This window comes from Streptomyces sp. NPDC046557, assembly GCF_040645975.1.
GTDB lineage: Bacteria > Actinomycetota > Actinomycetes > Streptomycetales > Streptomycetaceae > Streptomyces.
This window is the reverse complement of record NZ_JBEYZH010000029.1, coordinates 1-57,671: the sequence shown is the minus strand read 5'-3', so window position 1 is coordinate 57,671 and position 57,671 is coordinate 1. Positions and strand designations below refer to the sequence as shown.

Sequence of the window (57,671 nt, the reverse complement as noted above, 5' to 3'; positions counted from 1 at the left end):
CGGGCTTCCCGTAGAGGTCACAGATCCGCTCGGTGCCACCACTTACTTCGTACGGGATGCCTTCGGCCGTCCCACCGCCATCACCGACGCTGCGGGTGCCACCACGCACCTGCAGTGGACCGTCGAAGGCCGACTCGCCCGTCGCACTCACGCGGATGGCGCCGTCGAAAGGTGGGCGTGGGACGGAGAGGGGAGCTGCACCAGCCACACCGACCGACTCGGCGGGGTCACCCGTTTCGAGTACACCGAGTTTGATGTGCTTACAGCCCGCACGGGACCTGACGGCGTCCGCCATGCCTTCCGCCACGATGCCGAACTGCGCCTGACGGAGGTTACCAATCCGCAGGGCATGACCTCGAGCTACGCCTACGACCCAGCCGGACGCCTCACCTCCGAGACGGACTTCGACGACCGTACGATCACCTACACCTACGAGCCCACTGGAACTCTCGCTTCCCGCACCAACGGTTGGGCCAGACAATCACGTTCGAACGCAACGCACTCGATCAGATCATCCGCAAGGACGCGGACGGCAGCGCTACCACCTACGCCTACGACCTCACGGACCAGCTCGCCCACGCACAAGGCCCCGACGGGACGACGGTCACCCTGCTGCGCGACCGCGAGGGCAGAGTCCTGGAGGAGACCGTCAGCGGTCGCAGGCTGACCTACACCTATGACGATTTGGGGCGGCGTACTGGCCGCACGACGCCGACCGGCGCGACATCGACGTGGAGTTACGACGGCGCCGGTCGCCGCATGGCGATGACCACTGCCGGCCGCCGCATGGAGTTCACCTACGACACGGCGGGCCGCGAGGTGACGCGCCGAATCGGTGACTCCCTCGTCTTGGACCACGCCTTCGACTCCGCCGGGCGCCTCACGGCCCAGACCGTAACCGGCCGGGCTGACGTCCGCGTACGGCACCGCAACTACAGCTATCGGGCCGACGGCCACCTCACTGCGGTCGACGACATAGCAGGCGGACGGCAGGAGTACGAGCTTGACCCGGCCGGTCGGGTCACTGCGGTCCACGCAGTCGGCTGGAGCGAGACCTACGCCTACGACCAGGCCGGAAACCAGACGTTCGCCTCCTGGCCGACGGACCATCCCGGCAGCGAGACGATCGGTGAGCGCACCTACGAGAGCAACCGGATCACGCGAGCGGGTGCCGTGCGCTACGAGCATGACCGGCTTGGCCGCGTCACCGTGCGGCGCAAGACCCGTCTCTCCCGGCAACCGGACATATGGCGCTACGTATGGGACGCCGAGGACCGTCTCATCACGGCGAGCACTCCCGACGGCACCCTGTGGCGCTACCTCTACGACCCCTTCGGGCGCCGCATGGCAAAGCTGCGTCTGGCAGCGGATGGCCAGAGCGTTGAGGAACGGATCGACTTCACCTGGGACGGGAACACACTATGCGAGCAGACCAGTAGCTCCAGCGCGCAACCGCACCTCGTCGTCATCACCTGGGACCACCAGGACATCCGCCCCATAGCCCAGACGGAACGCATCCTCGACGCGTCGCGGGAAGAGGTGGATTCCCGCTTCTTCGCAATCGTCACCGACCTGATAGGACCCCCCACCGAGCTGATCGACGAGTCCGGCGACGTGGCATGGCACACCCGTTCCACGCTGTGGGGCCTCACCACCTGGGCAGCGAACAGTACCGCCTACACCGCTCTCCGCTTCCCGGGCCAGTACGCCGACCTGGAGACCGGCCTCCACTACAACTACTTCCGCCACTACGACCCCGAGAACGCCCGCTATCTCACCTCGGACCCTCTCGGCCTCACCCCGGCGCCGAACCCCTTCACCTATGTGGCGAACCCGCACGCTTGGACGGACTACCTGGGACTGGCCCCGGACTACGTCCCGATCTACCGCACACCCAAGGGGGCCCATGCCCAGTACGAGCTGGACCACGGGCCGAATCCTGCCAACCATCAGCCAGGGGTGGACATCGGTGGTGGAGTCATCTCGGACGGCAAGATCTACTTTGGTGAACATGCTGTGGCTGCCGAGTACGCTGGTCCGACAGGAGTGAACTTCGCCAGAGGAATGGTCAAATACGAAATGCACCCGTCATTCCTTGAAGAATTTGGCGGCCACGCAAAAATCCATGACACCAAGGGGCCTGGTGGCCAGCCACGGATCGAATTTGAGATACCGGTAGAGAAACTCGACCGCTTTAATGAACTGACACTTAATCGCAGTTGGGTTAGGATATTTGGAGGGCCGAAGTGACATTTCACCAGCATCAGGAACTTGACGTGACGATCACCGGAGTCGCCTCCGTCGGTTCGAGGGTGGAAGTGGATGGATCTGAGGGAGTATTCGGGTTCATTGACCAGGTGAAGCACCCGTCATGGTGGGATGAAAACGTGGCGCCGCCGCAGGCAGGGGACAAGCTCCACGTCTGTGTTCTGGACCCAACCCGAGAGCCGTATCCTCGTTTCAGCGCGCTGCAGGACGACATTGACATCGCCCGGCACCTGCGAGGTGATGCATAGAGTTCGCGGTGTGGCCCGGCGACACCCCGTAAGAGGTACGCGGCGGGGTACTGGGCTGGGCGATCCTCCCAACTCGTGCCTCGGGCTCAAGGCGAAGGAGTACCGGGCCCGCCCTCGGGGTGGCTGAGAAGCGGGCCTGGGCCGGCCGCGTGGCGGCCTGGGATAGCGGGGGAGAGATAGCCGCGCTCGCGGGCTGCCTTGATCCATGGTGCGGGCCATTCGGCGAGCCGCCGCCTGCCTCCAGGGAACCGCCGGAACCAATGCGAGCGGGCCCCTAGGCTCAGATCCCGCGCCCGCGGCATCCACGTCGCGGGACACCGGCTGGCATGAGGGGCTCGATGGCACCCACGAAAGATCGCCAGGGCAAACGAGGATCTGGCCCGGCTCATCAAACAAGCCGGGGCGAGCCACAATCCCTGGCCGCGCAGATCAACAAGATCGGGGCCGCAGCGGGTGTGCCACTCCGGTACGAGCACACCAGTGTCGCCAGATGGGTCAATCTCGGAATGATCTCCCGCGGCCGCACACCCGAATTCCTGGCCGCTGCGCTGGGCGAACGCCTCGGCAGGGCGGTAAGCGTGGACGAAATCGGTATGTACTGCAGGTCGGGCGGAAATCCTGACATGGGGTTGGATTTCGCCCGCGACCCGTCGATGCCATCCGCGTCGCCGCCACCTACTGGAGAACCGTGGACCGCTCCACGCCAGCTCATCAGCAACGGCTTCGCCATCGCAGCCTTCGGCACCCCCGTCACCCGCTGGCTCGCCAAGCCGACCGACGCCCCGACCGCGCACGAAGGCGGCCGACAGGTCGGCCGTAGCGACCTCGACGAACTGTGGAAGGCCGCCGACGAAGCCCGTCTGTGGGACTCCCGCTTCGGCGGAGGGAACTGGAAAGCCAGCTCCGTCACCGAATGTCTGCGCCTGAACGCCGCACCATTGCTGACCGGCACCTACACCGAGACCATCGGGCGCGAGCTATTCGCGGCGACCGCCGAGCTGTCCCGGGTCGTGGGCTGGTCAGCGGTCGACACCGGCCACCACGACGTCGCCCAGCGCCACTTCGTCCAAGACGGCGTCTCATTTGGGCTGTTCGATAGTCTGGTGTCGTGGGGATTGTCGAGCGGCTGGTGCCTGATGAGTTGTGGGAGTTGTTCGAGCGGGTGGTGCCGCCCGCTCCGTCGCGGCCGCAGGGCGGTGGCCGGCGGCGGTACGGCGACCGCGAAGTTCTGGCGGCGATCATCTTCGTGGCGACGTCGGGCTGCACTTGGCGGCAGTTGCCGCCGTCGTTCGGGCCCTCGGGGCCGACGGCCCACCGGCGGTTCACCGAGTGGAGCAAGGCCCGGGTGTGGGCCGAGCTCCACCGTCTGGTCCTGGACGAATTGGGCAGGCGCGGTGACCTTGACTGGTCCCGGTGCGCGATCGACTCGGTGAACATGCGCGCGATGAAAGGGGGGACCTGACGGGTCCGAATCCTGTGGATCGGGGCAAGAAAGGCTCAAAGATCCACTTGATCACCGAGCGGACCGGTCTGCCCCTGTCCATCGGTATCTCCGGCGCCAACCTCCACGACAGCCAGGCCCTCGAACCCCTCGTCCGCGGCATCCGACCGATCCGCTCCCGCCGCGGGCCCCGCCGACGTCGGCCCGCCAAACTGCACGCGGACAAGGGCTACGACTATGACCACCTGCGACGATGGTTACGCCGACGCGGCATCACCCACCGCATCGCCCGCAAAGGCATCGAGTCTTCCCAGCGGCTGGGCCGGCACCGCTGGACGATCGAACGCACCATGGCCTGGCTCGCCGGCTGCCGTCGACTGCACCGACGCTACGAACGCAAAGCCGAGCACTTCCTGGCCTTCACCAGCATCGCCTGCACTCTCATCTGCTACCGCCGACTCACCAAATGAGACCATCTCTTAGCCCCTGCGGTGTGCGAGCTACGGCAGTGGCCAATTCGTGCAGGCGGAAGGGGGCTGGACATTTACACCTCAAGCTTTCGGTGCCCTTGTCGGCGAGATTGCCCCTTTACTTCCAGCCGAGAGTGCAGCGATCTTCCTCCTCTTGAGGGGGCTCTGCGCGGTCCGGGCCTTTGTGGCACGCGGATCTTACCGACCCGAGTGTGAGAGACGCGTCATCGGCTGGAGCTGTAGAGGCGATCACGACGTTCACCCGCGCACTGACCCCGCCTCCAGCCACGCACCTCGTCAGGAATTGACGGCTCGCTTTGTCTTCGCTGGCACAGTCCGCGGCACACGACGACGACTGGCGGGTCGGTCAAGGAACCGAAGCCAAGGAGTCAGGAGTCTCGCTCCGTGTGGCGCTGCCGCATGTCCTTCACGAGTGTATACACGGCACTTACGAGAACCACAGATCCAAGCACAAGCCAAAGGACGGATCCTCCGGAACGATACACTTGCATGCTAGCTATGAGGAAGATCGAGCTGGCAAGGATACCGAAGGCTGAGATTGCAACACTGATGCGGTTAGTCACGCATACATCATCAACGACATTGTCGGGCGATGGAAGCGATCCGACCCAGCCGCCTCCTGTTGGTCGCCTGCCTGCGTCAAGGCTTGCGTCTCGCCCGCGACCACCGCCTCACCGACCTGGGCTGGCTCACCACCACCCCCGCCTACGCCTACACCGACGACTCCGTCTGGGAGCCCCTCGGGCCGCCGCCTGCCGGCGCATACTGCGTCGTGGCTCCTGCCCGGTCCCGACGGCCCCCGCCTGCAGCGCGCCGCGCAGCGCACGGTGACGCTGCGACAGACGGACGGGCTCCTCGCTGATCTGCGGCGCCCGCCCATCGACGTGAGCGTCGTCCAGTACACCGCTGAGGGTTTGACCGGCCGCGGGCCCGTCGGTATGGCTCGCCACGATCATGGCGCCCGGCGAGAGCGCCCGGCTGATGGGGTGGCCTCCCCCCTGGGAACACGGCAGCCCGCTGCAGAACCTGGTGCTCCAGCTGCTGTCCTCGCTCGTGGGCAAGAGCACCGACACCCAGTGACCTCACGGCCCGGCGGCTGAACAGCCGGCCAGGGTGAAATCGGGGCCCGGGCCACTTGTGGTCCGGGCCCCGATCCGTGTGCGGTCCGTGCCCACGAGCCTCGCCTCGGCGCCGCGATGTGGTTGCGGCTATCCGACTCCGGACCGCCCCAATGGGGCGATCATCGCCACCGCCGCCCCCGATCGGTGGATCGGCGAGCCCGTCCGCGTCCTCGACCTGACGCCCGGACGCTGCGACCGGATTACCCGTCGGCGCGAAGGCGGGCCTGGCGGTCCCGGACGAGGTGATGCCAGCGGCTGCGCACGGCTTCGGCCCCATCGAGCCAGTGCGCGCAGGACGGGTCGGGAAAGGGGAAGGCCGCCCATGTAGTGGGCGATGTCGGCGTAATAGCCGTAGTCGCCGGCCCGGGCGAGCTCGCGTAGCCGGTCGATGACGGCGCGGACCTTGTCGTGCTCGCCGAGGACGGCGTGGTGAAAGGCGAGAGCGAGCTCGAGAACGGCTTCGGCCGCGGTGATGCCCGCCTCCCGGATCTCGGCGAGCAGATCCCGGGCCGCTTCGAGGCCGCGCAGGGTGCCGGCGTCGCGGACGAGCCCGGCGATCCTCACGGTGAAGCCGGTGGCGCGAAGGTCGAGGCCGGTGAGGAGCTGCTCTGCGAGGTGGAGCTCGTCATCCGCGGTGCCCGAGCTTCAAACCCCGCAGGCCGGCGACGACAACGCTCCCGACACCGACGTGGTCGCACTCCTACTGCGCCAGCACAGAGACATCCGCAACCTCTTCGACGAGGTCGAGGCGACGACGGGGGAGGGACGCCGCGACGCCTTCCACCGCCTGGTGCGCCTGCTGGCCGTCCACGAGACGGCGGAGGAGGAAGTCGTCCACCCCTTGCCCGGCGCGCTCTGGCCGGCGGCCCGGAAATCGTCCAGGACCGCCTCGCGGAAGAGAAGTCCGCCAAGGAGACCTTGGCGGCGCTCGAAGACCTCGACACCCAGGACCCGGCGTTCATTCGAAGCCCTTCTGGGAGGGCAGTGCCCTCAAATACACCCCCGTCTGCTCCTGTCGGGACTCGATCGGGGAAATCGGGCGGCCCAAGGAGCGGCAGGAGCCGCCGGCCGCTGATGCGCTCTGCCGGTCCCGGGGATCAGCGCCCCGCGGAGAGAACCGGTGCCGCGGCCGTGTGGCGGGCGTAGTTTCGGCCGGTGCTGATGTACCACTGGACGGCCACCGCGGCGGCGAGGGCGAGTTCGGTCAGGTCGCCGCCGTAGTACATCAACTGGGCACCGGTATGCAGGTCCGCGGAGCCGAAGGCGGTGCCGGGGGGCGTCGAGACGTACAGGCTCTTGGCGAGGGCGGCGTGAGCGGTGCCGCCGGCCAACAGGGTGGCGCCCCGCAGGGTCAGGCCGTGTCGGTGACGGACCGGGTCGAACTGGCAGACGGCAAAAGTGAACAGCAGTCCGGCGGCCAGCACGTGCGCGTGCACGGCGATGTGCAGCAAAGGCCGCTCCGTGGCGGCCGCGAACAGGCCGGTGCGGTAGAGCAGCCACAATCCACCGAAATCGAGCAGCGCCGCCGCCGGCGGGAACACCATCCACCGCACGGGCCCGCAAAATGCCATGGCCGGCAGGCCCCGCCGTAAGGGGCTGGGCGGCAGGGTCCGCAGAACCAGGGTGAGCGGGCGAGCGAGGACGAGCAGCAGAGGGGCTGCCATGCCGACAATCAAGTGCTGCACCCCAGACGGGCAGCGGCCACCACATAGGCGGCGGCCGCGAGCAGCGCGGCCACCGCGATGACCTGTTCGGCCACACCTATGCCGGCCGGGAGGGCCGGAGCCGGGTGGATGTGTGTCGGCGTCACGACGCCAACCCCCGCCTGGGGTGGCGGCCTGCGACCACGGCGAGGACGGCGCCGATGACGAGCAGTGCGAGGCCGGCGAGGTTCCAGGCCCAGTCGTAGGGGGTGATATCCACCCCGTAGCGCACCTGATGCAGGCGCAGCAGCTTGTGGTCCACGACGCTGTCGAAGAGCTGGAAGGCGCCCAGACCGAGGAAGAAACCGGCCCACGCGTGGGCCGGGGCCAGGGCGCGGCGTCGGCGCAGATCGGCAAAGAGAACAAAGCCCGCCACCAGTGCCAGCAGTTCTCCGCTGTGCAGCAGACCGTCGGAGAACAAACCGACGCCTGTGGTGGAGCGGTCGTAGAAGTGGTGCCATCCCAGGAGCTGGTGGAAGACGATCTCATCAAAAGACGCCATCACGGCGACGCCGATCAGCGCGCACACCGCCATCGACCTGCTTGGATGTGGGCGCCATTCGGTAGACCGTCGGGCCGACTGGCTCATGTAGAGGGCTGCCTTCCGTGGGGTGCCGTTGTCCGCGGCGTACATCTACCCCACCCGGGCACGCTGAGCCGCCCAACAGCGGCATCCGGGTGAGCGGGACTGGCAACGGGATGCACCTGTCCGGCTGAGGGGCATTGCGGTGACACCCGGGGGTACCCGTCAGACATGATCAAGCGCATGTTGTGGCAGGGTCTCGTAGCCGGCACCGCCGGAGGCTTGGTGATGACGCTCGGGGAGAAGATCGAGCAGACGCTCACGGGTCGGCCCGACTCCCACGTCCCCGCGCGCGTTCTCGAGAGACTGACCGGCATGCGGGAACACGCCGGCAAGCAGCCTCTTGCCGTCAACTGGGCCATGCACTTCGGCCAAGCCGCCCTCCTCGGCGTCCTGCGCTCAGTCATGGCCAACGTCGGCCTCCGCGGGCCGGTGGCCTCGGCGCAGTTCACCATCGTCCGCCTCACCAACGACCAAATCCTGGAGAACGCCACCGGAGTCGGCGCCCCGCCCCAGACCTGGCCCCGCAGAGAGCTGGTGGTGGACCTCCTGCACAAGGCCGTATACGCCTTCGCCACCGGCGCCGTCGCCGATGCACTCGCCGCCCGCAACGGCCCCGGTCCCGGTCGACGCCATGCAGCCCTGCGCCCAGGTCGGCATGCCGGCGTCGGCCCCTTGCCCCGCAAGAACTCCTACAGCCGGTAGCCGGCGCTCAAGCCCTCTGGCAATCCGGCACCCGGTGCAGGTCGTCCCGCACCGGCCGTTGTATTGGCACCCAATAGCGAGGTGGCGGGCAGAGCGCCACAACGGACTGTCAGGAAGCGTCGACGGCCTGACATCGTAAAACGAAATACAACGCTTGCGGTTACTTTGTGTCCGCAGAGAAATGCCTGGGGCAACGTTGTGCAGTCCGCCCCGCTCCTGAAGCCGCCCGTCATTCGGAGAAGCTTTGCGCAGCACTTTCGACCGGTTTCAGCGCACCTTCGAGGAACGCGCCCAACGCCTCGGCAATGCGAAATGCGAAAGCCGTGTCCGCCCGAGGCTGCCGACGTCAGTGGGTCCGTGTTTCCCGCGGTGACCGCAAGGACGAGAAGCCGGCCGGGGAACCACCGGCTCGCCGCCGCCCGTGCGAAGAGGGCGGGGAGCGGGGCAAGAAAGAGGGCGGCGGAAGGAAAAGATCGCCGAGGACCTCGCCTGGGCCGGAGTGGGCTGGACGGGCGTGCCCCCGGGCCGACGTCCGGAGCCGCTCACGACGACCCCGCAAGTGGCTCATCCAGGCCCTCAAGGGATGGCTGCAGTCTGAAACGGCTACCCCGGATGCCCTCTGTACGGCCGCTCAGGGCATCCGTTCGGCTCTGGCTAAAAATAAGGGCCTGCCGGTGGTGAGCGTGGACGCGAAGAGGGAGCTCCTGGCCCTCCAGAATGGCGGTATCGGGGCGGCTTCCGTCGTGGGCTCGTGCGGTGAGGCTGGGGCTACAGGCCGCCGCGCTTGCTCGGGAACGACTGCAGTGTGGCCACGGTCGTGTCCGGGTGGCCTTCCTCGACCAGTTGCACGGGCTGCTCCAGCGAGTACGCGTCCCCCTTCGCCGGGTACGAGGACGTAGTGCCGCGCAGGATCATCGGGTTCTTGGAGTGGAGTACGAGGGTTGCCTGCCCGGGGCGCTCGATGGCTGCGGTGAACGTGATGACGTCGCGCTCCTCATACGTGGGCGGGTTTGCCTGGGTGAGTGTGAAGGTGCTCTGCGGGTCGGTGTCGATGTTGCTCTGCTCGAACGTGACGATGCTGGGTCCGTCGCCGTGGCCGCCAATGCCCGGCAGGTCTGCGGCGACCCGGAAGCCGACGGTACGCAGCCGCACGCTGTGGTCCGGGTCGGTCGCACTGGCCTCGACGCGTTGCTTGATGCCGCCTTGGAAGTCCAAGGAGACCAGGGCGGTGCCGATCTGGAACTGGGCGTTGGTGGCCGTCATGGAGGAAGGCACCTCCGCGCCGATGGGCGGCAGGCCGTTGGCGCGCAGGGCTGGCGCTGCCTCAGCCCCGCTGCCGGCCAGCAGGGGGCAGGCCACGAGGGTGATGGCGGACAGGCAGACGGCGAGCTTCGGGCGCAGACGGGGGAACATGCGGGGCCTCCTGGCCTTCGACGAGACGTGACAGCGGCAGCGGAGCGAGGCCGGGCACGGGCGAGCCCGAGGGGCCGGGGGTGAACCGCTCACACGCTGGGAAACGGACAGGCTGGGCCGGGGCTACGGCCACCGGAGCAAGATCACTCAGATGAGACCCCATCCGGTGTCTGGAGAAGCCACGGTCCACCTGGCCATAGCCGACCTGAGCCGCCTCACCGGCGAAGCCACCGTCTCGTAGGGCGACACGACACAGCGGGATGGAGTCTTCGTTCCGGGATGAAACACGGAGAAAAATGACTTGGAGGGTGCGGTGCGCGGGGGCGGCTCGGCGCAGGGGCGTCCGGTTGGCCGTATTGGTCTTGGGGTGCCGTTTCTGGCAGGGACCGTCCACCGAGTTCTCGTTCGTGTGAACTCACCCCGGAAAAGAGTGAATTCGGAAGGTTCGTCATGATGTCTGAGCGATCATGGGGCCCTCACTCGGGGAACTCGCGAACAGGACGTCATGACGAAGTTGCAGCGCAAGATCATGGGGGCGGCCGCAACGGCCGTCCTGTTGACCGCAGGGCTCGGCGCCGCTCCTGCGCAGGCTGCACCCGAGCCTGGCAGGAAAGTCTTCGATCAGCCCGGGTACACCGAATTCACCCTCCCGCAGGGCGTGGACACGTTCACCGTGTTCCTGGTCGGCGGCGGTGGGGGTGGCGGGGGCGGTGGCATCTACGCGCTGACGTACGGCACCGGCGGCGGCGGTGGGGGTGGCGGGGCCGCAGGAATCGCGAAGTGCACCATCAGTGGCCTCGGGAGCGGGCCGAAGATCGGCGTGCGTGTCGGGGGCGCCGGCGGCGGCGGCCCCAAGGGGGTCGAAGGCCATCAGTACAAGGGAACGGGCGGTTCGGGCGGCTACGGCGGCGGGAACAACGGCAGCCCGGGCAACACGAACGACGGCGGCGGCGGGGGCGGCGGAGGCGGCGGGGGGAACTCGGCTGTGTTCACCTCACAGGCGAGCCTGCTCGGCCTGGCTGGCGGCGGCGGAGGAGGCGGCGGGGGCGGGGGCTTCGCGAAGGGCGTCGGTCCCCGGCCCGGCGGGAGCGGCGGCAGCGGAGCCGGCGGCGGCGGCAGCTCCCACACCCACGCCGGCCTCGGTGGTGCCGAAGGGCTCGGCGACCGGCCCGAGACGATCGGCGGGCACGCGGGCGGCGGCGGCGGATACTTGTGTGACGCCCCCTGGGGAATCAGCTCCGACGGGATCGGCGCAGTCGGTGGCAAGGGCGGTGACGCGAGCAACCTCGACAGCGGCGGCGGCGGTGGACGTGGCACCCTCACCGACCTCCCGGAGGAGATCCCGGCGACCGCGGGCCAGGGCGCCCCGGGCGGCGTGGGTGGCACCGACCACAAGAACGGCGAACTCGGCGGCAACGGATACGTAGTCCTGACCTGGTAAAACGCACGCACCGGCCCCCTCCGGCGCTGGCATGTCTCCGCTTTCAGCACCCCCACCCCGGCCGGCGGCCGCGGGGAACAGCGGTACAGCAATCGGCTCTGAGGTTGATCATGGTCTAGGTGGTTGGGGCTGGCTCACCGCCGGTGCCGCCGACTGGGGGCCTGTACATCCCCGTGCACCGCAACCCCGTGACCGGCGTCGTCCTGGCTGAGGTGCGGGTCACCGCACCTCAGCCAGCGGTAGACGCCAACGACCCAGCGCGGGTGCAACATCGCAGTGCAACAACGGCGCACGTTGCGTGCGTGACCTGCTGGGGAACTCCGGACCAGGCTTTCGGGACCTGTGTTGCATCACCATGTTGCAGCGTGACCGACAGCACGAGGCCCCGGGATTCTGGCCGGACTCCCGGGGCTCTTCGCGTCGGTGTTTCCAGTCCCGCACGAAAGCTGAGCGCGCACGTTGTGCTCCCGGCCTTCAGGGTGAGCGAGCCGGGATGGTATGACTACGTTGCGTGATCTTGCGTGACGGTTTAGTGCCGGGGGTGCAGTGTGACGGGGCGCTTGAGCCAGGTAGAGACGGAGCAAGGCCCGTCTTCGAGGGCTTTCCGGAGCTGAAATCGCCAGCGGTCGCCGCGCCGCCTCCCCGCTCTTCAGCCCGGCCCACTCACCGCGGGTCAGGTCCCGGCGGATCGCCCGGTGCAAGGTGGAGAGCGACGGTACCGCGGGCGCGTCCGGACTCTTGGCCGCCTGCTGCAGCAGGCGGCGTGGACCCAGGAGGCGTTCCCGCCCCACAGCGCCAGTAGCCGCCGGACCTCCGTGGTGACCGTGAAGTGCGACGATTCCACCCGCGCGAGGCGATGATCCTCCCAGGCGGAGGCGAGCCACCGCCACACCGTCCGTTCCGACTTCACCAACGCTTGTGCCACCAAGCACACGTGCGCGGCCGTCAGCTCTCCCCGCCCGTCGAGGTCCAGTAGCCGGCACATTGCCGCCCCCGCCCCGACCGGGGCTCGAATACGGCCGCCGGCCCGCCTTTGGGATCACCGCCACGCCTGCCCGGCATCATGGCTCCTTTCCATGAGCACCGGACGGCACGCTCTGCCGCCCTGCCCCCAGGTATGCCAGGCGTTCGGCATCCAACTGTCCGGTATCGGCGTACGACTGACAGCGGCCATCGCCATCCGGTACGGCCTGGGAGCGCCCCGGCGCGTGTGAGGATCAACGCCCCGGCTCGGACGAGTTCGCCCGCACCTTGCGCGGGGTCAGCCTCGCCTCGCGAGCCCTCGCGTCACGCCCGGGCACCGAGGACCCCGCACGGCTGCGGTACGACGACGTCACCGCGGTGGTCGAGGCGTTCCGCACCGCCCTCAACGCCTGCGCCGCATGCATCGACAGGACCTTCAAGCAGCCCCCACCAGCCCGCGCCGCATGATCTGCAAAGAGAACACCGCATGCTGAGGCCTGACCGCGCACTGGCAATGGGCACGAGGGACGCCGACCGTACGCCGCGCCTGGGGTGGACCGAGAGCCGGCGGGCTCGGCCACGTACGGCGTCCGCCGGCAGGGTCATGCGGCTACCGCCGTGCCCCCGCCCCCGCTACCGCGCCCAGTCCACGCCGAGTTCGGCGAGGGCTGCGAGCTGCGCCTGGTCGAGGCGGTCGCGGCGGCCCTTGACGCTCCCGATCCAGATCCCGGTGCGGTGCTCGGTCCCGTCGGACAGGACCTGCACGACGCCGCGCCCCGGCAGTCGGCCCTCCCGTGCGATGTACTGCGCGAGCGCCTCCAGACTCTTGTGGAACGCCCCGCCGCCCGTGCCCGGCCCGGAGGCCACGGCGGCCTTCGCGGGAATCTTACCTGCCCGTACGGCCTTCTGCGGCTTCACGCCCAGCTTGCCGAGCCTGCGCTGCTGCTCCTCGTTCAGTTTGCTGAAGTCGCGTCGTTGGGTGGTGAGCCAGCGTCCGACGTCCTCGCCGTGCAGGGTGACCCCGGGCACGATGTCCGCGAGCCGGCGCCGTCTGCGAGGAGCTGGGTGAGGTGAGGACGATGTGGGCGTGGTGCAGAAGCCGGTCGACGGCGGCGGTGGCCAGCGTCTCGGGCATGATCGAGTCGAAGCCTGAGGGGTACAGGTTCGAGGTGACGATCACGGACCGGCGTTCGTAGGCGGCGTCGACCGTTCGACGACCCATCGGTGGCGGCCGAGCCGCCAGGCTCATCCTTGGCCCGCTATGACGTGGTCTCCGGCACGCCGCAGCTGCTTCTCCTCGGCCGCCACGACGTCCAGGGTCGGCTGCACGCGATGGGCCGGACGGTCCCGCTGCGCCCCGGACGCGGCCCGGCAGGTCGGGGAGCACCTGCCACCTGGGCCGGCCCGGCGCATCCGCGGGCGGGGGTCCGCCGCCGGTGGGGGAAGCGCAGTGCAGGGTTGGGGGCCTTGGATAGGTCGATGTATCACCACTGATGGCTGTCTGTATATAGAACCTAACTCCATGGCCACTGCAAAGGGTGACTGTTGTGCTGTAGTGGGCCTGTCCGCCGCGACGTCGCACAACACTCCTGCCTATGCCGGGCGCTCATGCGGCTCAACTGCTTTATGGGTGCCGAGAACGGCCTGGTCCGGCATGTGGTTTTCCAGCGAGGGGACGTGGGGCAGTTGCGCACATCAGCAGGAAAACGGCGGGGTGCCCGCTGGGTTTTGGCGGGTGCCGTGGGGCTTGCCGTGTTGGCGGGGCCGGCGGCCAGTGGGGCGGCGGTGGCTGTTTCAGGGCCGGAGGTTTTGAGCTGGGGCGCGGGGGACGGCGGTCAGTTGGGTGATGGGGGCCGCGCCGACCGCTGGTCGCCGGGGCCGGTATCCGGCCTGGACGGGGGAAAGGTGAAGGAGATTTCCGCGGGCGGTACGGGAAGCGACACCTCGTTCGCCGTGGCCCGGCTGGATGACAACACGGTACGGGCCTGGGGCCATAACTCGGCCGGGCAGTTGGGCAACGGTTCTCGGCACGATCGGGCTGTGCCCGGTGTGGTGAGCGGGCTACAGGGTGTCGATGACGTGTCGGCGGGCGGCGCGCACGTTCTAGCGGTCAGCGGGGGCCGGGTGTGGGCGTGGGGCGAGAACCGGGACGGCCAGCTGGGCAACAACCGCTTTGGTGACGACAGCGCATCCCCCGTGCGGGTGCCGGGCATTGCCATGGCCCGGCAGGTGGCCGCGGGCTGCGACTTCAGTCTCGCGCTGATGGAGGACGGCACCGTGTGGTCGTGGGGCAGCGGCGTTCACGGCCAGCTCGGCACGGGTGAGCGTGCCGCGCAGAGCGTGCCGCAGGAGGTCAAGAACGTGAGCGGCGTCGCGGAGATCGCGGCGGGCTGCCACCACGGCGTTGCCCGCACCGAGGATGGCGTCGTGTGGACCTGGGGCGACAACTCCCAAGGGCAGCTCGGCGATGGCAGCGCCAAGACCAGCAGCAGCGAACCGGTCAAGGCCAGGTGGCTGAGGGACATCGACCACATCACCGCCGGTGCCGACCACACCTTCGCCATCCGCGACAACAAGACCGTCTACGGCTGGGGAAGCAACCGCTACGGGCAGTTCCTGGAACCCGAAACCGGCGACGACGCGGGACGGGCCAATCGCAACGTCCCCGTCGAGATCGAGGCGCTGGCGGGTGCCGGCGAGATTGCCGCGGGCCGCAGCCACAACCTCGCCGTCTTCGCCAAAAAGATCGTCGCCTGGGGCGCCAACGGCCAGGGCCAGCTCGGAAACGGCACGAACGCCGACCGCTTCACCTTGGTGACAGCGGTGACCGGCGACCTCCAGCACGTCGCCGCCTCGCTGGCGGGCAACTCCAGCTACGCCTACTGAGCACCCCGTCAGCACCCCGGAAAGGGACACCACCCATGAATACGAACCAGACCCACCTTCCTGCCCGCCGCCACCGCCGGCTGCGGACCGCCGGCACAGCGTCAGCGACCGCGGCCATGCTCCTCGCGGCGCTCGCGGGCGGCGCCTCCCCGTCGGCGGCCGACACCTCGCCTGATCCGTGGGTATACAGCTGGGGGCCGAATGCCTCCGGTGAACTGGGCAACGGCTCGACCGTGGCCCTGCAGACCCCGGGCCCCGTCCAGGGACTGGCCCGTCAGGACGTCAAGCAGCTCGCCGCCGGCGGCAACACAACCACCGGGCCGTTCGCGGTGGCGCTGCTGAAGAACGGCACGCTCAAGTCCTGGGGCGACAACACCCAGGGGCAGCTCGCAGACGGCACCGTCAAGGGCCGTTCCTTTCCCGCCACCGTCGTGGGCCTCAGCGGTGTCCAGGCCCTGGCTGTGGGCTGTAATCACGCGCTGGTACTGAAGAACGGGCGGGTGTGGGCCTGGGGCCGCAACGACAGCGGCCAGCTGGGCGACGGAACCACCAGCGCCAAGGACACCGGCACTCCCAAGCCCGTCGCCGTCCAAGGCCTGGACAAGGTCAAGGCCGTCGCCGCCGGCTGCCACTTCAGCATGGCGCTGCGCCAGGACGGCACCGTGTGGACCTGGGGCAGCAACGACAAGGGTCAGCTGGGTATCGGCGGCACGACGAACCGCAGTACACCCCAGCAGGTGCCGGGGCTGCCTGAGGTGATCGCGCTCGCACCGGGCAGCTCTGACGGCGCGGTGCTTACTGCCGGCCGCACCGTCAAGGCGTGGGGCCTGAACAGCAGCGGCCAGCTCGGCAACGACACCATCGTCGACAGCGGCACACCGGTCGATGTGAAGTACCTGGAAGGAGTCGAGAAGCTCGTCGCGGGAAGCAGCCACCACGTGGCGGTCCTGTCCGACGGCAGCGTCAAGGGCTGGGGCCGCAACACCGAATACGAACTCGCCGACGGTACGGCGGTCAACCGCACGACCCCTGTCCCGATCGAGGGACTGAACAACGTCCGGGACATCGCCGCGGGAAACCTGCACACGGTCGCAGTGCGCGAGGACCAATCCGTCATCGGCTGGGGCTACAACGGCTACGGGCAGCTGGGTGACGGCACGACGACCAGTGCCGTCAAGCCGGTCACCGTGCTGCCCGCCGGCAGCGGTGTCAACCGTGTGGCCGCCGGCTGCGCCGGCAACGGCACCTTCGCGTACTGACCCTGCCGCCTTTTCGAAAGGAACCCATCGTGAGTGTTCGTAGCGTCTGGGCTCGCCGGGCCCTGGCCATCACGGCCGTGATGTGTGCCGGCGCCCTCTACGCGGCGCCCCCGGCCGGGGCAGCTGCCGCGCCGGCCGCGCCGCTGCCGGTTGAGTGTGCCCCCGACGACAAGCAGTGCCAGCAGGAGCAGAAGGAAAAGGAGCAGGAGGCCAAGCGCGAGAAGGGCGAGAAGGACGCCGATTCCGGGCGGGAGCAGGTCACCAAGGACTCCGAGGCCGCGAAGAAGGACATCTCCAAGGCACAGGATCAGGTGGATTCCTGCCCGCCGCAGTCCAAGGACTGCATGAGCAAGCTCGTCGGCGACCAAGGCGAGCAGCAGCAGGGCATCGACGACACCAAGCACAAGCTGCGGGACTTCCATCCCGAGCCGCAGAACAAGGCCGACACCGCCGTGGACCACGCCTGCGCCGACTTCGCCGACACCCTGCCGCCTTCCACTGCCGGCGACCCCTCTCTCACCGACATCTGCGAGCTGATGGCCCAGTGAACAACACCCCCCGCCCCTCCCGCAGCCGCCACCCCCGACGCCCCGGCCTTGCTGCCCGCCGCCGCGCTGGCGCTGACCGCGCTCCTGCCGCCGTCCGCGGCCCTGGCCGCCAGCCCCGCCCTCACCCAGGAGACGGCGGCTCGCCCGGCCATCCCCCAGGCGCAGGCATACGACAAGAACAACAAGCCGATAGCGTCCATCGAACCGGTCGTGCGCTACTGCGCCGGCACGCCCAGCGGCTGCAACTTCAAGATCGACGCCGTGGATCAGCCGCAGCAGTTCTTCAGCACCGTGAAATCATTGGGCAACGCGGTCATCAACTGCACCAAGAACGACATCACGGTGGACCGCACGATCCAGCTGCAGACCGGTAGCCAGGACAACCTGGGCGGGGAGATCACCGGCTCCATTGCCGTGCAGGGCAGTATCAACGCCTCCGGCGAAGTCTCGGCCGGCGTCAACGGCGAAGGCCACGCCACCGCCAAGACACCCAACCTCAAGGACGGGCCGAACGCCGAGGTCGGCGCCAAGGCTGGCGCCAACGCCGCCGGCAAACTCGGCGCCCAGATCGGCCTGCAAGCCACCTTCTCCGCCGCCTTCAAAGCCCACTACTCCAAAACCTGGACCACCACACACACCGAGTCCACCAAGTACCAGATGACCGTCAAGCGCGGAGACGTACTGGTCTTCGGCGCCAGCGCCGCCATGGAACGGATCTCCGGCACCCTGACCACCAACCGCGGCCAGCGCGTCACCAACGTCATCGTCGATGGCCCCTCCACCGTCAACAGCAGCTCCTTCATCGCCCGCACCAACACCGCACCCGGCGACACCTGCGACCGCCTGCGCCCCCTGGGCCGCACCGCGGCAGACGACGACCGCTCCCTGTCTTCCCACGGCCGCTCCCTGCAGGCACCCAAGGCCCAGACCTCGGCCCCGGAGCCGGCTGGCGCCCCGTCCATGCCGGAGCCCGCGGACGGCCTGACCCAGCTCCCGGCCCGTCTCGAAGGAGAGGCAGGCAAGGCCCAGTGACCCGCTCTTCATCACCCCAGCACCGCCCAAAGAGGGCACCCGCGCTCTGCGCCGCCTTGGCCGGCACCGTACTCGCGGCGGCGGCCGCCACCGCCCCGACGGCCACCGCCGCCGAGCCCGCCCGCGACGTTCCCGTGATCAACGCGGATTTCACCGAGCCGTCCTTCACCGCCAGCGGCAGCGCAGACAAACTCAAGGGCTGGAGTGTGCAGTACCCCTACCGGCTGCTGCCCGCGGACGCCGCCCACCCCGACAACGTCCCCGCCCTGCTGCTGCGCAACAAGCGCGCCACCGACCAGAGCGTGAGTCAGCGCCTGCGCGGTGTCCGGGCCGGCGCCCAGGTCACCGTCACCTTCGACGACAACACTTTGCGCCGCAACGGCGCCTGTACCGACGCCCAGATCGCCGCCGGCCAGCCCTACACCCTCCAGGGATCCGGCGGACCACAGCAACAGTTCACCACCGATCCGAACAGCACCCTCTGGCACCGCGGCCGCACCTACACCTTCACAGCAAACGAGAACGAACCGCTCATCACCTTCGCCTCCGCCCAAACCACCGGACGCTGGGAATGCGGCCCCCTCATCGCCAAACTCCGCGCCACCCACCTACCGCCCCCAGTGGACAAAACGGTATCCAAAAACCGGCTGCCCACCCCGGAAGCGTTCGAGGGCAACGACCGCATCGACACCCGCACAGCAGCCGACCACTGCGCCAACGCCCGCAGCAACTGCACCTACACCGTCGACAACACCTACTCCTACACCTACTACGACACAGCACGCGTCATCGGCGAGACCTACCTCAACTGCACCCGCAACACCATCGGGCACGACCGCCCCGTGCACTTCACCGGACGCTCCCAGGACAACCTGAGCCAGCAAGCAGGCATCGACCGCCTGTCCAACCTCAAAGACAACCTCAACCAGCAGTTCCAAGCCGGCATCACCAACAATGGCGCCCCGCCATGGCGCTGGACCACCACCACCGACCGCAAGATCCACGAAACCATCGAAGCCGGCGAAGCCAGCTGGATCGAAGCCCAGCCAGGCCGCCAGCGCACCGACGGCTGGTCGATCAGCAACACCGACGACCCCGACAAGCAAATCCGCCTGCACGTCGTCACCGACGGACCATCCCCCCTGGTCCCCGACCGCATCTACCAGCGCACCGGCCCGATGACCACAGCTGAGCAGCAACGCTGCCGCTCCGACCGTCCCACCGCCCCCACCCCCGTGGATGCGGCCGCCCCGGCGTCAGCCACTGACCGCAACGACTGACACCTCCTCCCATCAGCCAGTGAATTGCGCATACATGCCTGAAAGCCTCTGCGGACCCGTTGCGTATGCGCAGTATCACTGGCATCGGGGGTACGGTGCCGCCGGGGCCTTGGATGGAGTCAGGCGACGTCCGGTACCGCGAGCTGGCAGACCGTTCGGTGAGGCGCCGTACCGCATCTGGGCAGTGAGGTACGGCACCTCGCCGGTCGAGGGCGCGGGGTGCCGCAGTCACGGGCCGCGCCACTCGAACCGGCCCAGACAACGTTCTCTGGGCCCTGATCCGTGATCGCGCCCCGTTCCAAGCCGTCCCAGTCCCCGCCGCAGCCGTGTGACAGGCGGTGCTTGCGGAGGTTGCCAGTTCTACCGGGTTCACCGCGCACCCCCGGCGACCTGCGGCATACGGCCCCCGTTCGGGTGAACCATTTGCAGTGCTGGCTGGGCTACGGCGGCAGGTGGTGATCAGCGGCGGCCGGCGCTGGCTAGGGTCCGTCACATGAGCCAAACGTGGCAGTACGATGTCCGAGCGGATCGCGGCTGGCAAGCGACGGACATCCGGAAGGTGGCCGATAGCAGCAAGGGCGTCAGCGTTCGCGCCGACGGTGAATGGAAGCACAGTCCCGACTGGGACGCCGTAGGCCCCGACGGGAACATCCCGGGCAAGGAAGGAGCCTTTTACCCGCATCTGGTGGCCAAGGGCCGCACTGAGTACCCCCACTCCGGCGACGATGCCTACGTCGGCAGCCTGATCGGGAAGTGGGGACCAGACGGCGGGGTGTTCCGCATCAACAAGGGCCTGGTGTTCGACTGCGGCCCCAACGTGGACACCAGCAAGACGCTCTACCTCGCCATCAACGATCGGCCCGACGAGCTTTCAGAGAACACCGGCGTCATGCACGTCTTCGCACGCATCTACAACAGCGGCGACCGCGACCAGAACTGGTACTACGACAGGATCGCCAACTGCTGGCGGAGCTCTACGAACTGACTGATGGGCGTCACGGATTCTGCATCGGCTGACGACAGCGGCGTTCACCGCGCTGTGGTGTTCTGAGCTGGGCTGGCAGGGGACGACGTGTCGCCCGCTTGCGCTGGAAGGCACCCCTGAACGCCTTCCAGATCGCCTTCGAAGGCCGACTCACCCCGGCCGCCAACTGACCCCTACAAAAAACTGGATCAGCCGTCTACTGGACACACCCACCGCCGGCCGCCGGCCTGGTTGGCGAGGCGTGTCAGCCGGGCATGCCCAAAGCGGTGTCCGGGCCGCAGTACGGACAGGGTTCCACGCCGTCGGCGAGCATGCGGCGGGCTTGGTCGCGGTCGATTGGCTTTCCCTTCCCCATCCCGCAGGCGCCGAGGTGAACTCGTAGCGCCTGAGGGCCTCCGGCGGTACGGATGGCTTCTGCTTTCCAGTCCGGGGGAGGCGGCAGCGGTAGCCGGCTCTGCTCCTCGGCGAGGTCGGCTTCGAGTGCGGCGATGGTGCGTGCGACCTGGTGTTGCTGCCAGGTCAGCCAGGCTTGGACGGCCCGCCACCGCTCCAGACGTTCCCGGGTCCCGCTCATCACAGCCGCGCCCCCGGATGGGAGACGGTGAAGGCGCCGTCGGCGTAGCGCACTGCCAGTTCCGGCTCCCCTCCCACAGCGGTCTCGGCGGCCCGCCGCAGTTCCCCCCGCCGGACCGCGCTGTATCCGCCGGCCCGCCAGAACGGATGCGAGCTGATCCGACAGGACAGCCCGATCAGCTCCCGCCGCAGCTCGGCCCCACCCCGCTCCGGCCGGACCGCGAGCAGGTTGTACGTGCGGGTCCACTGCTGCTGGAGGTGGATCAGGTCGTCGGGAAAGGGGAGGGACTCCATCCACTTAGTAAAACAGGTGTTCGAATATCGGCGCGAGGCGCCTCGCATGCCACGGCCTCGCGTGTCAGGAATGCCGGGACGGAGAAACGGTTCACTACAGTGCCGCCCCGACGAGAGGACCTGCTCATGAGCACCCCCACCCCGCGCCCTGTTCCCGTCACCTGGTCGCGTGATCAGGCAGGTCCGTGCTGACGATGTCAGACGACCACCCATAGATACGGGGTGGGTGGGAACCCGCTGTGTACGGCGTGCAGAGAGCGCCTGAGGCAGGCGCAGCACCGCCCCGCGTGAGGCATCCCGGGTGCTCTTTAGCAGGCCGCCTCGTAGGGCTGATGCTGGTCGTGGGGATCCCGCGCGTGTGAGGAGGACCTCGGGGTGACGTTGCGGCCGCCGGTGGAGCCGATGCTGGCGCAGGCTGTGGAGTCGGTGCCGGGTCCGGGCGTGCCGGGCGAGCTGGCGTTTGAGCAGAAGTTCGACGGCTACCGGGCGCTGCTGTTCACCCCGACGGGGTCGGGCGACGACCGGCTGCTGGTGCAGACCCGGCGGGGGACGCTGATCCAGGACCGATTCCCTGATCTGGTGGCCGCTGCCGAACGGCTCCCCGACGGGCTGGTCCTCGATGGTGAACTGGTCGTCTGGGACACCGCGGCGGGCCGGCTGTCGTTCGAGGGGCTGCAACGCCGCACCGCCACCCGTGGCCGCGCCGAGCGTGAGCTCGCGGCGTCGCTGCCCGCGTTCTTCATCGCTTTCGATGTCCTGCATGAGGACGGTGTCGAGTTGCTGCGCCACCCGTATCGACAGCGCCGCCTCCGGTTGGAAGCCCTGTTCGCCGCCCACCGGCTCAAGACGCCGTGGGCGTTGTGCCCGATGACCACTGACTTGATCACAGCCAGAAGTGGCTGGAGTCCTGGACTGACGTCCCCGGCCTCGAAGGCATCGTCGTCAAGGCCATGAGCCAGCCCTACCGGCCGGGATACAGAGGCTGGTACAAACTGAGGCGGCGGGACACCACCGAAGCAATCATCGGCGCGATCACCGGAACCCTGCTTCGACCACAGCTCCTCCTCTTGGGCCGCCACGACACACACGACCGCCTGCGCTCGGTCGGCCGCACGGTACCCCTGCGCGCCCGGAGGCGGCCCGCCTGGTCCGTGCGAGCATCACCGCCGCCGACCCCGGGCACCCATGGACGGGCATGCGGTTCACCTCGACGTGGGGCAGCCGCGAGGCATTGGACGTGACCCTGGTCCGCCCCGAGCTGGTCGCCGAGATCAGCGCCGACACATCCGTCGACCACGGCGTCTACCGACACCCCGTCCGCTTCAAACGCCTGCGCCTGGACCTCACGGCGCGGGATGTACCCCGGTTCGGGGCGGAACCGGACACAGCCGCGGGCTGAGACAGCAGACGGTCCTTACGCACAGCATCGGGCGCCTGTCGTTCAGGACGGCGCCCGGTCGTAGGAGTCCGCCGGGGCTCCCAGACGCGATCCGAGGCGGAATCGCATCTCGCCGGCCGCCCGACGCCCACTACCGGCGCCGACGGACAGCTGGCGACTGGCACACGCAGGCCCTGCGGCACCTGTTCAACCGGATGCTCGGGCAGCTGCATTACTGCCTCCAGGCCCGGATCCCCTTCGACGAATCCATCGCCTTCCCGACGCTGTCGGGAGACCCGAGAACGTCAGTGGTGGGCGGCATTGGAAGTATCAGTAGCTCGGACAATGTGAGGACAGGGGCGCTGCCGACTCAGACGGATTCCGCCCGCATGTAAGAGAAGACCCTGGCCAGCGCGGCGTCCTGATCCCGGGGCGCCCTGTCGGAGAATGCCGCCCAGGCCCGGTTGAGGTCGTCGCGCCGGAAGGGGCGGGGTACTTGGGGGGTCAGCCTGATGATCATCGGAGGGACCCCCGCCTGCTCGTACGGGGCGAGCTTGTGGTGCCCGTCCAGGAGGTAACCCACCCGGCTTTCGGCGGTAGGGAACAGCATGACCAGCGCCGGCAGGTCGCCCCCGGCGCGGATGCGGTCGCGGTAGCGGCGCACCGCCCTGTGGTCGTGGGGCGGCCACGTGTCGGTGGTCACCAGCGCGAGCTCCTCGTCGGCGTACCAGCCGTGGAGCTGGAGTGCGCGCGGGTGGACCACCCGCAGGTGGTGCGGAGCGACCGCGGCCGATATCACGTACCGCCCGGAGGCGAGCAGCGACAGCAGCGGGCGCAGGCATTCCGGATCCGGTGGCTCGGCCTGGCCGGTGCGAGGATCGGGCACGAGGCCGGGGGCGCTGAGCCACTCGGTGAGGTACTTGACCTCGGAGAGCCCGGGGCCGCCCGTGTCCGCACGGGCTGCCAGCCAGCCCATGCTGCCGCAACCGTCGTTGGCTTCCAGAAACGCCGGATCGCCGGCCAGCAGGAGCAGGCTGCCACCGTCGTCGCCTGTCACTTCGATGACGCCGTGTCCGTCGGGCACGTCGAAGGAGACGGAGGGGGGAGGCGGCGGTGGTCGTCTGATCATTTGCCGATCCTATGATCGGCCGCCCGTGCCGCAGCGGACAGAGAGACCGCCGGACTCCTCACCGCCACCACCGACGGCGACACCGTCTTGGCCGACGACGTTCAGTACAGCGTCCGCGGCATCGACACCGGCGGCGTCAATCGCCGACCACTGACACCTCCTGTCGTCAGCCACTGACATCCGTCTGTCGTCCGACATGAGGCCCTGGCTGGTGTTCCGCAGGGTGTTCGCACACGTCGACAGAAAACGAGCGAGCCCCGACTGTTGGGCGACATGAAAATGTCAGTGGTTGGCGGCACTTCGTGTGTCAGAGCTGATCTCGTCGCAGTTGTGCATACGTCCGCTCGCCGTGCGCGTCCGTGATGTCGATGGTGATGCTCTCCCACTCCTCGACGGGTTCCTCCGGGACTACCCCCAGCTGGTACTCGGACTCCGCCAGCAGCTGCGCGGTCACCCGAACGCCGGTGAGGCGCTCCGCAAGCGCCATGACGGCCGCCTTCGTGTCGACGCTCGGATCCGTGTCTCCTGAGGAGTTGAGGCCGACCGCCCCCATCATGGCGTTCAGTTCATCGGGGGTACTGCCAGACCGGTCCGCCGGCCATTCGAAGGTGGTCCGCAGCTCGCCGTCCTCATACCAGTGGAAGAAGTCCATGGGCTTCCCCCCGTTGCTCGAATGCGAGACAGCACGCGTCCCGGCGGACAATGCCTCCATGAGGCGCGGGCGCGTGCCCAGATCGCCTCCGAACTCCAGGGCGAGCGTCCACTCGCCGCCCTTGCCCGGCACAGTGAACGCTCCCGTAAGGAAGGCATCGGGCCACTCCTCGAACTCGTCGAGAAACTCCTGCTGCTCGAAGATGAGATCGCCGAGCCCCTCGCACTCCTCATCGCGCGGCTCGGCCCCAACGATCCGGAACAACTCCGAAGGCGAGATCCCACGCACCAGCGTCAGGGTGTACCCGACCTCCAGTCCGTAGGCGAACGGCGAGGCCGGGGAACGTATCCAGCTGTAATCGGCTGCGGTGGCGGAAGTCATGCAGCGCATCCTCTCAGCGCCCTCTGACACCGGGTGTGTCGGCCGACATCAGGACGGGACAGCACCGCGTGCACGCGTGCTCGTGCACCCGTGTGCACGCGAGACCGCCCGGCGCAGCACGTCGAGAACGGGCACGTGGTCTGACCCACCGCCGATCACGCTGCGCCGAGAATTGTCGACGACACGAGAGATCAGCGGCGAGTGACTCGGGGTTTGGAAGTGGTCGCGGCGGCCTCGTCGCCGTTCGCCGCACCTCTGCCTGGTTCTGTTCACGAGTTCCGGTTCTGGCTCAATTCTGTCAGAACCTGAGCCGGAACCCGAAGTCGTGAACGTCCGTCTCGTGCCACCGCAGCCAGCACTTGTCCCCTCTGTTTCGTACTGCTCGCGGGTGTGTTGCTCGGCGGCCAGGAGCTGCTCGCCGGTGACGTCGAAGAGCGGGGCGGCCCAGTCCTCCCACCGGATCCACCCGCCGTGGGCCGGCTACCCGTGCGGCGCGGAGCCGGGCCGCGTCGAAGCCGTACGGAGTCTCACTCACCCCCGGTACCTACCCGCCCGCGAGGTGGAAGGGGCCTTCCCCCGTGAAGGTGGACACGCGGTCAATGGTCACGCGGCGAGCGTGAGTTTAGCGGTGTGGTGTCGGCGTTCGTATTCGTTGGGGCTGAGGTGGCCGTTGGCGGACCGGCGGCGGGTGTTGTAGCGGGTGAGCCATGCGAAGACGGTTCTGCAGCAGGTGTCGGCGTCGCCGTAGTCGTGGGCGCCCTGGAGGGTCTCGCGTTTGAGGGACGCGTGGAAGCTTTCGCAGGCCGCGTTGTCGGCGCTGGTGCCGACCGCGCCCATCGAGCGGGTGGCCCCGAGTTCGGTGCAGAGGTCGGCGAAGGCCCGGGAGACGTACTGGGCCCCGTGGTCGGAGTGGAATATCGCCCCGTCGAGGCTGCCCCGGGTGAGGGCGGCCATCCGCAGTGCGTCGGCGACCAGGTCGGTGCGCATGTGGCCGGCAATGGACCAGCCCACGACCTTGCGGCTGAAGCAGTCCAGCACAGTCGCGAGATAGAGGAACTCCCCGTCTGCCAGGGGGAGATAGGTGATGTCGCCCATGTATTTCAGGCCGGGTTCGGTGGCGTTGAAGTCCCGCTGGAACAGGTCCGGGACCTGTGCGGCTGCCGGGTCCGGGATCGTGGTGCGGACGCGTCTGCGCAGGCGGATACCGGTGATGGAGAACATCCGCATCACGCGGGCGACGCGTTTCTCGTTGACCCGCAGGCCCTTCTCCCGGAGCTCGGCGGTCACCCGTGGGGAGCCGTAGGCGCTGTTGGACTCGCCGTGGACCTCACGGATCCGCTCGGCCAAAAGGCGGTCCTTGCGCTGCCGGGCCGCCCTCGCCTGTCGGCCGGCGACCCACTTGTAGTAGCTGGACCGGTTCAGGCCCAGGACCTCGCAGAGCCGCTTCACCTTGTAGGTGTTCCGGTGGTCGTCAACGAACTGAAGCGGCTCATCACCAGTTCGTCTCCCCGGCGAAATACTTGGCCGCCTTGCGGAGTATGTCCCGCTCGGTCGCCAGCTTCCGCTCGCTCGCCTCGAGCTCTGCCACCCTCGCTTCCAGCTGCCGGATCCGCTCGTCCGGAGCGTCGGACAGCACCGCCGCCCCCGGCTGGACGGTCGGCTTTGCAGCCGTGGCGGTGGCGCCGCGGCGTTCGCGGTCCCGCGGCACCCAGTCCCGCAGGGTGGCCCGGTTGACGCCCAGATCGGCGGCGATGCTCTTGTACATCGCCCCGGGTGTGGACTCGTACAGGGCTACGGCATCGCCTTGAACTCGTCCGAGTAGTCCTTCATCGCCATCGGCGGTCTTCTCGCTTCCTCCGGATCAAGCAGATCCAGTATCAGCGTGTCCACCACTCAGGGGGAGGCCCCCTCGGGGGAACCTGGGGGGTACGCCTAGGGGGAAGCCTAGGGGGAAGCCGTATTTCCGAGGGTCCTGTATTTTGCATGGTCAGAGCATGTTTTGCGGCTGGTGAGTAGCCGGACTTATATGTGTGGAGGGGTAGGAGGGTGCTGCGCCGGCTGGTGTTGGGCGGGGTGCCCGGAGGGCGCTTGGCCTGCTGTGGGTGTGTCGCTACACCTCGGCCGCATCCGCTCGCCGCGGCCAAAACGCCTCCGCCAGCAACATGTGCGTGACCTTGCAGCCCGGGCAACGAGTACGACGCGGCCGAAGAAACAACCGGGCCCCAAGATCACCCCGGATCTCCCGGGGGCGGCCATGCCACCACGGCGCCAGGGCCGCCCCGCATGACGGGCAGCTCAGCCGACCTTGCCGCGGCTGCCGTTCCACCAGCAGGACGTCGTTGTCGACGATCAGCACCCGACAGCCTCCGCAGACCATGATGTGCTCCCGCTCCGAGCACGACGAAGTACCGCCAGCCTGCCCAAACGTCAAAGGATCATGTTGCTCAAGGCGTCGTTGGTCGAACGTAGGAGGTCAGTGAAGGCTCGTGATCCGTGCTCTGGCACGCTGTCCCGGTGGACGCTCTCATCGGCACTCAAGTGCCTCGTCAGCGACTGACTGATCCGGCCTCGGCGGTCGCGGCTCTGGAGCAGGCCGTCCCCGGCCTCGCCCTCCTTCGACGTACGGCTCCAGCCGGCATCGACTGGGCAACGGTCGAGGACTGCCTGACCACGGAGCTGCCTTCCGACTTCAAGCTGCTTGCCGACAGCTACCCGTCCTTGGCTTTCGGGGACTTCCTTTGCGTCGGCTTCCCGAACCCCGGGCAGGAAACGGCCTGGTCAGAGGACTCCGAAGATCTTGAGATCCTCGCTGAGTGGTGTGCGGATGCAGAGATGTCCATTCCTCTGCACCCCTTTCCTGCCCCTGGAGGCCTGCTGCCCTGGGCCACCTCGAACCAGGGCGACTACTTCCTTTGGAATACCACAGGGCCTGGTCCCGACGACTGGACCGTCACCGTGGCCTCACGCAACGACGGCTGGTGGCACTACACCGGAGGCGCGGTCCAGTTCCTCGCCGACCTGATCAGCGGAGCCTTGGAACTGTGGGAGCTGCCGTCGGTACGGCCTCAGGTCGAGGCCTTCTGAGCGAACGACGGCTCCACGACTCGCTCGTGTTCACCGTGTCCTCGCACACGAAGGGACAGCCCGGCACCGGAGACAACTACATCCCGTGTCCAAGGGGAATGTCGCCGTTACCCCGCTTCATCACCACGCTGAGAGTCGTCTAACAGGGGCGCGGGTCCTGCCGTGGGCGTTCGAGGAGGGCACGGGGGCGTTCCTGTACTGGCTGGCACGGCCCGGTCAGCATCCCGACGAGTGGACGGTGCTCTGCAACGAGGGGCGCGGCCCAGTGTGGGAGCACCACGACATGGGGTGCCTCGCCTTCCTGCTGGCGGTGCTCACAAGAACTGCGGAAACGGAGTACTTCGGCTACCTCTACGAAGTGCTGAAGCCGACGGAGCACTGCTTCGAGTCGGCCGACCTGGCCCTCAGAACGTCCGGGCAGTGACGCCATCGACCGCACTCGACGGCCTGGCTCGCCGCTCACCCACCTGACTGAACGCCGTACTTGGCCGGTCTGGCCAAGTACGGCGCTCAGTCACATCGGGGTCGGGAATGCGGGGGTGGCGAAACGGTTCACTACAGTGCCGCCGTCGAGAGGACCTGCCCATGGGTACCCCCACCCCGCGCCCTGTGCCCGTCACCTGGTCGCGGGATCAGGCCGGCCCGTGCCGGCGATGTCAGACCACCACCCATAGGTTCGGGGTCGGTGGGAACCCCTTGCGTACGGCGTGCAAAGAACGTCTGAGGCAGGCACAGCACCGCCCCGCGTGAGGCCATCCCGGTGCTCTCCACCGGGCCGCTTCGCGTTGTGGGGACCGTGCGCGTGGGAAGGAGGGTCCGGGGTGACGGTGCGGCCGCCGGTGGAGCCGATGTTGGCGCAGGCTGTGGAGTTGGTGCCGGGCCCTGGTGTGCTGGGCGAGCTGGCGTTTGAGCAGAAGTTATGGACAGGTATTGGCGTCTGTCCGTTGTCCGGCGTCTGCGGCGGTGTGGCCGCCGGCGGTGAAGATGCGGTCGAGGTGGTGGCGGAGTACGGCGATGGCTGACTCTTGTGTTCGTTGGGCGACGAGGATGCTGGTGCCCATGGTCGCGGTCATGGCGAGCAGGCTGATGGCCTCCGTGCGTGCGTCGGCGCCGGGATCGGCCAGGCCTGCCGCCTGGGCTCCTTCGATCAGGCCGGTGAGGGCGTTCTCGGCCGCGTCGGGGTTGTCGATGAAGGGCTGGGCGGCGAGTGCTGCGTCGGTCACGGACAGGATCGAGTAGGAGCTGTACAGGAGGTGGAAGGTCCGGCTCTCCTGGTCGGTCGGCAGGGATGCCAGCAACAGCGCCTCGATCGTCACGCGCGGGCCCGGGTCCGGGCCGGCGGCGGCCAGTCGGGCGCCCACGCGGGCAGTGAAGCGGTCGGTCAGGTGCTGGAGTCCATAGAAGAGCAGCTTCTCTTTGGTCTCGAAGTAGTACTGCACGAGCCGGAGGGATACACCGGCCTCCGCGGCCACGTCGCGCATGCCGACGGCGTGCAGCCCTCGCCGCCCCGCGACTTGGATGAGCGCTTCGGCGATCTGTGTGCGCCGTTCCTCGTGGTCCACGCGCTTTGGCATCAGTGCTGTCTCCGGCCGTGGGGGTGGGGTGGGTGCTTCAGGGGCTCACAGTCCGGCTCGGTCCGAACATCTTCATGGTACCGCCGTATCAACAGTATGGTACGTTCGTATCACGAAGAACCGATCTTCCTGGAGGTGCCCCGTGCCCAAGAACACGACCCGAGTGCGCCGCGACATCGGCCACTACGTGAGCGACGAACTGCGCGACCGGTACTTCGCCACCTGCGACGTCCTCTACGCGAAGGGAGCGCCCGCTCGCTCCGAGACGGACGTCGAGACGAGCTTCGGCACCACCCACGTCTACCGGTACGGCCCCGCCGACCCGGCAGCCGACTCACGCACACCCGTGGTCCTGATACACGGTTCGGGAGGCTGCTCCGCCCAGTGGTATCCCAACACCCTTGCCCTCAGCGCCGAGCGCCCCGTTTACGCTCTCGACACTCCCGGCGACCCCGGCCGGAGCGTCCAACGCGAACCGATGTGGCAGCCCGAGCGCGCGGCGCAGTGGATGGACGAGGCCCTCGATGCGCTGGGCCTCGACAAGATCCACCTGGTCGGTTCCTCGTACGGCGGCTGGCTGGTCATCAACCAGGCTCACCTTCGGCCCGGGCGGCTCGCCTCGGTCACCGCCCTCGACCCGGGCGGTCTGGAGAAGGTCGGCCTACGCTTCTTCGTATGGATCTTCGCCAGCCTCTTCGCCACCTACGCACCCAAGGCGTGGCGCCCCCGCCTCGCCAAGTGGCTGGAGCAGCCGGTGATCATCGTTCCCGAGCTGCGTACGTGGATCCAGGCTGGCGTGAAGGCCTTCAAGATCCGCCGCCCCGCGCCGCTGCCACTGTCGGACGCGGAACTGGGCTCCATCCGGACGCCGTTCTACCTGATCATGGGCAAGCGCAGCCTGCTCGTGCACCCCAAGCGGCAGCTGGAACGCGTACCGCGCCTGATCCCCGGCGCCCGCGCCGAGATCGTCGCAGCCACCGGCCACGGCCCGCAGATCGACCACCCCGACCTGGTCAACGCCCGGATGCTGAGCTTCATGGAGGACATTGACTCCCTCGATCCGGCGGCGGCACGGGGCGCCACGGACGCTTAGCCGCGAGGGCCGCAGACACGGACTGTCCAACAGGGCATAACAGAAGTTCGACGGCTACCGGGCGCTCCTGTTCACTCCGACCGGCGCCGGCGAGCGGCTGCTGGTGCAGACCCGGCGCGGGACATTGATCCAGGACCGCTTCCCCGACCTGGTCGCCGCTGCCGAACGGCTCCCGGGCGGCCTGGTCCTCGATGGTGAACTGGTCGTCTGGGATACCGCGACCGGCGGGCTGTCGTTCGAGGGGCTGCAACGCGCACCGCCGCCCGCGGCCGCGCCGCGCGCGAGCTCGCCGCGTCCCTGCCCGCGTTCTTCATCGCCTTCGACGTCCTCCAGGAGAACGGTGTCGAGTTGCTGCGCCACCCGTATCGACAGCGCCGCCTGCGCCTGGAAGCCCTGTTCGCCGCCCACCGACTCAAGACGCCGTGGACCCTGTGCCCGATGACCACGGACCTGATCAAGGCGCAGAAGTGGTTGGAGTCCTGGACCTATGTCTCCGGTCTCGAAGGCATCGTGGTCAAAGCCATGAACCAGCCCTACCAGCCGGGATACAGAGGTTGGTACAAGCTGAGGCGGCGGGACACCGTCGAGGCGATCACCGGCACCCTGCTTCGACCGCAGCTTCTCCTCCTGGGCCGCCACGACACCCACGACCGGCTGCACTCGGTCGGCCGCACGGTACCCCTGCGCCCGGAAGCGGCCCACCTGGTCGGCGAGAATCTGACCGCGGCAGACCCCGACCACCCGTGGACGGGCATGCGGTTCGCCTCGGCGTGGGGCAGCCGCGAGGCTTTGGACGTGACCCTGGTCCGCCCCGAGCTGGTCGCCGAGATCAGCGCCGACACCGCCGTCGACCACGGCGGGATCTACCGACACCCCGTCCGCTGCCGGATCAACGCCCCACGGCCTTCACCGTCACAGCCGTGCGCGGGCGGCCGGCAGCTGGGGCCGGTGGCCGGGCATCGGGCTACGCCCGGCCGGCCCTCCTGGGGCGGTGGAGGGGCCGGTGATGGTGCGAGGCTGGATTGAGAGCCTTTGTGAGGAGAAGCACGAATGCGACCTATTTGGACAGGTGCGATCAGTTTCGGCCTGGTCACGATTCCGATCAAGGTCTATCCGGCGACCGAGTCGCATGCGATCTCGCTGCACCAGTTCCACACCGCTGACGGGGGCCGGATCCGCTACCGCAAGGTGTGCGAGGCCGACGGAAAGGAGCTGACCCAGGAGGAGATCACCCGCGGATACGAGACAGCCACCGGCACCCTGATCCCCGTCACCGACGAGGACCTGGACGCGCTACCGCTGCCGACGGCGAAGGCCATCGAGATCGTCGCTTTCGTGCCCACCGAGAGCATCGACCCGATCCGCATCGGCGCCTCCTACTACCTGGCCGCCGAGGGCGTCGCCGCCAAACCGTACGAACTGCTGCGCCAAGCCCTGGAGCGGTCCTCGAAGGTGGCGGTGGCCAAGTTCGCGATGCGCGACCGGGAGCGGCTGGGCCTGCTGCGGGTCCTGGACGATGTGATCGTGTTGCACGGGATGCGGTGGCCGGACGAGATCAGGGACTCCCGGCAGGTCGAGGTGCCGGACGTGGAGGTCTCCGATGAGGAAGTCGAGGCGGCGGTCGCGCTCGCGGACACCCTCTCCGGCAGGGATCTCGGCCAGATGCACGACGAGTACCGCGAGGCGCTGGAGAAGCTGATCGAGGCCAAGACTGCCGGCACCCGGCCCGAGCCGGTCGAGACCCCCGCCCCGGTCTCGGCGGAGGTCGTGGACCTGATGGCGATGCTGGAGAAGTCCGTCAGCGAAGCCAAAGCCTCCCGCAGCGGCGGGGCCGATGCCACCGTCCACGACCTGCCCGCCGCAAAGAAGACCATCAAGAAGACAGCAGCGGCGAAGAAGGCGGCAGCCAAGCAGGCTCCGGTGAAGAAGAGCGCCGGCCGCAAACCCCGCAGCGCCTGAACCGGTCCGGCCTGCTCGGTCTCGTGGGCCTGACCGCCGGTCCCTTTCAGGGGGCTTCGCGCCGGGGTCGGTTTGGTGTCATCGGGCCGGGGAGTGCGCTGATGCAGGGCCGGCGGGGTCGCGTGCCGTGGTGCCGCCGTCTGTGTCCTTGCTCCGTTCGAGGGCGACTGTCTTTCTCCCGAACACGCGGAAATCTGTGTCGGCTGGAGTAGACATTACGTGGGCGGGTGGTTATGGTTTCTCTCGTAACCGAGAAGGACCGCAGGGCCTGGCAGAGACGAACTGCCGGGCAGTAGTACACGCAGTACCCGTAGTTGCAGTGCGCAGGACGGTGCGGTGACGGAGTTTCGAAGCCAGGGTTGTTGCAGGACGGCGACGGGACTGGTGACCGGACCAGGTGGCCCGCAGTGATCAGGGGCCGCCGCAAGCAGTTCCGCAGTGGCAGTACCCGTAGTAAGTGCAGTTCGAAGTACCCAGCAGTGAAGTAGTGAGCAGCACCTCGGTGAAGGCGTCGGCTGCGGACGCGCGCACCGGGAGGTTCGGCAGTGGGGTTCTAAGCCAGAGCAGACGCAGGATGGGCGACGCGGCTGGCTGCCGAAGAGTGGCGCTCTGACAGGTCACCAGCAGTACGCAACACCCGGCAGTACACGCAGTTCGCAGTATCAGCAGTACGCAGTTCCCGTTTGGTAAGTGAGTGATCCAGAGGGAAAGAACGGAGGAACCAAGGCGCCATCAGGATCGCCCGGACGCCACGCGAGTCCGGGTACCGCAGGACATCGATAGTGAGGTGGTCTCCGGTCACGCATCCGCGATCCCCGCATTCCCCTCCCTCCCCCGGGTGGGCATGCGGATACAGAAGGCCGGCGCAGTACCAGGGCCGGCAGATGGTGTAGCAGTTCCTTCGGGGCCCTGATGCCATAGGCACCAGGGCCCCTCCACGTGTTCCACAGAGAGGTGCGATGACCGCAGACGATACGTTCGGCCGTCTCGATGACGACGACTACCCCGCCTACACCATGGGCCGGGCCGCCGACATGCTCGGCACTACCCAAGGCTTCCTGCGCGCGATCGGCGAACACCGCCTGATCACCCCCCTGCGTTCCGCGGGCGGTCACCGCCGCTACTCCCGCTACCAGCTCCGCATCGCCGCCCGCGCCCGCGAACTCGTCGACCAGGGCACCCCCATCGAGGCCGCCTGCCGGATCGTCATCCTCGAAGACCAACTCGTAGAAGCCCAACGCATCAACGCCGAATACCGCCGTACCGCCCAATCCCCGTCTCCTCCGGCCGCGGCCTGAAGACCGGCCGGAACCGCCGCCACGGCCGGCGACCCGCCGCACCCGTGCACCGGCCCCCGGGTGGTCGTGCGGCGGCCGTGTTGCAGAACCGATTCTGCTCCCGCTCATCGACAATAGGATCCACACCGCCCCGGAAGGCCTCGAGCGTCCGGGGCGGCCCCCCGTGCACCGCCACGAAGAAGACCACGGCCAAGAAGACGGCCACCCAGCAGACCCCAGCGAAGAAGACGACCGGCCGCAAACCCCGCAGCGCCTGAGGCCGGGGGACCGTCCCACGCGCCAGGGCGCCTACCACCCCGACGGTGTTGAGGCGGTCGCGGATGGCCTTCAGCAGGTCCCCCACAGCCGGGGGGCCCTGGTGGACGGTGGGAGAGGGCTTCTACCGGCCGAAGTAGCCGCATCGCCAGACGGGTTGGTGGCCCGCACCCTACGATCGCGTCATGACGACCGCCCGCAAGGCCCCTGCCAGGCTGCGGTTCCTATCGCTGGAGATCACCGGCCGCTGCCAGCTCACCTGCCCATCGCTCTGCTACGCCGCCTCAGGGCCGACGCGGGGCCACGGCACGATGAGCGATGACGACTGGTTGCGGACCATCGACCAGGCCGTCGCTCTCGGCGCCGAGGAGGTCCAGCTAATCGGCGGCGAGCCGACGCTCCACCCCGGCTTCGTCCCGATCGCCCGGCACGCGGTGGATTCCGGCCTGCGGGTGCGGGTCTACAGCAACCTCTTCCGGATCAGTGAAGAGCACTGGCGGCTGCTGGAGCACCCCCGTGTGCGGCTCGCGACGACGTACCACAGCAGCGTCGCGGCCGAGCACGACGAGGTCACCGGCCGCCAGGGCTCGCACCGGGCGACGCGCGCCAACATCGTCGAGGCGGTCAGGCGCGGCATCGGGTTGAAGGTCGCCGTCCTCGACGCCGGCGACCCAGGGCGCGCCGAGCGGGCCCGGACGGAGCTTGCGGCCCTCGGCGTCCGCGACGTCCACGTCGGCAGGGTGCGGGCCGTCGGCAACGCCGCGGGCACCGCGCTGCCGTCCACCGCCGAGCTGTGCGGGCGCTGCGGGGACCAGAGGGCCACGGTCCTGCCGGACGGCGACGTGGCAGTCTGCGAGATCGGGCGCTTCCTGACCGCGGGCAGCGTCCAGCACACCGGCCTGGCCCAGGTCATGTCCGGCCCGCGATGGGCCGAGGCGAGCGCGAGCATCCCGCGGCGTGCGAATCCGACGGCCTGCCACCCCGATTGCCAGCCCTCCAACTCCGATTCCTGCGATCCCGGCAAGAACGACCCCTGCGACCCGATGGGCTACGCACCCGCAGCGCCCGGCTCGTCCGCGGCCGCCGTACCCGCGCTGGTCTGAAAGGCGGGTCCTGTTCATGGAGTGGACGCTGGCGAGCTGGAACACCCATGCCGCTCGGATGGCAGATGCGACCGTACGACCAGAGTCCCGCTGGCACCGGGCCCTGGCCACCACGCCCCGGCACCTGTTCGTGCCCCGCTGGTGGACGCCGGCCGAGCAGGACGGCACGTGGGTCTACGAACTGTGCGACGGCGCCGGCGACCCTGCCGCGTGGATGAGCAGCGCCTACGACCACAGCCTCAGCGTGATCACCCGCGTCGGCCCCCACCACGCCGACCACGCCACGCCCGCAGCAGTCGTACCGGAAGCGTGGCCCACCTCGTCGGCCACGCTGCCCAAGCTGGTTGTGAAGATGTACCAGCACGCCTTTCTCACCGACGACTCCCGCCTCCTGGTGACCTGCGGCAGCGGCTACGGAACCGCCCTGGCGTGCCGGCGCCTGAGCGACGAGCAGGTCACGAGCGTGGACGTCGACCCGTACCTGATCCAGGCGGCGCGGGACCGCCTGGCCGCGGCCGGGCACCGGCCGCGCCTGGAGGTCTGCGATGTGACTGCCGCGCTGCCCGGCATCTACGACCGCATCGTCTCCACCGTCTCGGTGCCTGCCATCCCCGCCTCTTGGCTCACTGCCCTCGCCCCCGGCGGCCGGATGGTGACCGCCCTGTCAGGAACGGGGCTGCTCATCGTCGCGGACAAGACCGCCGATGGCGGCGCCACCGGCAGGGTCGCCCCCGAGCCCGCCGAGTTCATGAGCACCCGCCACGGTGACGACTACCCCCTCGCTCCCGACAACGCCGATCTGTGGGCGACCGCGCGGAAGGCCGACGGCGAGTCCGTCACCACCGGCCGCTACCCGCTCATGAGGGTCAGCCGCACCTGGGACGTGCGCTCCACCCTGGAGCTCACCGTCCCCGGCATCGAGCACCGTATGGAGACGGCCTCGGACGGCACCCGCACCGCCTACATGCTGCACCCGGACGGCTCCTGGGCCCGGGCCACGGCCTCCGGGGCCCGCCAGGTCCCCACCGTCCACCAGGGCGGCCCGCGTCGGCTGTGGGACGAGCTTGACCGCATCCGGACCTGGCTCGTCATCGACGGCGATCTGCCCGTGGCGGGCGCGGCGGTGCGCATCGACCCGGACGGCGCCTGCCATCTCAGCCGCAGCGGCTGGTCGGCAACCATCGGCGCACAGTAGGCGCGGCGCAAGAAGCCAATCACCAACTATTGCGATGGTCGCAACATTTTGCGACCATCGCAATATGCATCAGATTACTGAAGTCGCCGCGTTCCTTCACCCGATGCCCGCCCCGGACCGCACCTACCCGGACGACGTCCTCATCGACATGCGCGAGGACACCGACCGCCTGCGCGAGGAGTACGCCGCCGACCTCGAGGCCAAGGCCCTCGGCACGGAAACCGACCCCCTGATCCTGGCCCTGCAGCAGGCGAAGCAGGATAAGGAGGAGGCCGACCGGCGCACCCGCCTGCTCATCGCCTACGCCCGCGAGTTCCACGCTCCGCGCCGCTACTCCCTCAACGAACTCGGCAACGCCTCCGGCTACACCTTCTCCGGTGTACGCACCGCCTACGGCGACCGCGAGATCGAGCAGGTGCAGGGCGAGATCGGCCGTGCCCCCCGCCGCGCCGCGAGTGGGGAGGAAACCGCGTGACCCAGCTCGCGCTCAGCGCACCGCCCCAGGGCACAAGCCCACATCACGCCCGGCACCCCTCGTGACCTCACCGGAGCGGCTACTCCCGTAGCAGGCCCACGAGGAGCTGCGCCAGGGCGCTCAGCCCCCCGGTCTTCATGAAGCCGAGCTCGGCTGAAGCGATGGCCGCCATGGCCGCGGCTCCTTCGCTCACCGCCCAGACATGGTCCTGGGGGCGCCCCCCCGAGCCGAGCCAGCACACGAACCCCGGACCGTGGTGATCGAGCTGGACGGCGTCCTTCGGTACATCCCCAGCCGCTACTACCTCTCCGGGCCCTACGCGGGCCGCCTGATCACCGCTCCGTACTTCCAGGCCCCTTCAGCGAGATCGACGGCCAGTGCCCTGCCCCGGTCCGCATGGCCCTGCATCGCCCCATGGACAACACGGACCCACGCCTTGTCGTCGTGGACGACAGCCGCACCCTGTGGGTCATGAGCTTCGCTGCCTGCCACGCCACCCGCGCCTACAAGATCACCGGGTTCGGCTGACTCCGGCCGGGCTCGTTGCCCGAGCCGCCTCGCGTTCCGCAGGCCCCCGTTCGGCTCTTCCTCGAACGAGTGCTCTTCCCTGCATCGAATGGCCGAACCACGTCCAAAGGCCAGGCCGCGCCAGGTGCGCGGTCTGTGGCCGTACTCCCAAGGGCCGCCGCGCAACCGTGCCCCGGAACCACCATCGGGACCGGCTGGAAGCGATGAAGGATCGTAGCGGCGGCCACTGACAAGCTCGAAGTGCGCGTCGGGGGACAGCTTCGTGTCGACCGTGGCGGCTTGCTTCGATGTCGCCGGACTCGCCGCAGGACGCCCGTTCACAGCGGGGCCTCGGCCTGGTCTCCCTGTCTGTTGACGCGATTCCGGAAAGGCGCATCATCGTGGAGCTCTACGAAAGGCTGCTCGCCGCAGCCAACGCACAGTCGGACGACAGTGCAATCCGTGTCCGAGCCGAGTACGAGCCGACGAGTGGCCCGGGAGGCCGGGTCTTCCCACCCACGACGAAGCTCAAAGCGACGGACGCGGCCGGGTATTTGACTGAACCCCGCTACGTGGACAACGAGGCAGTCACGGTCGTGCGGCTCGATCAGGAGCAGTCCCAGGCGAACCGCTGCGAGCAGGCTCTCCAGGACGCGATCCGGCGCCAGGACCTGTTCATCCCCCACCTGGAGCTCATCACCCAGGCCGAAGGGGTGTCCGTGCGGATCACCAGCCTGGAGGCCCCGCACAGGTCCCGCGACGCCTACTTCCGCGACGCGGAAGACAGCGAAGGCGTGAAGTTCGACGACACCGAGACCGGACGCGCGCTGAGACGGGCCGTCCGCGAAGACATGAGCGCCTATCTGCGGTGGGCTCCGATCGACCTCGTTTATGGGGCGTGGGACTCGCACCGCAAGCAGCGTATCCAGGTCAGGGCCGCACGCGCGTACACCTCGGAGATGTACGGCGTCGCCCCGCTGGCCGGCGTCCGAGCGGCCGGGCGCGTGGACCAGTTGAACCTGGCCGGTGACACCGTCGCGGTCACCAGCACGGGTTGGTCACCCCTGGAGGACGTCAAGCCCCCCAAGGGCGTCGCGACCGCCAAAATGTCGGCGCTGGGGCACGGGATGATCCCGCCGACCGAAGGCCTGGGAGGCGTGTCGGTCAAGGCGGTGCACCGCGAAGCCACGCTGTCCATGGCTCTGCTGGCGTCCGTACGCTTCGGCGAGATGGATCAGGAACTCGCCACGGCGGGCCGCGCCCTGCTGGCAGCGATCGCCCTTCTCGGCGACCGCCTGGCCTTCGCCGCGCCAGCCCTGCATCTGCGCTCCGGATGCGACCTGGTCGTCGTCTCGGAGCAAGTGGAGTGGGTCAAGCGCGGCCGCGACGGCCGTCCCGTCACCGAGCCTCTTGAGTCGGTGACGGTCCGCGACACGCTCTCCCTGTTCGAGTTCGCACTGGAGCGTGCGCGCAAGGCCGGACTGGACTGGCCCGCCACCCCCGTCCGGGTACGGCCCAACGCGAGCCTGCAGCAGGCCATCGCAAAGTCCTACGAGATCGCCGGGATCGGCGAGGTAGGGGAGTGACATCGTGCCCCTCCGTATCGACACCCATCTTCTGCACCCCTCCTACCGGGCCTCGACCCTGGACCGCACCCGCGCTGAATGGCCCCCGCACCCCTACCGACTGTTCTGCGCACTGCTATCGGTGGCCGACCCCGATGACCCCGTCCACGACGCGGCGCTGACCTGGCTGGAGCAGCAGCCCGCACCCGTCGTCCGCGTCCCGGCCCGCACACTGGAGGCGGCCGAGCCGCGCCAGGCATGGGTGCCGACCAACGGCGTGGAGCCCCTCAAGCCCGGTCACGCCGTGTTGCCCGGGCGCACCAACGGCGGCAAGCAGAAGGCCTGGCCGCAGCGGAATCTGGCCGAACCCCTGGTGAGCTTCATCTGGCCGCACTGCCCGCCGCCCGGCGTGTACGCGGTCATCGAGCACCTGGCCCGCCGGGTCCCATACCTCGGCCGGGCCGGCGGCCACGCGCTGCTGAGCACTACGGCCACCGACAGCCAGGACACCGCCCCCGCCGGCGACGCGTGGCACGACTGGGTGCCGACCACCCAGGAGACCCACGACACGCACTACCTGCGCGCCCCCTACCCGGGCTTCATCAGCCGGCTGCGCACAGCCCACCAGGAGATCCAGCCCGCCTACCAGCAGGCCCGCCCCCACCCCTACCGGCTGGCCTGCACCGAACCTGAAGCAGCCGACACCGAAGTCGTGGACGGCCCCTACGCCGACCTCCTCACCTTCGCCTTCCCCACGGGTATGTCCCTCGACCCCTCGCTCACCCTCAAGGTCACCGCTTCACTGCGGGCCAAGGTCAGCGGCATGCTGGACGCGGCAGGCCACGACGTCGACGCGATGACCGCCGTCCACGGACACAAGAAGCCGGGCGACGAACGCCGCGTGTGCGCCTTCGTGACGCTGCCGTTCGTCGGACACCGTCACGCCGACGGCCGGCTGCGCGCAGTCGGCGTCGCCCTTCCCCGCGACCTGGACCCCGGCCACCGTAAGGCACTCCTGGCGGTACTCCTGCGCCTCGACGGAGGGCTGCGCAAACTCATGGTCCCCACCGTCCGTCGCCCGGTCCCCCTGACCTACCTGAGCCAGGGCGCAGCCGAACTCACAGCGACCAAGGCGGCCCGCGCCGAGCGATGGACAGCAGCCTCCACCGAGTGGTCGACCGCACTGCCCATGGTGTTGGACTCCTTCCCCAAGCGGAACGGCGACGGAATCGAAGCGTCCGTCGCGGCCAGCTGCGTCCTGGCAGGCCTTCCCGAACCGGACCTGGTCGAGGTACTTCGCCAGGGTGCGTTCATCCCCGGAGCGCCCGACCTTCCCGCGTACGCCCTGCGGCGCAAGCCCGACGACCGGCCCCTTCCCAGCCGGCACGTCCGGGTCCGGTTCCCCAGGCCAGTGAGCGGCCCGGTCGTGCTGGGCAGCAAGAAGAACTTCGGCCTCGGCCTGTGCCTGCCCACCCACCAGGGACAGGCGGCGACCGCATGAGCCTCAGCACTGAAGAACTCCTGCAGATCGAGGAGTTCGCCACCTTCGTCGAGGAGGTCCGCGGCCGTCGCCCGTTCCCCTGGCAGATCGCCTACCTCCACCACGTCGCCGAAACCGGGATCTGGCCAGACCTGGGCATCCCCACGGGCCTCGGCAAGACCAGCATCATCGAGATCTGGGTGTTCCTCCTGGCCTGGCAGCACGCCAGCGGGGTCCACCGGACGGTGCCGCTGCGACTGTTCTTCGCCGTCGACCGGCGCCTGGTCGTCGACCAGACCCACGAGAGCTCCCGCACCCTCCAACAAGCCCTCGACACCAGCCACGCCAGCACCATCACCGGCCGCGTCGCCGACGCACTGCGCGACCTCGCCGGCTCCACGTCGCCACTGGAGTGCGTACGGATGCGCGGCGGCGTCGACTGGGCCTCGCGCTGGCTGCGCTCACCCGCACAGCCGGCGGTCATCACCTCCACCGTCGACCAGTTCGGCAGCCGCCTGCTCTTCCGCGGCTACCACACCAGCCCCCGCATGAGGCCCATCGACGCCGCCCTGTGCGGAATGGACGCGCTCCTCGCCCTCGACGAGGCCCACATCGCGCTCCCTCTGCTCGCCACAGCCACCGACTGCGCCGCCTACCAGGCCACCGCCACCCACCCCGAGTTCGCCGCCCGCGCACTCAAGGTCGTCAGCCTCTCCGCGACCGCCTCAAGCGGGCACGACCGGCCGCGCCACTCCATCACCGACGCCGACCGCGCCCACCCCGTGGCCGGCAGGCGACTGAACGCCCCACGCCGCCTGACCCTCCTGGACGCCTCATCCAGCGCCAAGAACAAGGCCGAAGGCTTCGCCCAGGCCGCCGAGCAGGCACTCGAAACACTGCTGACGGTGGTGGAGCGCCCGATCCTCGGCGTGGTCGCCAACACCCTTCGCGCCGCCCGCGCCACCCACCGCCTGCTGTCACCGCGCGAGGACATCGACGTGGTGCTACTGACCGGCCGCTCCCGCGCGCTCGACCGCGAACGCCTTCTCCTGAGCCGCCTCCTCACCGAGCTCCTCACCGGGGTGGCCGCAGACCGGACCAAGCCACTCGTCGTCATCGCCACCCAGACCGTCGAGGTAGGCATCGACATCTCGTTCGCCAGTCTGATCACCGAGAACGCCTCCCTCGCCGCGCTCGTCCAGCGTCTGGGCCGCTTGGACCGCACCGGTGATCTCAGCCTCGCCCCCGCCGTCGTCATCCGCGTCAGCACCGCGACCGACCAGTCATCCATCCCCGTCTACGGCGACGCCGCCGAGCACACCTGGAACTGGCTCGCCGACCGAGCAACGCCCCTGACAACGACAGAGCTCGACCCAGCCACCCTCGCCGCAGCACTCCCGGAAGGGCTGCTGGTCAACCCCCTCACCCTTCCCGGCCTCCTCGACGACACCGACACCACCCTCCTGAACGTCACGCCGCCCCGGATCCCCGTGGTGCACCGCACCCTCCTCGACTCCTGGACCCGCACCAGCCCCACCCCCGTGCCCGACCAGGCCCCCGCCCCGTTCCTCCACGGCCTGGACACCACCCCCGAAGACGTGCAGGTCCTGTGGCGCGCCGACCTCCAGGACGCCGAAAACCCGGACTTCGACCACTGGGCCGCCCGCATGCAACAGGTTCCCCCGCACCCAGCCGAAACCGTGGCCATCCCCTCAGCCCAGCTACGCCGATTCCTCACCCGCTCACTGGACACGGACGACACAAGCGACCTCGAATCCACGCCGAACACCCAAGAACCCATCCCCGCCGGGAAGAAGCAGAAGCCGCCATCCATGTCACCCGCACTCAGCTACGACCAGACCGTCGGTGCGTGGATGCCGATCACCGACCCGAGCGGCATCCGACCTGGAAGCACCGTGGTCCTGCCCAGCCACTACGGCGGCCACGACACCTACGGCTGGACCGGCACCCGCACCCTGCCCGCCTGCGACCTCGGCGACTACCCACCCACAGCCACCACCCCCACCCGCATCCACGCCCCCGTACTCACCCTCCTGGCCGACGGCAACGAGGACCTCACCGCCGCCCTCACCAAAACCATCACCCGGGCCGTCGACCTCCTGCGCACGGCAGAACACGAGGAGGCCACCGTCGTACACAACCTTCTCGACACCCTCCAGGGCCACCTGAACCAGAACCCCGACGGCCCGTACACCGACCTTGTCCACAACCGCCTCGGCCACCTGCGAACGGTCAAGCAGTGGACGGTGGAACCGACCGGCCGAACCGAACACCGCGGACGCGTCATCCTGGACCCGGACGAACCCGACCGCCTCCTCCTCATCCCTCCACACCCGCCCCAAGGACAGCGAGAACAAGGAGCAGGCGTCGGCGACGAGAGCGCCGACTCGAGCTCCCTGACCCGACCCGTCCCCCTCAGCCAGCACAGCCAGGCCGTCGCCGACCGCACCGCCACCTACGCCACCGCCCTCGCCCTGCCCACCACCCTCATCGACACCCTCCGCACCGCCGGCCACGCCCACGACTGCGGAAAATCACACAATCGCTTCCAGTGCATGCTCTGCGCCGGCGACCAACTCCTCGCCGAATCCCTCGACGAACCCCTCGCGAAATCCGGCATGGACCCCGCCGACCACACCGCACGCCGACGCGCGGCCAAGCTCGCCCGGTGGGAACCGGAGATGCGGCACGAAGCACTCAGCGCCCTCGCCGTCACCGCCTGGCTCGCCACCGCACCCGACCACGCACGCGGCGACGACGATGAACTCCTGACCCACCTCGTCGCGGCCCACCACGGCCACGCCCGCCCGCTCCTTCCCCCAGTCCCCGACCCATTCCCGCAGACAGTGACCTGCACCATGCCCGACCAGCAACAAGTCACCGTCAAAAGCGCCGACATGGGCACCGACTGGAGCGGCCCCGACCGCTTCCACGCACTCAACCGCCGCTACGGACCCTGGGGCCTGGCACTCCTGGAAGCCACCCTGCGCCTCGCCGACATGGCCTGCTCCGAGGAAGGAACCTGACCATGCCCATCCCCAGCCACCAGCTCGAACTCCCCGCCCTCTACGCAAGCTCCCCCCTCGGCTTCCTCGCCGCCCTCGGAACCCTCCACCTCACCACCCACCTCCTCGACCAAGCCCCCCGCCTCTCCTGGACCGGACCCGACGCCCCCGCTATCCTCCACACCCGCCAGCCCCTCACCTACCGGAGCCTGGCCGACCTCCTGGCCACCCAACTCCCCACCCAGCCCGACAAGGACCCCCTTGCCGTCGCCCCCGGCATCCTCGACCAGCCCCGCCACCCCGCCTCCGGCTCACCCAACGACCCACTCCAAATGCCCATCGACGAAGCCCTCACCCACCTCCGCGCCCACGCCAAGGCCGAGCGCGACCACGACGACAACCGCGCCCACTGGTTCACCTCACTGATCAACACCCTCAGCCTCACCCCCGGCAAGAGCGACAAGACCGCCACTCCGAAGAACAAGGACGCGGCCGGCGGAACCCTCTACACCCTCACCACCCCGTACTTCGGCCGCAGCGGCCAGATGACCCTGCCCAACAACTGGACCAAAGCCGCCCAGCACTGCCTGAACAACCCCACCCACATCCACGCAGCCCTCACCCGATGGCAGCGCGTTGACGACTACGCCGGCGCCAACCTCGACCACCTCTCCACCGGCGACGCCCACATGGTCAGCCACGGCAAAGCCACCCAACAAGGCGTCCCCGGAGCCACCTGGCTCGCCCTCCACGGCTTCACCGCCTTCCGCCTCACCGGCAACACCAACCGACCCGGGGCCACCAGCTGGGACACCACCAACCACGCCTTCACCTGGCCCATCTGGCACCAACCCCACACCACCATCACCCTCACCACCCTCCTCGAACACCCCGACACCCGAACCCACACCCCCAACCCCACCCGACTCCACAACCTCGGCGTCACCGCCCTCTACACCGCACCACGCACCCGCCTCCCATACGGCGACGGCCCCCTCGAACCGGGGCGGCCCATTCCCTTGCAGCCCGACAGGCTTCGGAACCTCTAGCCCACCACGACACACCGGACCACACCGAAGCCAGAAGTCAGATAAGGGAGGTATATCCACCATGTCGAAGCCCCGACCATGGCCACGCTGCGCAATCGATGCAGCCCGGACAGGCTGTCTCCGCGGGCACGCCCCGCGGCACCATTGCGGCATTAGGGCGAGCGTGCTCACGCTGGAGGACGTGGCCCGTCTCCGTGGGTTCGACCCGCGGCACCACTGCGGTGAGACCAAGTGGGGCGCCAAGTACATCGGCTGGACCCCCGTCTCCGCGGGCACACCCTGCGGCACCACTACGGCTCAAACCCTTCGATGCAGTCTCCGGCATCTGACCAGCCGTTTCCCTGGGTACGCCCCGCGGCACCACTGCAGCATCAAGATCAGAGTGACGAGCGCGCTCCGAGCCTTCCGTCTCCGCGGGTACACCCGCGGCACCACTGCGGCCACAGATCGCGGGCGGGGTCCCGTAGCAGTCACCCCGTCTCCGCGGGTACGACCCGCCACTGCGGCGTCATCGGCCAGCTGCACGCGATGGCGGGCCAGCTCCCGTCTCCGCAGGCACCACCGCGGCAGCCCGGCTTCCAGCGCGACTGCGGTCAGACAATCCTCCGTCTCCGTGGGCACGACCCGCGGCACCACTGCGGCACCCGCTTGCCGTTCGTTGAGCCGGGGTTGTCCGCCGCCTCCGCGGGCACGGGCCTGCGGTACCACTGCGGCATCGAGGACGTTTTTGGGGAGTCGATCTGGTGCAAGCCAGCTCCGCAGGCTCCCTGCGGCACTACCGCGGCGCCATGGGGGCGGACAAGGCCGGACGGGCGGCCGATCCGTCTCCGCAGGCACGGCCTGCGGCACCACTACGGCTTCGACCCGACGAAGCTCGTCGACAAGGACGGGAACCCGTCTCCGCAGGCGCGCCCTGCGGCACCACAGCGGCCTTACGCTGCTCAACAGCAATGTGTCCTTGTCTCGGTCCCGTCTCCAAAGGCACGGCCTGCGGCACCACTGCGGCGGTGTGGCTGGCACGACAGCCAATAGGGCGTACCGGCCATCTCCGCAGGTACGACCTGCGGCACCACTGCGGCTTGCAGGCCTCGGAGTAGAAGAGCCGGGGAAGATTCTGTCAATGCCGTCTCCGCAGGCACGCTCTACGGGTCCCGCATGCCGGCGACGTCCCGTCTCCGTGAGCACGCCTGCGGCACCACTGTGGCGTGATGATGTTGTGGCGGAGCCAGTCGATGGGCTCCGTCTCTGCGGGTTCGGTCCCGCAGCACTACTCCGGCGTCGTGCTCGGCCGGGACGACGAGAGTAACCCGATCCGTCTCCGCGGGCCCGGCCTGCGGCACCACTGCGGCAAGCAATAGGGCCAGCGGAGCCCACAGGCCCCCGGCCGCCTCCGCGGGCCCGGCCTGCGGCACCACTGCGGCGGTGTCAGCGTCGGCGACTGACAGGACACCATGCCTCCGTCTTCGCGGGCCCGGCCTGCGGCACCACTGCGGTATCGAAACGGAGGAGACTGAGATGGTCATGGAGGAGCGTCTCCACGGGCGCGGCCTGTGGCACCACTGCGGCAGAATCTCGGCGAGTGGGGTGGCCAAGCGTGCATTCCGCCTCTGCAGGCAGGGCCTGCGGCACCACTGAGGCACCCATGAGGTATCGCGGGAGGGCGACCCCCAACTGCCGTCTCCGCAGGTCCTTCCCGCGGCACTACCCACTACACGACGCAGGACCGCCCGACACCCCGTCTCCGTGGGCACGACCTGCGGCACCACCGTGGCAGCTCATTGATGCTCATCTCCAACGTGATGAACGCCGCCGTCTCTGCGGGCTCACCCTGCGGCACCACTGCGGCGATGGAGCCGAGATCGGGCTGATGCTAGGCCTGGCCCGTCTCCGCGCGTGCTACCCGCGGCACCACTACGGCCGTGATTCGGAGGCCGCGCTGGACCAAGCCGTGGCCCGTCTCCATGGGCACGCCCCGTGGCATTACTACGGCTATACGCTGCGCGATGCCTGGAACGCAAAAGCCGGGCCGTCTCCGCCGAGCACGACTCGCGGCACCACTGCGGCATGTGGTTCGTCGGTGCCACGCCCTGCCCTGGGGACCGTCGGAACCCCCTGCGGCACCACTGCGGCGTCCACCACGACGGTGTGACGCCCATCGTCCGCACCGGTAGTCTCTGCGGGCTCACCCTGCGGCACCACTGCGGCTACCAGCCGGGGGAGATGAAGGGCCAGTGCTGGCTGGCGTCTCCGCGGGCTCGCCCTGCGGCACCACTGCGGCGACCGGTGGGAGGCCGGCACCCGCGACTGACCTCACCGTCTCCGCAGGAACCCCCCGCGGCACCCCTGCGGCGGCAACAACTCCCAGCAGGACTAGACCAAGGACGGGGCGTCTCCGCGATACAACGCGCGGCACCACTGCGGTCACCTGGCCACCAACGGCTCCGGATCCTATGGCAAGCCATACCCGTGGGCACGCCCTCCGGCACCTGCGATGCGCCTCTTCCATGTCAGTGGGTGGTGTCAGTGAGGTTGCGTCAGGTAATGCCGTTTGTGCTGGTGGAGGTGGTACTCGGATTCGGCTCACTGACATGGGACGGTGCTTGGGGGGCGGGGTGCTGACATGGGGCGGTAGATGCCCAGGTCGTACACTGACACGAAACCGGCAGATCGCCTGGAGCGCGCGGCCCACGCCGCGTTCACTCGCCCGATCCCCAAGAGCACGGGCGCGCAGATGCGGTACCTGGTCCGGCAGCACAAAGGGTCCACCCGGGCGGTGGCCGGCCTGTTGGGCATCTCGCAGCGCACCGTCGAGCGGTACGTGAAGGACCAGATCCGGAAGCCGAAGCCGGTCCTCGCGGACCGTCTCGTGGGGGAGGTCCGGCGCCGGTGGCAACCCCTGGTCCGCAAGCGCGCCCGGGACCAGGCGGCCCGCCAGACCGGACTGGTCATCGAGACCCGCGCCCGGTTCGGGTTCACCGCGGCCCCCGGAACCACGGACGACGGCCGGATGCGCCGCATCACCCAGCACCTCCCGCCCGAGTTCGCGGGCGTCGCCGCACAGGACGCCGGCGCCGCCGAAGCCGAGCTCCAGGCGCTCGCCGCCGAAGGGCTCCAGGAGGTCTACTTCAAAGACGGCGGCGGCCGCGCGCAGGGGCTGCTGGTGGAGTTCACCGACATCGACTACGTTGAGATCGGCATCTGATCCCACCAGGCCCGCACGCAGACCACGAGGCGTTGTGACTGAGCGTCGTAGTTGGCGCTTGAGCACGCGTTGGCGGTTGAGCACGATAGGTGGTCTGGCAGTGGGGTGTGCGAGGGCGATGTGAGTATCCAGTCGGCATGCAGCGCTGCCCTGCTTATGCTGCCGCCATGGGTTTGGATCTCATGCTGTTCATGGCGGACTGGAAATATTTGAGTGCCATACCCGTCGAGAAGCGGGTTGAGGCGCTGCACGATGCCGTTTGGCCACCGGAGCTTGACCACGAGGACTACCTCAACAGGCCGCGCGGCGGCTGGACGTGGATCCCGGACCGCGAGTCCGCATGGTGCGCCCAGTACGACTTCTTCACCACCACGGGCGCCTATCGCCCGCACCCCCGCGCGGGGGATGCGTGGGCCGACATACGGCCCCTCCTCGACGCGTCCTTGCGTGAGGCGACGGACACCTTCCTCGACGGTCTGATCTGGGACGCGGACCCGGCCGACGACCCCGCGCTGACCGGCAGCGGAGGATTCTTCCCGCCCGCCACCGACCGCTGGCACCCATCGCTCCTCCTGGTATGCCCGCCCAAGGCCCTGCCTGGCAAGGCGCACGCCTGGACGCAGGTGGAAACCCGCCTCGAAGAGCTGCGCCAACCGTTCGCCGCCGAATGCGAGGGCTGGGCAGGACGCCCGGACACCTTCGAAGATTTCACAGCGCTTCTGCGTGAATGGGGCGACGTGACCACCAAGGCAGCGCGCTGCGGCTGGGGGCTGGTGGGTCTGCCCTAGCCGTCAGCCGCGAGAGGCGCGCGGCCCGCATGCGTTGCACACCCCGAAGTGAGTGCCACAACTGGCGAACGCCGCCAAGTGACGTGCTCAGTCACAGGCGTGCCCGCGTTGTCCCCGTAGCGCAGCGGCGGGAGATCTGGACGCGGTCGGGTGAGGCCCCGAGGAAACTTTTTCCTCGGGGCCCCGCGCGTTATCCGGCGCTCTCACACCAGTCCGCTGATCGGCCATACCGATGAGCCGAGTTCCGGACCTGATCGACAGTCACACGATGCGCTGCGCCGCGTCCCATTCGTCCAGGGCGGGGCGCAACCGGGGAGCGAGGGGCTCCGAGAGCTTGCGGCTGGCGAGCGAGCGCAGGTAGGGCTCTGCCCCCTGGAGCAGGCCGGATCGAGGGTGGAGCGCCACCAGGGCCCGGTAGGTGCCGCGCTCCAGAAGGTGGCTCCAGGAATCGATGTCGACCTGGTCCTGGGGCGCGGCAATGTGCCCGCCGACGAAACCGCCCACGGTCTTGGTGCAGCAGTTCCAGCCGTAGTCGATGACGCATCGTTCGCAGGCGAGGATGCCGCGCATCTTGGGATAGCGGCGCTGCCACTCGCCATCGAGGGCGACGACGTCTCGGGCGAGCGGAATCTTCTTGCGGTACAGGCAGCACGTGATGCGGAATGCGGTGGGCACGGTCAGACTCTCCATCACCTATGGGTTGGACGTGCTCAGTGGGCCGGGTGTGGGGCAGAGTCGCCGTGCCGCGGGCCGCAGCGATACCTGGCACATGGGCCTTCGTGGGTGCCGCCCGCAAGCCCGGTCGGTACACCCACGGCGGCCTCCGGCGACAGGGCCGACGGGCGTACGGCTGCTTGTCGGGTTCGTGCCGGAGTTCCTGGCCGCCTGCACTCCCGACCAATCTCCCTGCGCAGCAAGGGGTCGGGACTGGTTGTGCCATGAATGCGAGTTATGACGTGGCGCTTCTCACACCCCGACGGCAGGATTAGGACATTGCTGATCTTCAAATTGAACTTAGCGGCCTAGCCGTTTGGCGGAAAATGCGCGTCGCGAAAGGGGACCCGAAAAATGGGACGTAACTCTCCGCAACGCAGGGGGTGACTCTATGTGGGTTTGTACCATTTTCGTCCGTGATTGTCGCCGAGTGGCAAGCGAGAAACGATTTGATCAAGCGATTTATTTCGGACACTGAAGGGACTGCGGTAGGCGGTGGACAGTGATCATGAAGTGTGAAACGGTCATTTCGAATTCGCGGGGGAATCCCTGGGGGTGCATCGATTCTTCGATCCAAGCGATCTCCAGGCGGGCGTCCTGACCAGACGCCTTTCTTTCGTGGATGGAACCGGGGGGTTTGGTGCATCTTTTGTGTGCGCCTGCTGGTCGTTTGTCGCGTACCCATCGCGGTCGACCCTTCGTTTCCTAATTCCTGACAGGTCCTCAACAGAGAACCCTGGCGGAAGCCAGAGGATAAGGAGAGAAAATGAAGAAGCTTGTTGCAGCGGCGGGTGTTGTTGCCGGCGGGGCTGCCTTGGTGCTGAGCATGCAGGGCTCGGCGCAGGCTGCGGCTCCGCAGGCTCCCGTGACCCAGGTGGCTTCCCAGTCCGACGCTGAAATGCAGCCGATGGGCTTTGGTAGCTTCCTCGCCAAGGCTGCTGTCCACGCGAAGGCTGCGTGCCCGTCGGTGGCGAAGGGCGCCGGCCAGGTCGCCAATGACCTGTTCGGAACCCACGTGGCTCCGAGCCAGGGGCTGAGCACCGTGAACGCGATGGACACGGTCTTCGACAAGTGACATCGCACATTGTGGTCCGGAGGGCAGCGCTTCTCATTGGCGCTGCCCTCTTGGGCGCCTACTTCCTGGTTGCTTCTTTTTCTCAGATGCCTCTGAACCCCGTCAAAGTCAAGTATTACGACCGGGTGAATCAGGTGATGCAGCCCTATCTGGCACAGAACTGGATGCTCTTTGCCCCGAACCCACTGGCAGATGACCGGGGTATTCTGGCACGCGCCAAATGCCAAGATGGCACGCTGACAGGCTTCTACGATGTCACTCATGCTTATGTAAAACAGACGCAGGCCGATCGCTTCTTTCCTTCTCGCATCGATCGCCTGGTCAGCGGAACGATCACGCAACTGGACAACGGTGATCCGATCCTGCAGAGGCTAAGGGACAGCGAGAAGGAGAAGAAGAAGCCGGAGATCCCCCTCCTTCCGTTTGAGAAGACATCACGGGAACAGGCGGAGAGATTCATGTCCCGGTACTCACTGACGCAGATGCCCGACGCCTGCGGTGGGAACCCTGCCGCCATACAGGTACGGGTCTACGTTCATGAACTTCCTTCGTGGTCCAAGCGCAAGGACCACACGGCCAAAGGGACCACGAATTACCTCGACCTGAGCTGGAAGGAGGCCGACGCACTCAAATGAGAAAAATAATCGCTGTGACAGATAAATGGGCAACCCATCCTGTGAGTGTGACCGGAGCATCGGGGACCCGCGTCCTGCTCGGGTTTGTCGGTCTCATGTTCTATGTGAGCCAGTACGGCGACCGGGAATTCCTGTTCGGGCCCAAGGGTGTGCTTCCCTGGCAGGAGTTAGTACGGCAGATCCACGCGAGCGGTACCTTCAGCCTCTACGCGGCTAGCGCTTCCGATACATGGTTCCAGATCATTTACCATCTCGGCCTCATTGCTGCTCTTCTGGTGGTACTGGGCGTCGGAGGTCGGGTAGGCCTGGCCGTCCACTGGGTTTTTCTGTGGTCGCTCTATGAACGCCAGCCTGTGCTGCTCGATGGCGGCGACAACCTGGCCTACCTAGTCATCCCCATGCTTCTCCTAACTCGTTGTTACGACCGATTTTCGGTGTCCAGCGGCCTCGCCACCAAGGTGGTGAAGCGCCTCCCCGAATCGCTTCGATCCATATCGACCCCACTGCATAACCTCGGCGTTCTCGCGATCGCCCTGCAGATGTGCCTGGTCTACATCGTCAGCGGCCTCTACAAGGTGCAGGGCCAGATGTGGCAGGACGGAACAGCCCTCTTCTACGTCCTCAGGGTTCCGGAATTCAGCTTCCCCGGCCTGTCGCACCTGGTCTACGAAAATGACTTCCTCGTCTTTGCGGGGACCTACGTCACCGTGCTCTTCCTCGTGTACTTCCCCCTGGGAATACTGGTGCCCGCTCTACGCCCCTGGGCAGCGATCATGTCTATTGGGTTCCACTTGGGAATCGCGGTGCTCATGGGCCTGACCGGATTCGCCATGACGATGGTCGCCTGCGATCTGATCTTCCTGAGCAAGGGGCTGGACGAAGCGATCGCTCTGGGCGCCGGCCTGATCCAGAGAGCCCAGTCCCGCCCCTCCGAAGGCGGAACCCGGACAACAGAAGGCGGGCCGCTTGCACTGCCCGACCTCGAAAAAACAGGGCGACCTGCGACGTAAACGGTCATCCATTCCATTTCCGGCAAGGTGGCGTCGTGTGGAATACAACCAGGGAGGCGGCGTAGCCATCCTCCGAGGGCTCCACCAATCCGTGGGCCGCTTGGCTCAAATACGGCGGCCCTACGCCACGACGTGCCTAGCCTTGAAAATCAAGACCGCGCACCTCATGAGGGCTGACCAGAGAGCTGGACCTGAAGTTGGAAGTTTCATCAACTCCGAGTGGCCCTCGGCAGGGCGGGAGCATGATCGGCCTGTTCTGGGTGACGGAGGAAGACGTCTACCTGGGTCTGCCGCCGACCGCGCAGATGACAGGCGTATCTATGTCCCCCAGCGAGCTGCGGATCGTTGGCCCTGAGGAACGCGTGTGGGCCTGGCCCGAAGTGACGGACCTACAGGTGGACAATGTGCCGGTCCGCTCGGCCGTGGTGCGGTGGGCGACCCGCGCAACAACCTTCGCCGCTGCCGCCCTGGACGCCTGGGTTCCCGGCAGCCCCGCCGAGATGACCGTGGCGGTCAGCACGGGCAAGCACCGGACCGAAGTGCCAGTCTTCTCCGCTGCGGCTACCGCGTACACACAGCGTGAAGTCGACCTCTCACACGCCCTGCTCGCCCACTTTGTCCGAGGCACCTCCTCACCCGCCACCCTGACGGACTGGTGGAAGGAAACCCGACCGGTGGGAGTCCTGCGGTCGCGTCAGCGCGAAGCCATCCTCGAAGGCTGGGCTGCCCCGCTTCTCTCGTAGCGCCGCAGCAGACAGGGCCCCACCCCGCGCTTTCTCAACAGCGCCCCACCCGCCCGGCAAGCCGGGCCGCCGGCACCACAACGCGGCCCGAGGAGCCCGCCCACGCCTTATCTCCTGTGAACGAGAAGAGCTTCAGCCCGTGGAAAACACAGCGGTCAGTAGCAACGCGTCCCAGCAGCACACCGTGCTGGCCTTCGACGGTGACTGCGGCTTCTGCCAGTCAGCCATCCGAAAGATCCAGCACCGAGCGCAACCGCAGATAGCGGCTGTGCCCTGGCAATTTCTTCCCCCGGAGCTGACGCAGCCCCACCTTCGCCGGCTGGACCGCGAAGTCCTTCTTATCGACGGAAGCCGGGTGCGGTACGGCGGCGCTGCTGCTCTCGCATGCTTCGTCGGCTCCTCGTCAGCCCGCCGCTATCGAGCAACGGCACGGTTCCTGCGTCTCCCTCCCCTCAGTCTGGCCGCTCATGTGGTCTATCGGTGGGTGGCAAGGAATCGGCACCGGATGCCTGCCGGCACAGCGGCCTGCGCGATTCCCCGCACCCCCAACTGAAAGGCTGGCATGCGACCGGTACCCACCTGCATTCTCAGCAGCTTCGACGAACCAAGGGCCGAACACGGACATGACCTGGACAAGTTCGTCCAGATCGGCTCACTGACCAAAGCGCTCACCGGGACCGTGCTGACCCGTCTGGCCTCTGCAGGAATGCTGCAACTGGACGACCCGGTCGAGCAGTTCATTTCCGCCCCGGCCCACACCGGCATCACGCTGCGACACCTGGCGGAACACACCTCCGGCCTCCCGCGGGTTCCGCCAGGCCTGCATCGACGTGACCCCTATTCATCCTTCGACGCCGCAGCCCTCGACGCTCTCATAGAACGGCTGGATTCCCTCACCACCAGCGCCCCGGGAGAAACAGAGGAGTACTCCAACCTGGGTTACGCCGTTCTCGGCGCCGTGCTCTGCGCCACATCAGGAGCGTCTTACGAGGAGCTACTGCAGGAGCACGTTCTCGCGCCCCTGGGTGTCACCGATGTGACGTCGAGCCCCCCGCCGGACCGGCGACTTTGCCGACGCGGAATGTTTGGACGCCCACGCCGTCCGTGGACGATGGACGGTGCCATCCTTCCCGCCGGAGGGCTATGGGCCACCCCCCGCGCCGCCGCCCATGTCACGACCGCGCTCCTCGTCGAGCGGAAACTGGGCGAACCCGCCCCTTCCTGGCAGGCCGCCGGTCCTCTTCTCTGGCACAACGGTGCCACCCGCGATGCTTCAGTCTTCACCGGTGCAATGCCGGACGGCACCTGGATTCTGGTCCACCGCCTCTCCGGACAGGCCGAGACCACCGACAACCTCGCCATCCACCTCCTGAAGCAGGCCAGCACATCATCGCCCCGCTGAGGGGTGCCTGCGATGTGCCGGTTTGGTGTCGGTGGGGGTTGGCAGTGACGGGTCGTGAGTCGGGTGTTTTTGTGTTGGTGGTATGACCTGGAGGCGTGTCCGTTACTGGCATGGAAGCGGTGTTTGGGGTGGTTGTTGCTGTCATGGGGCGGTACACCACCACGGTCTCCACTGCCACGGAAACGGTGCTTCTTATCCATGGCGGGTGTGCCGGTCGGGAGGCTTGGGGCGTGTGGAGGTTGTCCCGGTCGTGGGGTGTGTCGTGGTGGGGGAGCGGAGTGTGTTGCGGAAGGCCGCGTGGGTGGAGATGCGTGGCGCGGCGGTGGGCCGGCTGCTGGAGTTGCGGGCGGCGGGTCGGCTGACGGCAGGCTTTGTGCGGACGCCGCTCACTACATGTGACCCTGGCCAGCGGCGGCGCCCCGCTTCTACTGCGCCCAGTGGATGCCGAGTTCGGTGAGTGCTCGGAGTTGGTCGGGGTGGAGTCGGTCGCGCCGGGTCTTCTGGTTCATGATCCAGATTCCGGTGCGGTGTGTGGTGCCGTCGGGGAGTGTTTCGGTGTGTGTTCGGGGGACGGTAGTCGTGCCTTCCCGCTGGATGTACTGCGCCAAGGCATCCAACCCCTTTTGGAATGCCCTGCCGCCCGCGCCCGGCCCGGATGTCGCGGCGGCCTTCGCGGGGGCCTTACGCGCCTGTACGGGCTTCTTGACGCCGAGTTCGGCGAGCCTCTTCCGCTGTTCCTGGTTGAGTTGGTTCCAGTCGTGTTGTTGGGTGGTGAGCCAGTGGCCGATGTCTTGGCCGTGTCGGGTGACTCCGGGGGCGATGTCGGTCAGGCGCGCACCTTCCGCGAGGAGTTGGGTGAGGTAGGTGTAGTGGCGTTGCCAGTCGACGGTCCAGCCGTTTTCGCGTGGGTTCCAGTGGGGGTCGATGGCGGCGAGTTGGGCGGCTCGCCGGTGGGCGCGGTGGGGGTTTTTGCCGAGTCCGCCGGGGCGGCGGATGTTGGTGAGCCATTGTCCGATCGGCTTGTCGAGTGCGGTGGCGTGTCGTGGGGCGGCGAGGGTGCCGTGGAGTTGGTAGTAGTGGCGGGCGGCGGCGAGGTTTTCGGCGAAGGCGGCGTCGGCGGTGTCCCAGACGATCCCCAGCTCCTCGAGCTCGGCCGCCCGTTCCCCGGTCATCTGTCCCGCCCGGTAGACGCGCCGTTGGTCGGAGAGCCACCTGCCGAGCGGGTACGCACCCTCGGTGTGCTCGTACGGCACCTCCAGGTGGTTCTCCCGCTCCCGGTAGCGGTACGCGGCCTCGATTCCGCGTCGCCGGTCTTGGCGTTCGGTGTTGATGATTTGGTAGTTGATCCATTTGGCGATGAGGGCGGGGTCGCGTGGGGCGGCGAAGCGGAGGATGAGTCGGCTCTCGTCCTCGCCTTCCCCGGGCGGCGGTCCGATGGGGAGCGACGGATCAACCACTCGCTTTCGAGGTTCCTGTGGAATCGCGAGCATTTCCACGGCGCGGGAATCGTGGGCCCGGAGCCCTTCCAACACCCGAATCAAAGGGAGGTACGAGTTCGAGGAGAGCATGTCCTGCGGCCTTTCGTCCTTCGCGAGGAAAACGGGCACGATCAGGGTCGCCATTTTGCCCTGGCCTGGTTTTTGTCGTAGGGCTCGGCCGATGGCTTGGACGATGTCGACGGCGGAGCCTTTGGGGTCGATGAGGGCCACACTGTCGGTGGCTCGGATGTCGACGCCCTCGCTCAGGACACGGCAGTTGGCCAGCACGGCGCGCCCTGCCCGGCGCCCGAAGTCACCCAGGACCGCCTGCCGGTGCTCCGGGTCGTGTTTCCCTGCCAGCCATCCGGCCCACACCTTCTCCGGATGCCGGGCGGGATCCACCTGGTGGAGCCGGCGAGCGACACGGGGCAGCCCCGCCGCGAACGCCTCCGCCTCGATGGTGCGGTGATGAAAAGTGATCGTGGTCTTCAGATCGTGAGCGGCCATGGTCTCCAACAACACCGCCTGGAGCGCCGCGAGCCGCTCACCACGCAGCTGCTCCTCGTACCGCTCCTCACTGACCAACCGGTCCGGCGTGACCACTGGATCGGTGAGTTCGGCGACCACGATCTGGTACCGGGCCAGCAGCCCCCGAGACACCGCGGACGCCAGCGACAGCTCGTAGACGACCGGCCCGAACACGTTCTCGTCGTCCATCGAGCACGCCATCTCCTTGGGGAGCCGGTCCCACACCCGCCGCGTCCGGCCCGGCGTCTCCTCGTCCACGACGGCCACCTGCGCCTCGTACAGCTCCTGCTCGCGGGGGCCGCGGGCCGGTCGTTCCGTCCAGATGCGGGGGGTGGCGGTCATGTACAGCCGGCGCATGGCCGGGATGACCTCCTGGTGGTGGACATCGGCCCATGCCTTCCCCGCCGACCCGGAGGTGCGGTGCGCCTCGTCGACGACGACGAGGTCGAAGACGTCCATCGGCAGGTTGTACTCACCTCTGTGCGCTTCGGCGATGACCGGCAGGGAGGCGTAGGTGGCGTAGACCGTCACCGGGCCGTGGCCGTGCCACAGGGCCAGCTGCGGCGCGGATGTCGTGGACCGGACGTCGAGCTGCCACAGGTGGACGTTGTCCTCCAGAGAGCACACCGCGACCGCCGGCCCCGTGTGACCGGCGAGGCGCCACTCCCGAACGGTCTGGGTGAGCAGGTCCAGGGTCGGCAGCAACACCAGGACCCGCCCACCACGCGCCAGCCGCAGCGCGGCCGCAGCCGCCATGAACGTCTTCCCGGTCCCGCACGCGGCCACCACCGTGGCCCGAAGCCCCGCCTCCGGGATCCGCTTTCCCGGCGGAATATCGAGCCCACGGACAATCGCCTCCACCGCTTCCTCCTGGTGAGGACGGAGGACGATGTCACCGGTCTTCTGCATTCGGCACTCCACGAAATTCAGAGAGGCGGGAGCCCGCCGGGAGATGGTGGTGATGTTCTCGGGATACTACACACTACATCTCGTTGTGATGCGTACGGAGACTGTACCGCGCATCGAGGCGGAAACAGGCGTCTCGGACACGAAAGCCGCCCGTCCACCCGCGGTGCTGCGCTCCGCAGAGAGTGTGGTTGGGCGGCTTCCGCTGTGCGGTGTCAGCCCAGCAGGGGCAGTCCACCACCGAGACGGGGCAGTCCACTACCGATCAGGGGGAGCTGACCGAGAGCCGGCAAGCCTGCCGCCGCGGGGAGTCCGGAGACCGAGCCGAGCAGGGGTGCCGCCTGGGTCGTCAACTGGGTCACCAGGGGGAGTCCGTCCGCGGTGGCGGTGCCTGCGGAGCCCAGGAGTGCAGCGCCGGCCAGGAGCGTGGCGGCGAGAGCCTTGGAGTGTGTCATCGGTTCACCTTCCGAACGTTTGGGACAGGAGAGAGTCAGTGCACCGGCGAGAGCCTCGCCTGGCATTCCTGTTCTTTGATCAACGATGTGGAGGCGGGTAAGACACAAGCCGCCGTCTTGTTGTTGGTGTGGGTCTGGAGGCGGAGCCGGAAGGTTTCAGGGGTGGGAGCGGAGCGGACACCCCAACGGGCCGAAGGCCCGGGCCTGCCCGTCGCCCACGGCGTGACCCGCATCCTGGCCGGCGCCCTGCCCGCAGGCCTGGGCCGCGCCGCCGAGACGCCCGCCGAGACCGACCACT

General features: G+C 68.3%; 50 protein-coding genes and 5 pseudogenes (1 of these 55 running past the window's edge). 38 read left to right on the top strand and 17 right to left on the bottom strand.

The annotated features are described in order from the left end of the window. From ABZ934_RS30020 to ABZ934_RS30005, 4 genes and pseudogenes are all read left to right on the top strand, one after another. Positions 1 to 427 (top strand): annotated as a pseudogene (locus ABZ934_RS30020) (putative T7SS-secreted protein) (its annotated part extends 2,429 nt beyond the left edge of the window); the annotation flags it as partial. A 41-nt stretch (positions 428 to 468) separates the two neighbouring features. Continuing rightward, positions 469 to 2,250 (top strand): RHS repeat-associated core domain-containing protein, encoded by a 1,782-nt coding sequence (locus ABZ934_RS30015; protein WP_361319108.1) that lies wholly within the window; start codon positions 469 to 471, stop codon positions 2,248 to 2,250. A 1,380-nt stretch (positions 2,251 to 3,630) separates the two neighbouring features. After that, positions 3,631 to 4,427, top strand: a protein-coding gene (locus ABZ934_RS30010; RefSeq protein ID WP_361319126.1) for an IS5 family transposase whose coding sequence is annotated in 2 segments (ribosomal slippage) — positions 3,631 to 3,966 and positions 3,969 to 4,427 — 795 coding nt in all. Because the reading frame shifts where the segments join, the coding sequence is not laid out codon by codon here. Between the two features lie 975 nt (positions 4,428 to 5,402). Continuing rightward, on the top strand, positions 5,403 to 5,528 hold the full coding sequence (locus tag ABZ934_RS30005; protein ID WP_361319106.1) for a hypothetical protein: 126 nt from the start codon (positions 5,403 to 5,405) through the stop codon (positions 5,526 to 5,528). Between the two features lie 128 nt (positions 5,529 to 5,656). Here the strand turns inward: ABZ934_RS30005 and ABZ934_RS30000 are convergent, their stop codons facing one another. Continuing rightward, the gene (locus ABZ934_RS30000) at positions 5,657 to 6,133 is read right to left on the bottom strand and encodes a hypothetical protein (RefSeq protein ID WP_361319132.1); all 477 of its coding nucleotides are present in this window, start codon (positions 6,131 to 6,133) and stop codon (positions 5,657 to 5,659) included. 70 nt (positions 6,134 to 6,203) lie between these two features. Here ABZ934_RS30000 and ABZ934_RS29995 point away from each other — a divergent pair. Next, positions 6,204 to 6,529: pseudogene (locus ABZ934_RS29995) on the top strand (hemerythrin domain-containing protein); the annotation flags it as partial. Positions 6,530 to 6,666: 137 nt separating this feature from the next. On the opposite strand, the gene ABZ934_RS29990 reads toward ABZ934_RS29995, so the two are convergent. From ABZ934_RS29990 to ABZ934_RS29980, 3 genes are read right to left on the bottom strand one after another with little or no spacing between them, the layout of a single operon-like run. Then, the gene (locus ABZ934_RS29990) at positions 6,667 to 7,233 is read right to left on the bottom strand and encodes a cytochrome c oxidase assembly protein (RefSeq protein WP_361319104.1); all 567 of its coding nucleotides are present in this window, start codon (positions 7,231 to 7,233) and stop codon (positions 6,667 to 6,669) included. An 8-nt stretch (positions 7,234 to 7,241) separates the two neighbouring features. Further along, on the bottom strand, positions 7,242 to 7,379 hold the full coding sequence (locus tag ABZ934_RS29985; protein WP_361319102.1) for a hypothetical protein: 138 nt from the start codon (positions 7,377 to 7,379) through the stop codon (positions 7,242 to 7,244). Beyond that, positions 7,376 to 7,807 (bottom strand): DUF2243 domain-containing protein, encoded by a 432-nt coding sequence (locus tag ABZ934_RS29980; RefSeq protein WP_361319100.1) that lies wholly within the window; start codon positions 7,805 to 7,807, stop codon positions 7,376 to 7,378. The genes ABZ934_RS29985 and ABZ934_RS29980 overlap by 4 nt, the downstream gene beginning before the upstream one ends. 219 nt (positions 7,808 to 8,026) lie before the next feature. On the opposite strand from ABZ934_RS29980, the gene ABZ934_RS29975 reads away from it, so the two are divergent. Next, complete coding sequence (locus ABZ934_RS29975; RefSeq protein ID WP_361319098.1) at positions 8,027 to 8,560, top strand: hypothetical protein; 534 nt, start codon at positions 8,027 to 8,029, stop codon at positions 8,558 to 8,560. A 768-nt stretch (positions 8,561 to 9,328) separates the two neighbouring features. Here the strand turns inward: ABZ934_RS29975 and ABZ934_RS29970 are convergent. Beyond that, positions 9,329 to 9,973 (bottom strand): hypothetical protein, encoded by a 645-nt coding sequence (locus tag ABZ934_RS29970; protein ID WP_361319096.1) that lies wholly within the window; start codon positions 9,971 to 9,973, stop codon positions 9,329 to 9,331. Between the two features lie 505 nt (positions 9,974 to 10,478). Between ABZ934_RS29970 and ABZ934_RS29965 the strand changes: the two genes are divergently transcribed. Continuing rightward, positions 10,479 to 11,414: a hypothetical protein gene (locus ABZ934_RS29965; RefSeq protein WP_361319094.1), complete on the top strand. Its 936-nt coding sequence runs from the start codon at positions 10,479 to 10,481 to the stop codon at positions 11,412 to 11,414. A 1,251-nt stretch (positions 11,415 to 12,665) separates the two neighbouring features. Continuing rightward, the gene (locus ABZ934_RS29960; protein WP_361319092.1) at positions 12,666 to 12,845 is read left to right on the top strand and encodes a hypothetical protein; all 180 of its coding nucleotides are present in this window, start codon (positions 12,666 to 12,668) and stop codon (positions 12,843 to 12,845) included. Between the two features lie 165 nt (positions 12,846 to 13,010). Here ABZ934_RS29960 and ABZ934_RS29955 read toward each other — a convergent pair whose 3' ends face one another. Both ABZ934_RS29955 and ABZ934_RS29950 read right to left on the bottom strand, forming a co-directional pair. Next, positions 13,011 to 13,406: a helicase associated domain-containing protein gene (locus ABZ934_RS29955; RefSeq protein ID WP_361319130.1), complete on the bottom strand. Its 396-nt coding sequence runs from the start codon at positions 13,404 to 13,406 to the stop codon at positions 13,011 to 13,013. A 40-nt stretch (positions 13,407 to 13,446) separates the two neighbouring features. Further along, positions 13,447 to 13,590 (bottom strand): annotated as a pseudogene (locus ABZ934_RS29950) (ATP-binding protein); the annotation flags it as partial. A gap of 395 nt (positions 13,591 to 13,985) precedes the next feature. On the opposite strand from ABZ934_RS29950, the gene ABZ934_RS29945 reads away from it, so the two are divergent. From ABZ934_RS29945 to ABZ934_RS29920, 6 genes are all read left to right on the top strand, one after another. Then, a complete protein-coding gene (locus ABZ934_RS29945) occupies positions 13,986 to 15,263 on the top strand; it encodes a sialidase (RefSeq protein WP_361319090.1) in 1,278 nt (425 codons plus the stop codon). 35 nt (positions 15,264 to 15,298) lie between these two features. Next, positions 15,299 to 16,522: a chromosome condensation regulator RCC1 gene (locus tag ABZ934_RS29940; protein ID WP_361319088.1), complete on the top strand. Its 1,224-nt coding sequence runs from the start codon at positions 15,299 to 15,301 to the stop codon at positions 16,520 to 16,522. Positions 16,523 to 16,551: 29 nt separating this feature from the next. Continuing rightward, positions 16,552 to 17,070, top strand: coding sequence for a hypothetical protein (locus ABZ934_RS29935; RefSeq protein WP_361319086.1), 519 nt, complete (start codon positions 16,552 to 16,554; stop codon positions 17,068 to 17,070). 48 nt (positions 17,071 to 17,118) lie between these two features. After that, on the top strand, positions 17,119 to 18,102 hold the full coding sequence (locus ABZ934_RS29930) for a hypothetical protein (protein ID WP_361319084.1): 984 nt from the start codon (positions 17,119 to 17,121) through the stop codon (positions 18,100 to 18,102). 56 nt (positions 18,103 to 18,158) lie between these two features. Beyond that, positions 18,159 to 19,382 carry a hypothetical protein gene (locus tag ABZ934_RS29925; protein WP_361319082.1) on the top strand — a complete coding sequence of 408 codons (1,224 nt, stop codon included), beginning with the start codon at positions 18,159 to 18,161 and terminating at the stop codon, positions 19,380 to 19,382. 493 nt (positions 19,383 to 19,875) lie between these two features. Next, a complete protein-coding gene (locus ABZ934_RS29920; protein ID WP_361319080.1) occupies positions 19,876 to 20,367 on the top strand; it encodes a hypothetical protein in 492 nt (163 codons plus the stop codon). 244 nt (positions 20,368 to 20,611) lie between these two features. On the opposite strand, the gene ABZ934_RS29915 is transcribed toward ABZ934_RS29920, so the two are convergent. Together ABZ934_RS29915 and ABZ934_RS29910 are read right to left on the bottom strand one after the other, a co-directional pair. Next, positions 20,612 to 20,941: a DUF6233 domain-containing protein gene (locus ABZ934_RS29915; protein ID WP_361319078.1), complete on the bottom strand. Its 330-nt coding sequence runs from the start codon at positions 20,939 to 20,941 to the stop codon at positions 20,612 to 20,614. Continuing rightward, entirely contained in the window at positions 20,941 to 21,234 is a 294-nt protein-coding gene (locus tag ABZ934_RS29910) for a hypothetical protein (RefSeq protein ID WP_361319076.1), read from the bottom strand. Before ABZ934_RS29910 ends, ABZ934_RS29915 begins: the two co-directional genes overlap by 1 nt. 375 nt (positions 21,235 to 21,609) lie before the next feature. Between ABZ934_RS29910 and ABZ934_RS29905 the strand changes: the two genes are divergently transcribed. From ABZ934_RS29905 to ABZ934_RS29895, 3 genes and pseudogenes are all read left to right on the top strand, one after another. Then, positions 21,610 to 22,188, top strand: a complete 579-nt coding sequence (locus ABZ934_RS29905; RefSeq protein WP_361319074.1) for a hypothetical protein — start codon at positions 21,610 to 21,612, stop codon at positions 22,186 to 22,188. A 241-nt stretch (positions 22,189 to 22,429) separates the two neighbouring features. Beyond that, on the top strand, positions 22,430 to 22,633 hold the full coding sequence (locus ABZ934_RS29900) for a hypothetical protein (protein WP_361319128.1): 204 nt from the start codon (positions 22,430 to 22,432) through the stop codon (positions 22,631 to 22,633). Positions 22,634 to 22,755: 122 nt separating this feature from the next. Then, positions 22,756 to 23,007: pseudogene (locus ABZ934_RS29895) on the top strand (hypothetical protein); the annotation flags it as partial. On the opposite strand, the gene ABZ934_RS29890 reads toward ABZ934_RS29895, so the two are convergent. From ABZ934_RS29890 to ABZ934_RS29875, 4 genes and pseudogenes are all read right to left on the bottom strand, one after another. Then, positions 22,983 to 23,741 (bottom strand): hypothetical protein, encoded by a 759-nt coding sequence (locus ABZ934_RS29890; RefSeq protein WP_361319072.1) that lies wholly within the window; start codon positions 23,739 to 23,741, stop codon positions 22,983 to 22,985. The pseudogene ABZ934_RS29895 and the gene ABZ934_RS29890 sit on opposite strands and share 25 nt — an antisense overlap. 307 nt (positions 23,742 to 24,048) lie before the next feature. Further along, complete coding sequence (locus ABZ934_RS29885; protein ID WP_361319070.1) at positions 24,049 to 24,774, bottom strand: DUF6461 domain-containing protein; 726 nt, start codon at positions 24,772 to 24,774, stop codon at positions 24,049 to 24,051. Between the two features lie 603 nt (positions 24,775 to 25,377). Further along, positions 25,378 to 26,610, bottom strand: a pseudogene (locus ABZ934_RS29880) (IS3 family transposase). Positions 26,611 to 26,884: 274 nt separating this feature from the next. Beyond that, positions 26,885 to 27,151 (bottom strand): DUF6431 domain-containing protein, encoded by a 267-nt coding sequence (locus ABZ934_RS29875; RefSeq protein ID WP_361319124.1) that lies wholly within the window; start codon positions 27,149 to 27,151, stop codon positions 26,885 to 26,887. Positions 27,152 to 27,288: 137 nt separating this feature from the next. Between ABZ934_RS29875 and ABZ934_RS29870 the strand changes: the two genes are divergently transcribed. Together ABZ934_RS29870 and ABZ934_RS29865 are read left to right on the top strand one after the other, a co-directional pair. Beyond that, the gene (locus ABZ934_RS29870; protein WP_361319068.1) at positions 27,289 to 27,858 is read left to right on the top strand and encodes an SMI1/KNR4 family protein; all 570 of its coding nucleotides are present in this window, start codon (positions 27,289 to 27,291) and stop codon (positions 27,856 to 27,858) included. An 85-nt stretch (positions 27,859 to 27,943) separates the two neighbouring features. Beyond that, positions 27,944 to 28,282 (top strand): hypothetical protein, encoded by a 339-nt coding sequence (locus ABZ934_RS29865; RefSeq protein ID WP_361319066.1) that lies wholly within the window; start codon positions 27,944 to 27,946, stop codon positions 28,280 to 28,282. A gap of 493 nt (positions 28,283 to 28,775) precedes the next feature. Here the strand turns inward: ABZ934_RS29865 and ABZ934_RS29860 are convergent, their stop codons facing one another. After that, on the bottom strand, positions 28,776 to 29,432 hold the full coding sequence (locus ABZ934_RS29860) for a TetR family transcriptional regulator (RefSeq protein ID WP_361319064.1): 657 nt from the start codon (positions 29,430 to 29,432) through the stop codon (positions 28,776 to 28,778). Positions 29,433 to 29,574: 142 nt separating this feature from the next. On the opposite strand from ABZ934_RS29860, the gene ABZ934_RS29855 reads away from it, so the two are divergent. From ABZ934_RS29855 to ABZ934_RS29795, 13 genes are all read left to right on the top strand, one after another. Further along, entirely contained in the window at positions 29,575 to 30,525 is a 951-nt protein-coding gene (locus ABZ934_RS29855) for an alpha/beta hydrolase (protein WP_361319062.1), read from the top strand. Between the two features lie 207 nt (positions 30,526 to 30,732). Then, a complete protein-coding gene (locus ABZ934_RS29850; protein WP_361319122.1) occupies positions 30,733 to 31,551 on the top strand; it encodes an ATP-dependent DNA ligase in 819 nt (272 codons plus the stop codon). A 24-nt stretch (positions 31,552 to 31,575) separates the two neighbouring features. Beyond that, complete coding sequence (locus ABZ934_RS29845; protein WP_361319060.1) at positions 31,576 to 32,484, top strand: Ku protein; 909 nt, start codon at positions 31,576 to 31,578, stop codon at positions 32,482 to 32,484. 959 nt (positions 32,485 to 33,443) lie between these two features. Next, on the top strand, positions 33,444 to 33,782 hold the full coding sequence (locus ABZ934_RS29840; RefSeq protein ID WP_361319058.1) for a MerR family transcriptional regulator: 339 nt from the start codon (positions 33,444 to 33,446) through the stop codon (positions 33,780 to 33,782). A 440-nt stretch (positions 33,783 to 34,222) separates the two neighbouring features. After that, positions 34,223 to 35,140, top strand: coding sequence for a radical SAM protein (locus ABZ934_RS29835; RefSeq protein ID WP_361319056.1), 918 nt, complete (start codon positions 34,223 to 34,225; stop codon positions 35,138 to 35,140). Between the two features lie 58 nt (positions 35,141 to 35,198). Continuing rightward, positions 35,199 to 36,335: a methyltransferase domain-containing protein gene (locus ABZ934_RS29830; RefSeq protein WP_361319054.1), complete on the top strand. Its 1,137-nt coding sequence runs from the start codon at positions 35,199 to 35,201 to the stop codon at positions 36,333 to 36,335. A 64-nt stretch (positions 36,336 to 36,399) separates the two neighbouring features. Further along, a complete protein-coding gene (locus ABZ934_RS29825) occupies positions 36,400 to 36,810 on the top strand; it encodes a hypothetical protein (protein ID WP_361319052.1) in 411 nt (136 codons plus the stop codon). 908 nt (positions 36,811 to 37,718) lie between these two features. Further along, complete coding sequence (gene cas7u / locus ABZ934_RS29820) at positions 37,719 to 38,903, top strand: type I-U CRISPR-associated RAMP protein Csb1/Cas7u (protein WP_361319050.1); 1,185 nt, start codon at positions 37,719 to 37,721, stop codon at positions 38,901 to 38,903. 4 nt (positions 38,904 to 38,907) lie between these two features. Further along, positions 38,908 to 40,383: a type I-U CRISPR-associated protein Csb2 gene (csb2, locus tag ABZ934_RS29815; protein ID WP_361319048.1), complete on the top strand. Its 1,476-nt coding sequence runs from the start codon at positions 38,908 to 38,910 to the stop codon at positions 40,381 to 40,383. Beyond that, positions 40,380 to 43,409: a type I-U CRISPR-associated helicase/endonuclease Cas3 gene (cas3u, locus tag ABZ934_RS29810; protein ID WP_361319046.1), complete on the top strand. Its 3,030-nt coding sequence runs from the start codon at positions 40,380 to 40,382 to the stop codon at positions 43,407 to 43,409. The genes csb2 and cas3u overlap by 4 nt, the downstream gene beginning before the upstream one ends. 2 nt (positions 43,410 to 43,411) lie before the next feature. Further along, positions 43,412 to 44,437, top strand: coding sequence for a hypothetical protein (locus ABZ934_RS29805; RefSeq protein WP_361319044.1), 1,026 nt, complete (start codon positions 43,412 to 43,414; stop codon positions 44,435 to 44,437). A 2,731-nt stretch (positions 44,438 to 47,168) separates the two neighbouring features. After that, complete coding sequence (locus ABZ934_RS29800; RefSeq protein ID WP_361319042.1) at positions 47,169 to 47,639, top strand: XRE family transcriptional regulator; 471 nt, start codon at positions 47,169 to 47,171, stop codon at positions 47,637 to 47,639. Positions 47,640 to 47,806: 167 nt separating this feature from the next. Then, a complete protein-coding gene (locus tag ABZ934_RS29795; RefSeq protein ID WP_361319040.1) occupies positions 47,807 to 48,427 on the top strand; it encodes a hypothetical protein in 621 nt (206 codons plus the stop codon). A gap of 261 nt (positions 48,428 to 48,688) precedes the next feature. Here ABZ934_RS29795 and ABZ934_RS29790 read toward each other — a convergent pair whose 3' ends face one another. After that, positions 48,689 to 49,102: a hypothetical protein gene (locus ABZ934_RS29790; protein WP_361319038.1), complete on the bottom strand. Its 414-nt coding sequence runs from the start codon at positions 49,100 to 49,102 to the stop codon at positions 48,689 to 48,691. 805 nt (positions 49,103 to 49,907) lie between these two features. Here ABZ934_RS29790 and ABZ934_RS29785 point away from each other — a divergent pair. From ABZ934_RS29785 to ABZ934_RS29760, 6 genes are all read left to right on the top strand, one after another. Continuing rightward, positions 49,908 to 50,216, top strand: coding sequence for a hypothetical protein (locus ABZ934_RS29785; RefSeq protein WP_361319036.1), 309 nt, complete (start codon positions 49,908 to 49,910; stop codon positions 50,214 to 50,216). A gap of 50 nt (positions 50,217 to 50,266) precedes the next feature. Next, positions 50,267 to 50,851: a DUF5819 family protein gene (locus ABZ934_RS29780; RefSeq protein WP_361319034.1), complete on the top strand. Its 585-nt coding sequence runs from the start codon at positions 50,267 to 50,269 to the stop codon at positions 50,849 to 50,851. A 47-nt stretch (positions 50,852 to 50,898) separates the two neighbouring features. Beyond that, on the top strand, positions 50,899 to 51,861 hold the full coding sequence (locus tag ABZ934_RS29775) for an HTTM domain-containing protein (protein ID WP_361319032.1): 963 nt from the start codon (positions 50,899 to 50,901) through the stop codon (positions 51,859 to 51,861). Between the two features lie 242 nt (positions 51,862 to 52,103). Continuing rightward, a complete protein-coding gene (locus ABZ934_RS29770; protein ID WP_361319030.1) occupies positions 52,104 to 52,604 on the top strand; it encodes a hypothetical protein in 501 nt (166 codons plus the stop codon). Between the two features lie 139 nt (positions 52,605 to 52,743). Next, positions 52,744 to 53,157 (top strand): DUF393 domain-containing protein, encoded by a 414-nt coding sequence (locus ABZ934_RS29765; protein ID WP_361319028.1) that lies wholly within the window; start codon positions 52,744 to 52,746, stop codon positions 53,155 to 53,157. A 9-nt stretch (positions 53,158 to 53,166) separates the two neighbouring features. Further along, a complete protein-coding gene (locus tag ABZ934_RS29760; protein ID WP_361319026.1) occupies positions 53,167 to 54,006 on the top strand; it encodes a serine hydrolase domain-containing protein in 840 nt (279 codons plus the stop codon). 425 nt (positions 54,007 to 54,431) lie between these two features. On the opposite strand, the gene ABZ934_RS29755 is transcribed toward ABZ934_RS29760, so the two are convergent. Together ABZ934_RS29755 and ABZ934_RS29750 are read right to left on the bottom strand one after the other, a co-directional pair. Further along, positions 54,432 to 56,921, bottom strand: coding sequence for a Helicase associated domain protein (locus ABZ934_RS29755; RefSeq protein ID WP_361319024.1), 2,490 nt, complete (start codon positions 56,919 to 56,921; stop codon positions 54,432 to 54,434). Between the two features lie 212 nt (positions 56,922 to 57,133). Next, positions 57,134 to 57,373 (bottom strand): hypothetical protein, encoded by a 240-nt coding sequence (locus ABZ934_RS29750; protein ID WP_361319022.1) that lies wholly within the window; start codon positions 57,371 to 57,373, stop codon positions 57,134 to 57,136. Positions 57,374 to 57,671: the final 298 nt, after the last annotated feature.

Bases quoted from the DNA above. Each gene is read 5' to 3' on its own strand.
- ABZ934_RS29965 (WP_361319094.1), top strand. From the start codon at position 10,479: ATGACGAAGTTGCAGCGCAAGATCATGGGGGCGGCCGCAACGGCCGTC.
- ABZ934_RS29890 (WP_361319072.1), bottom strand. From the start codon at position 23,741: ATGATCAGACGACCACCGCCGCCTCCCCCCTCCGTCTCCTTCGACGTG.
- ABZ934_RS29970 (WP_361319096.1), bottom strand. From the start codon at position 9,973: ATGTTCCCCCGTCTGCGCCCGAAGCTCGCCGTCTGCCTGTCCGCCATC.
- ABZ934_RS29915 (WP_361319078.1), bottom strand. From the start codon at position 20,941: ATGAGCGGGACCCGGGAACGTCTGGAGCGGTGGCGGGCCGTCCAAGCC.
- ABZ934_RS29805 (WP_361319044.1), top strand. From the start codon at position 43,412: ATGCCCATCCCCAGCCACCAGCTCGAACTCCCCGCCCTCTACGCAAGC.
- ABZ934_RS29860 (WP_361319064.1), bottom strand. From the start codon at position 29,432: ATGCCAAAGCGCGTGGACCACGAGGAACGGCGCACACAGATCGCCGAA.
- ABZ934_RS29785 (WP_361319036.1), top strand. From the start codon at position 49,908: ATGAAGAAGCTTGTTGCAGCGGCGGGTGTTGTTGCCGGCGGGGCTGCC.
- ABZ934_RS29940 (WP_361319088.1), top strand. From the start codon at position 15,299: ATGAATACGAACCAGACCCACCTTCCTGCCCGCCGCCACCGCCGGCTG.
- ABZ934_RS29945 (WP_361319090.1), top strand. From the start codon at position 13,986: ATGCGGCTCAACTGCTTTATGGGTGCCGAGAACGGCCTGGTCCGGCAT.
- ABZ934_RS29845 (WP_361319060.1), top strand. From the start codon at position 31,576: ATGCGACCTATTTGGACAGGTGCGATCAGTTTCGGCCTGGTCACGATT.
- ABZ934_RS30005 (WP_361319106.1), top strand. From the start codon at position 5,403: ATGGCGCCCGGCGAGAGCGCCCGGCTGATGGGGTGGCCTCCCCCCTGG.
- ABZ934_RS29800 (WP_361319042.1), top strand. From the start codon at position 47,169: ATGCGGTACCTGGTCCGGCAGCACAAAGGGTCCACCCGGGCGGTGGCC.
- ABZ934_RS29920 (WP_361319080.1), top strand. From the start codon at position 19,876: ATGAGCCAAACGTGGCAGTACGATGTCCGAGCGGATCGCGGCTGGCAA.
- ABZ934_RS29795 (WP_361319040.1), top strand. From the start codon at position 47,807: ATGGGTTTGGATCTCATGCTGTTCATGGCGGACTGGAAATATTTGAGT.
- ABZ934_RS29835 (WP_361319056.1), top strand. From the start codon at position 34,223: ATGACGACCGCCCGCAAGGCCCCTGCCAGGCTGCGGTTCCTATCGCTG.
- cas3u (WP_361319046.1), top strand. From the start codon at position 40,380: ATGAGCCTCAGCACTGAAGAACTCCTGCAGATCGAGGAGTTCGCCACC.
- ABZ934_RS29875 (WP_361319124.1), bottom strand. From the start codon at position 27,151: ATGGTCTGCGGAGGCTGTCGGGTGCTGATCGTCGACAACGACGTCCTG.
- ABZ934_RS29770 (WP_361319030.1), top strand. From the start codon at position 52,104: ATGATCGGCCTGTTCTGGGTGACGGAGGAAGACGTCTACCTGGGTCTG.
- ABZ934_RS29840 (WP_361319058.1), top strand. From the start codon at position 33,444: ATGACCGCAGACGATACGTTCGGCCGTCTCGATGACGACGACTACCCC.
- ABZ934_RS29990 (WP_361319104.1), bottom strand. From the start codon at position 7,233: ATGGCAGCCCCTCTGCTGCTCGTCCTCGCTCGCCCGCTCACCCTGGTT.
- ABZ934_RS29760 (WP_361319026.1), top strand. From the start codon at position 53,167: ATGCGACCGGTACCCACCTGCATTCTCAGCAGCTTCGACGAACCAAGG.
- ABZ934_RS29910 (WP_361319076.1), bottom strand. From the start codon at position 21,234: ATGGAGTCCCTCCCCTTTCCCGACGACCTGATCCACCTCCAGCAGCAG.
- ABZ934_RS29830 (WP_361319054.1), top strand. From the start codon at position 35,199: ATGGCAGATGCGACCGTACGACCAGAGTCCCGCTGGCACCGGGCCCTG.
- ABZ934_RS29750 (WP_361319022.1), bottom strand. From the start codon at position 57,373: ATGACACACTCCAAGGCTCTCGCCGCCACGCTCCTGGCCGGCGCTGCA.
- ABZ934_RS29755 (WP_361319024.1), bottom strand. From the start codon at position 56,921: ATGCAGAAGACCGGTGACATCGTCCTCCGTCCTCACCAGGAGGAAGCG.
- ABZ934_RS29885 (WP_361319070.1), bottom strand. From the start codon at position 24,774: ATGACTTCCGCCACCGCAGCCGATTACAGCTGGATACGTTCCCCGGCC.
- ABZ934_RS29975 (WP_361319098.1), top strand. From the start codon at position 8,027: ATGATCAAGCGCATGTTGTGGCAGGGTCTCGTAGCCGGCACCGCCGGA.
- ABZ934_RS29980 (WP_361319100.1), bottom strand. From the start codon at position 7,807: ATGGCGGTGTGCGCGCTGATCGGCGTCGCCGTGATGGCGTCTTTTGAT.
- ABZ934_RS29900 (WP_361319128.1), top strand. From the start codon at position 22,430: ATGCGGTTCACCTCGACGTGGGGCAGCCGCGAGGCATTGGACGTGACC.
- ABZ934_RS29825 (WP_361319052.1), top strand. From the start codon at position 36,400: ATGCATCAGATTACTGAAGTCGCCGCGTTCCTTCACCCGATGCCCGCC.